A 57,671-nucleotide genomic window follows, 5' to 3' on the forward strand; every position below is an offset into this window, starting at 1 on the left:
TTTTAAAAAAGCAGCGAACTCCTTTGTCATACGAGTGCCCTGCGCTACTAAATTCCAATCTCTTTCAACCACATGTCCACTATCCTGATCCAACCACCTCCTGCGCTTAACATGTAAAAAAACACGATGTCCTCGTAAGGGAAAATCTTGAATGGTAATCTCTTTATGGAAGCCCTTAGACATTAACCGACCGAAAGAGTTCTCTTTTGGAGGGGTGTTACGCTCCTCAAAATAAAGATGCATGACTTCACCATGCTTTTCGCTTTTTATCAAATCAAAGTAATCAACCAGGAAAGAGGGCAAAACCATTTTTATAAAGTCAAGATAATTGTCCAAGGTGCTTTTTTTACAAAGATCGAACCTTTACGCCAATTTCCCCACAACTTTTGAGATTGATCCATGGTCACTGCTGTTACCGCGCTTTCAGGCCCTGTACGTGCTCTTTACTGAAACAATCCTTAAATATCGGTTTTTCTTTTCCTGAAGACAAGGGGCGTATTCCCAAAGAGGCCGATCGGTGAGAGTTTTGGTCTCTATTACTATTAGGCTGTCCGAATAATTTTTGCCAGGAGATACATCGGAAATTAAAAATCAAAGCCCTGTAATAAAGAACAAAATGCGGAATGTCATAATTTTATATTTTTATATGACCCTGACGCATCAGTAAAACAAAAAGATGAACCATCGATTGTGCTTTGAATTCCTTTTTTAGTTTTTTAATTTCCTTTTCTATCGTACTCAGGCTATTAGGAGTGATCTCTCTCATCTTTAAGTAATCGGATATTTCCTGTTGATTATAGCCGTCTGCCATTTTTTTGATTACAATCTTTTGTACCCTGTTCATTTTTAAAATAGTTTAGATTAATGACTCCTTCATACGTCATGTCAAACAAACGGATGAATGCGTTAATTGTTGTATATGTTGGTTATTTAGGTTCTGCGAAAAATATTTAAAAATCACGATGTACGGAAATTAATAACTCCAAAAAACTCATTTTATGATTTTAAACCGCAAAAGTTTATTCGCAACGTGGTATTTGGCCCCTTTTGACGTACCTGTTTTCTTATTTATAATGATTTTTTTTGTAGTTCATACTATCATAAGGATGCTCTGGCACTAAAAATATTTTGTATTACGGATTTTCGTATGTGATATAGCACTAAAATCCGTATTTTTATTTGTATCTTTTTTCTTTCGTTAAATAAAAATACTGATTTATCGCCTGATATTATTCCTGTAAATGATGAAAACAATACGTGTCCATGCCAATTCGCCCTTAAAATTATTTGTAAAGATCAGCTCGGAGGCTGTAGTCGGGTCTTATGTAAGCCTGGATGATCAGGTTGTAAAGAGAAGCGGGTTATATGATTTTAATGTAGACCTGGGAAACAGTAATGATATAGCGGGAAGTCAACTCTCCGGGGCTTCAAACTTTTTCGTCGCTCTCGGGGATGCCGATGCTATCCGAAAACAGACCAAGGTCTTGTATGTGTTGAAGTGGGCGGAAGCAGAGGAAGAGTTCGGAGGGGATGTTGTTAAGATCAATGACAGCATCTTCATGGCTTATTTTGTTGTAAAACTGATCAACATCTAAACGATGAGATATGTATTTCTGATATTCGCTTGTCTTGCGGTTTTGTGGTGCTTCGGACAGGAAGCAAATACTATAGACCTGAGTGAGTTTCAATTGGAGAATAATACTTCTCCGGCATTCGTGCTTATAGGAGAAGCTCCCAGTGAAATTTATGTCCCTGAAAACCTGAAAGCACTGACCATTCATGCACTCAGTAATCTGGGTGGGAGCCTTTCCGTTGAGGTGAGCCCGTATTATTTTATCAATACAAAAAGTGAAGATCGCACATATTTCAGGTTTATTGGAGTGGAAAAAGACGGGGAACAGTATAAGCAAAAACCTTTTTCGGGACTCAATACGACGACGCTTTCGTTTGGTTATGCCAATAAAGAATTTGAAAATGTCGCCGAAGGGGAGCGGAAGACCTTTTCCATAGGGATACGGACCCGTTTATTGCGTTTTTATAATAAGGAAGAGGTTATCCGGTATTATGATGAGGTCTCTGCAATTCTTGCCGGTGTAGATTATCCTGTCGAAGTACTACTGAGGCTGCAGCAAACCGGGGACGAGGAGGAAAAGGCAGGGATGATTCGGGAGTTCTGGGATGTGGAGAAACTCAAAAAATACAGCAAGCCTGTAAAACCGGTGTTCCAGGTAGACGGAGCCTTGGGGTATGGTACGCTGTTTAAGGAGAACAGGATCGATTCGGGGACATTAAACCGCTTCGGGGCCTGGCTGACCTCAGCGTTCAGCCTTATTCTCAATAAAGGTGCTACCCGTAGTACTACGAACAATTATTTTAATGTGCTTGTCATCGCACGATACGTAGAAGACGGTTATACATTGGCAGCGGACAAGCTGTATTACCGGGATATCGGGGGGAAAGTGGCATTGGAGTTCGGAAACTTTTCTTTCGGATACGAGTACATCAAAAGAAATGGTACGGTGAGCAGCGAAAGATCCGTAGGAAACATAAGTTATGCCATCAATAAAGACATTACGCTTACCGGGGGGTTCGGAAAAGACTTTGCCGGAACGGATAATCTCTTTACGGTTTTCGGGATCAACTGGGGGATCAATATGGGTAAAAGTACCTTCTAAGGCATAGCTATATCCTTTTACGGCACCTTTTGAAAAAAGAAAAAATCTTATCGGTAACAGCGATATCCCGCTAAAGTTCACAGATAAGCCGGAGGAAAGAGCTGAAACCTTCTCCGGGATGTGTTATGGGAAATCCGGCAACATAGCCAATAGCCATTGAAGAAGATAGCCGGACTTTTACCTGTGGACGAAGGGTGGTAAAGACTTTTCCGGCATTAACTTCCTGGTTTATTTCTATTCCCGCAAAGTGTCCTTTGCCCATAGTGTAATGGAAAGAGGTATTGATCTGCCATAGGGTAACGGTATGCTCCTTAAAAACAGTGCGGATCACCGGTCCGGTATACCACAGGGAGTGGATGTGACGACCCCACCTTTTCGCCGCGATGAAAAACGGGTTATAGGCCGTTCCCGCTATAAGGTTTTCTTTGCCGTATTTTCGGAAGTCCGTCAGTTCGAGAATTTGGGCATATCCCAGAGCAAGGGTAGCACGGTGCTTTTCGGATACCCAGAAAGAATACTGGGAGGAAAACCGGAGGGCTTCCAGTTTGTTTCCCGGAACTTCAGAGGCGTTACCCCGGTTTCGGAAAAAAGAAAAATCGGCCTCTATTTCGAGTCCCAACCGGTGTACGGGGGCGAATTCATATTCGACAAGGAAAGCTTCGGTATAATAATTACTGTTACGGCGATAGTCTGCTCCTATGTTGATTTCTTTTTCTCCTTTCCGGGCACCGAGGTCGCGTACCAGATCGAGATAAAGCGGTTCTGCGTGAGACACTTTTGCAGGCAGTTCACGGACTTTTTCAACGTCCTGGCTGTGGATTTTCGCAGCGGTACATAGTAGTGCTGTCAGGTATAGTAGCACTCTTCCGGAATGTAATGGTCTGATCTTTTTCATACCGCAAATCAATAACCCGAAATAGGAACGATTTGGGAATGATCGCTATCGTATTATTTATTTTCCCGAAATACTGCTGATGCATTGAAATTTCAGTCATTGATATGATTCTCATTTTCGACAAATTATCAAAGCTCCCCTCTTCATCCCGATGGTCCCGATGTGTATCGGGATCGGGAGAAGAAGGGTGTCCCGCAAAGCGGGACGGGGAGTCTGACCTGGCCCAAGCGCCGGGATTATCCCTAAACTTTTATATTTCCCGTTGACCTGGGCTTTCTAACCCTCCGATTCCGATCAAAGACCGAAATCACCTCCCTTTATCATCCCGACTATCGGGAGGGAGGAGCTAACAAGCCTTAACCAAGATCAAATGTAAAAATGAAACGCTATGTGTAATTTGTTGATAAATATTGATTTACATTTTGAATTTAAAAATTAGCGCATCACTAGTATTCCCGAAACAATATTCCGGCAAATGCCCGGGAAGCCTTGTGTACCTGTACGGACCAGTCTTCTGCAGCTGCGCCGTCCGCACCGTCCGAAATGTATTTAAGGCATAGAAAAGGTATGTTTTCTTTCATGGCTATCATAGCCAGGGCGTAGGCTTCCATATCAACAACGTTATAGGCGTCGGTCTGGTGTTGTATCTCAAAACTGTCTCCGGTACCACAGGTTCCTTCCTGCAGGCCACCAAATTTTATACCGTGCTCAAGCAGCGGAGGTATTCCCGAAAGCGGAGTTTCGTATAAGGAAAAACCAAGGGGGCGGACATCCATATCCCGCTGTATAAACGTGTTGCAGCATATGACTTCCCCTCTCGGAAATGCATTGCTTCCAGCAGACCCCAGGTTGATGATAAGTTTGGGTTTTTGTCGCTGAATGGCCTTGGTCAGTTCAAAAGCGGCATTTACTTTACCGATACCTGTGATAAGTTTGTTGGTATGATCAAAAGCCGTACCGGCTTCCGATTCGAGGGCAAAAACAAATAAGGTCTCTTCCGTAGTGTACCCCTGTATGTCTTTTATTCGTGTCATCGGTTTTCCTGTTGTGCGGATATCAGGCACAAATTTAACAGAAATCAATCAAATCCGGTTGGTATGATGTAGAAAGCAACCCCGGAATAACCCAAAATAAAAGCGGGGTTTCCTAAAGTCCGGAAGCCCCGCCAGGTTTATATAAAACAATTATGGCCTATTGTAGCGATAACTTATTGATACGCATCTCGTACTCCTCAATAGCATCGCGTACCATGTCTACATTGTCCGAAGCCCTTTGGTGAGCATCTTCCATAACTTTTTCGAGTTTCGGGTCAGGTGCCTCGAATAAGTCCGTAATCACGTGGTTTATCTTATCAATACTGCTTTCCTGGGTATTTTTAATGTCTTCCAGTTTGGAAAGAATCTTACGCATACCCTCTAATTTATTGGCATCACTCATAATATGATATTTTTATGTAATTAAAATACTACTTTTTTTGCATTTTTCCAAATACAGGGGGGACGGGCGGCGCTGTCAACAGCAAAACATCACTCCCGCTACGGTTTTAAATTCCAAAAAAAACGGGCGAATAAAATACGGTTTTCCGCTTTTTGCCGTTAGATGTAATCCAGGGGCAGTATACTGATTTCAGCAAACAGAGAGGCCTGCTAATTCCGGAAGTATATGAAGCTAAAAATTATACTGACTTTTTGCGGTATCGTACTTATGGTGTTTTTGGGATTATTTTATTTCTCGTTGCGCAACAATACACAGGATATCAGTGGAAAGGAACCCTATCGCTTTGCGTTGCACAAGACGCTGCTAACGAAGCGAAAGGTAATCCTGGCCAGGAATCTTTCCGGACTTCACACCCCCAGAGAATATTTGCTGACGGAAGATCGCCGCCTTTCCGAGGGTATCCGGGAAATAGAAGTGGTCCCTCCGGGTACCGAAATGATTTTTGACAGGGCGGTGATGCATACCAATAAGACCAACGGACTGAGCCGTAGCCTGCTCATAGGAAGAGTATGGGTGAGATCTCTTGATAAGGAAGTGGTATTCGAATACGAGTGGGGTACATTATCCCGAACGTGCACGGAGCCCCCATGTGACCGCTAGGTTTTCCCTGCCGGGATCTGGCAGGATGAACCCGAAGCCGGAGAATACTTTGTGAAATGAAGTAATAGGCATCTTAGGAACGAGGCTATGGAAATAGTGCCTGGTTGTGTCAGATTTTTAGTAATTTGACCCCCGATAAAGAAACGGTCCTGTAATTTTTTTACCACATGGCATGGTGTGTGCTGCAAACCGGCATTCGGATCGTATAGTATACCGTGTCCGGAACAAGCGGCGGAAGTACGCAGGGAAGAGCCCTGCCGGAATCCGCAGAAAGAATTTATACTGTTTCTATAACCCTCTTAACCCGTAAAGCATGAAAGTATTTATCTCACGTCGTATCCCGGAAGATGTAGTCCGGCTCCTTCAGCAGGAGAATATGGAAATAGCATATAACAATTCCGATCGTAAATTGTCGCGAGAAGAACTGGTAGAAGCATGTCTTGAAGCCGACCTTCTCTTTAACGTGGGAAGTGCGGACCTGAATGCTTCTTTTATGGAATCCTGCAAACACCTGAAAGGTATAGCGCTGACCAGTGTAGGATATGATCATGCCGATCTCCATGCGGCGACCCGGTATGGTATCCCGGTATCCAATACGCCTGACGTATTGAGTAAAACTACGGCCGACACGGCGTTTCTCCTGATGCTCGCCACGTCGCGCAAGGCTTTTTACTGGTCCCGGCAGATAGAGCGGGGAGCATGGAAGGACAACGGTTTTTTGTATGAATTGGGCATCGAACTCAACAGGAAAACCCTTGGCGTGTTCGGTCTGGGCAGGATAGGGCTGGAGCTGGCCAAAATGGCGAAAGCGGCCTATGGGATGACTGTCATTTACCATAACAGAAGCCGGAATGCCGAAGCAGAGGAACTTCTGGATGCCAGGTATGTGAGTTTTGATGAACTTCTGGAAGAAAGTGATGTACTTTCCGTACATACCAACCTGACCCCGGAAACACAATATCGTTTTGATGCCGAATGTTTCCGGAAAATGAAAAAAAATGCGATATTCATCAATACATCCAGGGGAAAGGTTCATCATGAAAAAGACCTTATCCGTGCATTACAGGAAGGACAACTATGGGGTGCCGGACTGGATGTGACCGACCCGGAACCTATGCTTCCGGAAAATCCCTTACTACAAATGCCGAATGTATGCGTATTGCCCCATATAGGGTCTGCTACCTTGGAAACCAGGACAGCTATGGCTACCATGGCAGCCAAAAATCTCATTGCCGTGTACCACGGCGGAAAAATGCCACAGGTCGTCAATAAAAACGTTTATGAAAAGTAGCAGATATCTCAGATTATATGCTGTTGCCATAGCTTCTTAATTTTATTTTAATGGTATTCTAATCTCTTTTTTCTTCAAAAATCCCATCTTTACCCGATTAATTTTTTGGGAACGTAGAGAAGTCTTAAGTAATTCATAATTAACAAAGTATTGCCTTTGTTTTTATGAAAGAAATCGACTACATTCACCGGTTTTTAGAGAAATTGTGCAGGGTATGCCCCGATGTGTAATTTCCCGGATACGTTTATGCTTTTCAAAAATAATTGTTAAACTTTCACAGGTTGATAGTCTTACTGTTATTTTTGCCGGCATTTTGATCAGATACAGGATGTTATGGAAAAAATATTAGAAAATATCCGGTTGCGAATAAATGATAAGTTGTATCTTAAAGATCCGGAAACATCAAAATTGGGTAAAAAAATTCTCGGACACGGTATTCTTTTGATCGATGAGATCGGTTTCGAATCTTTCACTTTCAAGAAACTGGGGGAGCGTATAGGGTCTAACGAAAGTTCGGTTTACAGGTACTTCGAAAGTAAACATAAGTTACTGCTCTATCTTTCTTCCTGGTATTGGTCATGGGTAGAATATCGTATGGTACTTGCGACACTTAATGTAGAGGATCCTTTGAAACGTTTACACATAGGTATAAAAGAAATAACTGCGGAGATAACGGATGATGACAAAACCGCATTCATCAGGGAATCGGTATTGAACAGGATCGTTGTTTCCGAATTTACCAAGACATTCCTCACCAAGGAAGTGGATGCCGAAAACAGGCAGGGTTTTTTCCTGGTTTATAAAAGTGTGGTTAACAGGCTGGCCAACCTGATAGAAGATGTAAATCCGGATTATCCGTATATAAAAAGTCTGGCTTCTTCGGTTGTCGAGGGTGCTTTGCACCAGCACTACCTGAAAGATCATTTTACGACGATTACTGATTTTTGCGGTAAAGACAACGATGTTACCGCATTTTACATACAGAACATTAATAAAATATTGCTATGACACCAATGCAACGGTTTCGCAATTTGTTGCGTATAGATAAAAAAGATATTTACCAGATTATCCTGTATTCCATACTGGCCGGGATTATCAGTTTGTCGCTCCCGCTCGGAATACAGTCTATCGTGAATTTTCTCCAGGCCGGTAAAGTGAGTACCTCCTGGGTTGTACTGGTGATTATCGTAGTGGCCGGGGTAGCGATGGTGGGTATTTTCAGGATCATGCAGTACCGGATCACGGAAAACCTTCAGCAGAAGATCTTTGTACGGTCTTCTTTTGAGTTTGCCTATCGTTTTCCGAAGATCAGGTTCAGTAATCTTTATCCGTATTCCCCTCCCGAGCTTGCAAACCGTTTTTTCGATACGCTAACCGTACAGAAAGGGTTCTCCAAGCTGCTGCTGGATATTTCGGGAGCAGCATTGCAGATTCTTTTCGGAATTGTGTTACTGTCCCTGTATCATACTTTTTTCATATTCTTCGGAATTTTCCTGGTCGTTTTGCTCTACCTGATCTTCCGGATCAATTTTTATCCCGGCCTCTCTACCAGTCTGGAAGAATCGAACTACAAGTACAAGGTAGCGCACTGGCTTCAGGAAATAGCAAGGAATCATCTCAGTTTTAAGAACAATAAGCTTTTCGACTTTGCCCTGCACAAGAACGACAGGCTGGTAAACAGCTATCTCGATCAGCGGGAAAATCACTTCGGAATCCTCCGGAGACAGTTTATACAGCTTACGGGCTTTAAGGTGATTATTACTGCGGGACTGCTTATTATAGGGGGAATGCTGGTGCTTAATCAGCAGATGAATATCGGGCAGTTTGTGGCTGCAGAAATTATTATACTTACCATCATTACGGCGGTGGAAAAGTTGTTTTCCGGAATCGAACTGTTCTATGATGTACTTACCTCACTGGAAAAAATAGGTAAGGTGGTGGATATGGACCTAGAATCGAATCCGGGAGCAGAGCACAATAATTATATGCTCGATCCGGATGCCATGTGTATTGAAACAGAGAAACTGTCTTATAAATTTCCGAATGCAGAGAATTTCACCCTGAAAGAAGTTACCCTGAAAATCGATCAGGGAGACCGCATTCTTATCGACGGTGCCAACGGGGCGGGGAAAACCACGCTCATCCGTCTGCTGAGCAGGGTTATCGAACCGACCAGCGGAACTATTTTTATCAACAATACCAATTACAGCAAGTACGCTATAGATGATTACCGGTCGAATATCGGGACCATCACCATTAATGACAATGTTTTCGAAGGGACGATTATGGAAAATATTACCTGTAAAAACCCGGGTATATCCCTGCAGGAAGTTCAGCAAGTCATAGCCAATTTGCAGCTGACGGATTATATAAGGTCATTGCCCGACGGGTTGGATACTGTATTACACTCGGAAGGAAAACAACTGAGTTCTTCGATTATTCAGAAGATATTGCTCGCCAGGTGTATCATATCCGATCCTAAGATACTCTTCCTGGAAGAACCTCTGGAAAAGGTCGATGATTCTTCCGCACGCGAAATTATCGACTACCTGACAGCCGGTGATAAGACCTGGACCTTGGTGATTATTTCCAAAAATGAATACTGGAAAGAAAAGTGTAATAAGAAATTCTTCCTCAGTGAAGGAAAATTAAAAGGATAAGGAGATGTTGAATATTTCAGAGAACCGTATCGACAAGTTTGTGGATATGTCCAAATATAACTCTACGAAGATCTTTGCGGACAATAAGCACTACATGATCATCAGGAAAGTGGTTTGGGCAGTGGCCATCGTCATTCTACTGGTCTTGTTCCTGCCATGGACACAGAATATCAAGGGATCGGGATTTGTTACGACACTTCGTCCGGAACAGCGTCCGCAGACCGTCCATGCCGTCATTGGCGGAAGGATCGAAAAATGGTATGTACAGGAAGGTGAGTATGTAAATAAAGGAGATACCATTATGTTTATTTCCGAAACCAAAGACTCTTATTTCGATCCTAATCTCATTGCCAATACCGAAGACCAGGTAAAGGCCAAAGAAGGGGCTGTGGTGTCCTATACGGAGAAGGTCAATGCACTGACCATTCAGATCAAAGCTATCGAAAGGGAACAGGTTTTAAAGCTCAGGCAGGCCGAAAACAAATTAAAACAGAGTCGGTTAACAGTGAAAAGTGACAGTATCGACCTCCAGGCCATAAAAACGCAGCTCGGTATTGCCGAGACACAGTATAACCGGGCCTTTAGTCTGAACGAAGAAGGGTTGAAACCCATGACTTACGTAGAAGAGAAAAAAGTGAAATTGCAGGAAATGCAAGCCAAGATCATCACCCAGGAAAACAAATACCTGGCCAGCCAGAATGAAGTGATCAATGCCGAAATGGAACTGACGCGACTTAATGCCTCTTATGCGGAAAAACTGGCCAAGGCACAAAGTGATATGCAGACAGCGATGAGTACGCGCTTTGATACGGAATCGCAGGTGAGTAAACTCCGGTCGCAATACGCAAGCTATGTGATCCGTAATGGCATGTATTATATTACAGCCCCTCAGAATGGTTATGTAAACCGTGCCTTGCAATCGGGTATAGGAGAAACCATCAAGGAAGGAACGGCTATCGTAAGCATTATGCCGGCGAGTTTCGATATTGCCGTGGAGACCTATATAGAACCCCTGGATTACCCGTTGGTGCACAAAGGGGGGAAGGTACGTATCTGGTTTGACGGCTGGCCTACCATAGTGTTTAGCGGCTGGCCCGGCGTTTCTTACGGAACCTTCGGAGGTGTAATTGTTGCGAAAGAGAACTTTATCAGTACGAACGGTAAATACCGGGTACTCATAGCACCGGACCCCGAAGAGAAAAACTGGCCCGAACAACTCAGTGTGGGGGCGGGATCGCAAACCCTGGCCCTGCTCGATGACGTGCCGATCTGGTTTGAGATATGGAGGACGCTCAACGGTTTCCCCCCGAATTTCTATACCACACCCGGATCGGAAGGCAGTACTAACGAAAAAAAGAAATAAGAGCGTATGCATATACCCAGAGTGAAAAGAGCACTACCGGTCCTGTTTATGTTTTTTACCGTTATTGTTTTTTCAGGTACTACCGGAGCACAGGAGCTTTCCGATGAATTTACATACGAGGAGTTCCTCGCACATGTCAAAAAATATCATCCCATCGTAAGACAGGCCAATCTGGTACTCTCCGAATCGCAGGCCAAACTCCTCAAGGCCAGGGGGGCGTTCGACCCGAAACTGGAGGCCGATTTTTCCAAAAAGAACTACGATGATAAAACCTATTACTCCCTTTTCAACGGCAGTTTTAAAATACCCACCTGGTACGGTATAGAGATCAAGGCAGCCTTTGATAAAAACGAAGGAGTGTATATGAACCCGGAAAACTATGTGCCGCAGGACGGATTGACTTCATTCGGGATTACGGTTCCGGTGGGGCAGGGACTGTGGATTAACGATCGTATGGCCGAACTGCGAAAGGGGAAGTTCTATGTGGAACTGAGCAATTACGAGCGTACCCTGGCTACGGTAGAGGCTATTGCGGAAGCCTCGGAAGCTTATATGAACTGGAAGAAAGATTACGAAAAGGTCCTTCTCTATGAAGATTTCTACCAGAATGCCGTAGAACGCCAGGAATGGATCGTTAAATCCATCGTACTGGGCGAATTACCCCCCATAGACAGTGTGGAGTCCGGGATTGTTCTGAAGACCCGCAAGCTGGAATGGGAGCAGGCCCTTCTGAAACTGACTAAGAGCAGGCTTACACTCTCCAACTACCTGTGGACCGAAGACAATATCCCCCTGGAACTGTCCGAAGACATGGTTCCGGAAGAAGACCTCGAAAACCGTATCCTCGATGTGTTGGCCATAGATCCGCTCGCCGGGGAAACAGATCTTGAAAATCACCCCAAGATCAATGCGTTGTACACGAAGCTCAACATCCTGGAAGTAGACCGTAAATTAAAGGCCAACAGTATGCTTCCCAAACTTAGCCTGAGCTATAACTATATTTCCGAGCCTTCTTATATCGATGGGTTTCGTATGGAAGACTACAAAATAGGTGCCACCTTCTCCTTCCCGATTTTTCTGAGGAAGGAAAGAGCGGAAGTAAAACTGGCCGACATCAAACTCCGGAGCTCCGAACTGGGACTACAGTTCGAAAAAGAAGCGCTCAGGAACAAGATCAGGGCGCAATACAACGAACTGAATTCTTACCAGAGACAAATTGTTATCAATGAAGATCTCGTCGGCGACTACCGTCAAATGCTGGAAGGAGAAGTGAAGCTTTTTGAAATGGGGGAGAGTTCCATATTCTTCATTAATACCAGAGAAAATAACCTGGTAAAGGCCAGAGTGTCCGATATCGACCTGAAGAACACTTATTTTCTCGTAGCGATTGGCCTGTATAAGATCCTGGCTATGCCTGAAGAAGAATTTTTAAGCCAGCCTTAATTTTGTAAATTTATTTTTTACAGATGATTATGCATAGTGTTTTCTACTTATAGTTTAAGTGTTGATTCCCGCCGGACGGAGCAGGTGCCTCTTTGTAAAACAGTTTTTTTGCAGCTCCTGAGGCCCTATTCGGAGCTTTGACCGGGTATAGAACGCACGCCTGATAAATGACTTTGCCCTTTTACATCTTCCCGGGCTGTAAAACTTACTTTATTCGGATCCGGAAGTCCTTAAAACACTTCATTCTCTGGCTTTATTGGTTCGAGAATATAAAAACAGGGTCTCTTTTGTCAGAAATCAAAAGGGAATGTGTATTTGAAAATAACTTGTACTTATAGTTTATATACTATGTATTAATTTATTGAATAGTATGGAGTTTGTTGTTTTTTAAAATATGTATTCTCAATATGAGATTATGGGCTTTAGTCCATTTTGCAGGTGATCTTAAAGACTTATACACTTAGGCGGGGGTACCAATGGCCACAGGGAATTGCTTGTAAGTTGGTGTGGTTATATTCGGCGAAAAACAGGACAAGAAAAAGAAGGCTCTTTTTTTGGGATATCTATGCAAAGCTTCGTAATTTAGAGGTGGAAGTATCGGGAATTATTTGCCAGCCGTTTTCTCTTTTCCCGAAAAAGAACACTTCCGATAAAACACCACAACAGATATTTTGATGATTTTTTGTGTTCGGAAACGAGTCTTGGCACGGAATAATATGTTTTAATCTTGTTTATTATGATTACAAGACGGGATTTTATAACCGGTACAACCCTGGCTTCGGCCGCATTGGCTACGACCCATTGGTCGGCTGCATGGGCAGGCGAAAAAGCTACCCGGGAAACATCTGAAAAAACCAATACTATGAGATACGAATTTCCTTCCAAATTCGGGTTGGGCGGTGTAGCCGCCGGAAATGGCTTTAACGAAAACACGAACGAACAGATCACGGCAACCATGGGTGCTGCCTGGGATAATGGGGTACGCTATTTCGATACCTCCCCCTGGTATGGGCTGGGGTTGAGTGAGCGGAGAATGGGACATTTTCTCTTCGAAAAAAAACGCGAAGACTATATCCTTTCTACTAAGGTAGGACGCATCCTGGAGCCGGATGCGGGATTTACGCCCAATCCCGATCTGCTTTGGAAGGGAAAACTGAACTTTAAGCACCGTTATGATTATTCGGCTTCTGGAGTACGCAGGTCGGTAGAAGAAAGCTTACAGCGTATGGGAGTGTCTGCCATAGACATTGTTTTTGTACACGATCTGTCGCCGGATAACGGAGACCTGGGTGATCACTGGACAGAACAATTTGAAATAGCACGTAAGGGGGCTTTTCCGGAGCTCAGCCGCATGCGTGAGGAAGGAATGATCAAAGCCTGGGGGATGGGAGTGAATACGCCACAGCCGATAATGAAATGCCTCGAAGCAGCAGACCCTGATGTAATGCTCGTCGCCATACAATATTCGCTGATGACCCATAAAAATGCCCTGGAAGAAGTTTTTCCGGCTATGGAGAGAAGGAAGGTTTCCGCTGTTATAGGAGGGCCGCTCCATGCAGGTTTTCTCGCTAACAGGGACCGATATAATTACGGTGGAGAGATGCCGGCAGACCTGGTAACCAGACGTGATAAAATGAATACCATCATAAAAAAATACGATACGGACCTGCGCACGGTAGCCTTACAGTTTTGCGCGGCACACCCGGTAGTCGGTTCCGTCATTCCCGGTGCGAGTACGGCAGAACAGGCTGCGGCCAATGTAAAGTCATTTGCAGAAAAAGTTCCGTCCGATCTCTGGGCAGAACTCAAAGAAGCCCGCCTGATCGATGCCGGTGTTCCGGTCTGACCACACCCGACAAAAAGAACGATAATGATGAAAAAAACAGGTATTTCTCTGATTATGGCCGCCATTTTCACACAAGTTTCCGCCCAGGAAAAGTTTCACAGTGACGCCCTGGAGACCGTGGCAACCTTTGGCAAAAGTATGGCCATAGGTCTCACTGTGACTTCCGATAACCGGATCTTCGTCGCTTTCCCTGATTACAACGGTGACGGCAAATACACCTTAACAGAACAGAAAGACGGTAAGGTCATCGCTTATCCGGATAAAAAATGGAATACGCGATCGGGAGGAAAAGATCATTTTTTGCGGGTACAGGACCTCTATGCCGATGCAGAAGATAACCTCTGGGTACTGGATTCCAAACCGGCTTCCCAAGGTTCCGTTTTCGGTGATAAAACTGAAGATACCGAGGGACACTTTAAGCTGGTAAAGATTAATACGGGGAAGGATCGTGTAGAAAGGGTCTATGCTTTCGAAGATCTCGATAAAAGTATTTCCGGACTGAACGATGTGAGGGTCGATATCCAAAAGAACATGGCCTATCTTTCCGACCCCGGGCAGGCCGCCATCGTCGTACTCGATCTGAATACCGGAAAAACGAGAAGTGTACTCCGGAAAACGGCGTTTACTACTGCCGATGCTATTGTTTTGAATTACCGGGGCAGGGAAATGAGAGATTCCGGTGGCAGGCCTTTTTCTTCTCATGTCAACGGAATAGCGTTAACCAAAGACTTCCGGTATTTTTATTTTAAACCCATAAACAAGAAGAACCTGTACCGGATAGAAACCCGCTATCTTGCCGATCCGGAACTTCCGGATACCGAATTGCGGCGTAACGTGGAAGATATGGGGGCGGTTGGAATAACTCACGGACTGGTGGCAGATAGCCGTGGAAATATTTTTCTCACCACATCAGAGTCCTATAGCATTACTTACCGGAGTCCTGATGGAAAGCTACATACTCTGGTTCGTGATTCACGTTTACTCTGGCCGGACTCCCTCGGGACAGGTACGGATGAGTACCTGTACTTTACCTGTGCCCAGTTGCAGCGCCTTCCGCAATGGAACGAAGGAGAAGACAGGACCGAATACCCTTATGCGATGTACCGGGTAAAGTTACCCTGAAAACAGCAGGGTTTAACCGGACAGAGTTTCTTAAATTTGTGTCAGAAATAAAGCTAAAGAAAATGATATGGAATTAGGTATCGGCATGTTTGGCGACCTGACGTATTACGGGGAAAAAGAACAGTTTCAGGCACCCGGTGAACGGCTAAAAGAAATGATAGAGCAGGTAAAACTGGCGGATGAACTCGGACTGGATTGTTTTGTGCTGGGAGAACATCACCGCCCGGATTATGCCGTTTCGTCGACAGAAGTTGTCTTGGCAGCCCTGGCACCGGTAACCCGTCACATTAAACTCGGTAGCGGTGTCACGGTGTTGAGTTCGGCAGACCCGGTAAAAGTGTACCAGGATTATGCGACCTTAGACCTTTTATCCGGTGCAAGGGCCGAGATCGTTGCCGGTCGTGGTAGTTTTATCGAATCTTTTCCGCTTTTCGGATACGACCTGAAGGATTACAACGAACTGTTTACGGAAAAACTCGAATTATTATTACAATTGAACAAAGAAGAAGTTGTTACCTGGGAGGGCAGATTCAGGGCACCGATACACAAGCAGACCATATATCCCCGGCCGGAACGTAAACTTCCTGTCTGGGTGGCCGCCGGAGGTACCCCGGAATCGGTTTTCCGGGCGGCAAAGCTGGGACTTCCCGTTATTTTTGCGATCATCGGAGGTATGCCGGAGCAGTTTCGTCCGTTGGTGGATTTTTACAGGGAGCAATATCTGGAACACGGGCATGACGAAAAAGACATGCAGGTAGCCATTCATTCGCATAGCTTTGTAAGTGAATCTTCGGAAGCCCTCATAGAAAACTATTTTCCCTGCTATGCCGCACAAATGGACAGGATAGGAAAATCCCGGGGCTGGTCGCCTTATACCAAAATGCAGTTTCGTGGTGGAATGGGGCCCAAAGGAGCATTGTTTATGGGAGAACCTGTAGAGGTGACGGATAAAATACTGCAGGCCATCGAAATGTTCGGGCTCACCCGCTTTGTAGCACATCTCGATGTAGGCGGTCCGGAACATAAAGACCTTATGAAAACCATAGAGTTATACGGAACAAAAGTAGTACCCGAGGTCCGCAAGGCACTGAAGGTTTAACAATGTATATCGGGGAGACAACCCCGGATATAAAAAAATGTGTACTAAAAAATAATCCCATTATGGAAACAGTAAAAGCTTATGGAGCATCCTCTGCCACTTCAGACCTGGAAATGATGCATATAGACCGGAGAGATCTTACCGGAAACGATGTACAGATCGATATCCTGTATTGCGGCGTTTGTCACAGCGATATTCATACGGCAAGAAGCGAATGGGGGCCTGCAAGCTACCCTGTAGTTCCCGGACATGAAATTGTCGGTAAAGTTATAGCCACAGGCCCGGGGGTAACCGCATTTAAAGAAGGTGACCTGGTAGGGGTGGGGTGTATGGTCGACTCCTGCCGCGAATGCAGCGCGTGCCGGGAAGGACTGGAGCAGTATTGCGAAAATGGTGCGGTGATGACTTACGGAGGTAAGGATAAACACCTCGGAGGACATACATTCGGAGGGTATTCACAGAACATTGTCGTGGATGAAGCCTTTGTGGTGCGTGTCCCGGAAAATCTCGATATCGCCAGGGTAGCCCCACTGCTGTGTGCGGGTATAACCACATGGTCCCCGTTACGGCACTGGAATGTAAAAAAAGGCGATAAAGTAGGAGTAATAGGCCTGGGCGGACTCGGACATATGGGCATAAAACTGGCTCATGCCCTTGGAGCTTATGTTGTGATGATTACCCGTTCTATGGACAAAGCCGAAGATGCCAAAGCCCTCGGAGCCGATGAGGTTCTGTTGTCTACCGACGAAAAAGCCATGCAGAAACATGCGAATTCTTTCGATTTCCTGATGAATACCATTCCCGTAGGGCACGATCTCAACCCCTATATTTCTTTGATGAAGAGAGATACGACCATGGCTATCGTGGGTGCTATAGAGCCTTTGAAGAGTGTGCACGGAGGTATGCTCGTGTCGAAGCGTAAAAATATTGCGGGGTCCATGATAGGAGGAATTGAGGAAACCCAGGAAATGCTCGATTTTTGCGGCGAACACAACATACTTCCCGACGTGGAGATGATCGATATACAAAATATCAATGAAGCCTGGGAGCGGGTAGTCAGGGCGGATGTCAAATATCGCTTTGTTATTGATATGAAATCGTTACAATAAGAATACCCCCTCATTGCTATAAATTTTGAAATGAGGGGGGCTTTTTCAGGTTATGCTTTGATTTCTGCCAATTTTTCCAGTACCCTGGCTACGGCTTCCGCACCCGGATCGGGGATTCCTTTCAGCGATTTTTCGGACAGGTAAGAAGAACGTCCGAAATCCGTATCCACGATTTCACGGGTTTTGTCGGCACCTTCTCTTGCTTTTTGTGCAGCGCGTTCAAGACTTCCGTTTTCCGATAATACATTAAAGGCCGGTTGCAACGCATCGATCATGGTTCGCTGCCCTTCTTCGGCACCTCCCAGAGCCTTCATGCGTTGTAAACCACGGAGAAGCGCTTTTCCGGGATGTAGTTCTTCCCGGTATGCATTTCCTGCACCGGTAAACATAATGGAGAGGAGTACGCCGCTCGATCCGCCGGTCTCACGGGCCAGTATTCGCCCCAGGGAAGTAAACAATGCTTCGGTATCCGCAAGAGGCAGACGGTCTTCCAGTTCCAGGATTTTCCGTGCCCCCGTCGCAAAAGTAGATCCGGCATCACCGTCTCCCACTTTTTCATCCAGCGCGTTCAGTTCCTTTTCCGAAGCGATGAGTTCTTCGGCAATAACACGGATTATCCTGGCGTTTTTTTCGTCTGTCGATGCCGTAAAAGGAATGATATCCGGGAGCTCGGGCCCCGGTATCGAAGTGATTTCCCCGAATTCTTCCATACACCACGATGCAGGCGATGCCTTGTGGAGTAAAGCCTCCGTAATGTCGTTATCAAGTTCGAGCAGTGAGAGTGAAAATCCGTTCATGTTTAACGAAGTCATCAGCGGAGCAGGCCCTACGATATATTTTACCTGCCGGGCCAATGCGGATCGTCGGAAAGCATAACGCAGTACATTCATCTCTACCGGGGTAACACTTCCGAGATTGTTCAGTAGTAGTGCGTATTTCTTTTTGTTATCGGGAAGATACATGGTCAGCCGGTCCACGGCTTTTTTCATAAGGGCATCGGCTTTGTCCATTGATATGGTTTCCACGCCCGGTTCGCCGTGGATACCAAGTCCGAGTTCAGCTTCGGAAGGCTTTAATCTCGATGCTTCCGGGGCCCGGAATTTCTGTCCTTCTTCCAGGGACAGTCCTATGGAATATGTTTGCCCGGCTACTTTCCGTGCCATGGCAGCAACCTTTTCCAGTGATGCTCCCGAGGCTGCAAGAGCCCCCGCGGTTTTATGCACAAAGAGTGTTCCGGCAAGTCCGCGTCGTTGGACATCTTTTCCCAGCGCTATATCGTCTCCTACGATCACTGTTTCTACTTTATATCCCATAGCCCGGGCCTGTTCGGCTGCCAGCCCGAAATTCAGGCGGTCCCCGGTATAATTTTTTATGATGAGTACACAACCGTTGTCCCCGGTAGTGGCCAGAATAGCCGAGAGAACAGCTTCCACCGAAGGAGAAGCGAAGATTTCCCCGCATACGGCGGCCGTAAGCATACCCTGTCCTACAAAACCCGCATGCGCAGGTTCGTGACCGGAGCCTCCTCCCGAAATGACCGATACCTGGGACTTGTCCGTTTTGGTGCGAAGTACCACTTTGATTTCAGGAAAGGTATCCAGCCGGGTGAGTTCGGGATTGGTAAGGAGCCCCTCGATCCCTTCGTTGACCACATGGTGGGGATCATTGATGAAAAATTTCATAAATGTGCAGTTTTACCTTAAAGATAAGAAAAAGCCGCGAGAAGCGATGCCGGTTTGTTACCACCGATGGTATTCTTCATACGGAATAACCTCCGGTTTTCCGATCTGGAAATCAGGCAACATAAAGTCGTCATTGCTGATCGAGTTAGTTTTGATAACGTTGAATCCCTGCCCCGGTATGGACGGATAATAGGCCAGGGAAAACCTGAAGTTGTTGAACACCAGGTAGTCGTTATTGATAAGTAAACCGATCCCTACCTTGGAATATACGGAACTGCTGAAAATCGAATGGTTTTCGTCGCCGACAAATCCTATGCTGGTATTAAAGAACGGGTTGAGACGGAATCCTGCAACATTCCAGGGCGAATAGGCCTGGAGCTGATAGGTAAAGGTGAATTTTCCGGTACCGAAGAGCGTTTCGCTGTCAAAACCGGAAATTCCGTTTTCTTCGTTAATATTCACCCGGTCCGATATAATCCCCATCCGCCTGTCGCCGATAACGAGTATCGGCTGGGCAAAATGTCTGATATACCAGCTCCCCAGGGCCTTTATATTACTGAAGTACAGCCCGTCCAGGCGGAAAGCGCTCTGAAGCCTTCTGTTCCGATAATAAAAAGAACCTATTTCGGCATTAATATTAAAATATCCCCATTTGTAATAATTCCCGAAAGCATATTTTCCCCCGAGATAAACCTGATTTTCCCGGTTTTTATTCCGCATACCGAAGGTCATGCTGTATGTCCGGCCGATCGGAACATCTTCTACAATGTCGTAGTTGAAAAGAAATTTGTCCTGCACAAACTTTCGGGAAGAGATCCCTATACTGGCCAGTATGAGCTGTTCGTCGGAAAAGAAACCGACGGAGTCGTAGGCCATTGACGGAACTTCCTTGTAATTGCGATTGAGGTACCGGAGTGCCGTGACCAGGCTTGTGGTACGCTCTTCTTCGGTATTTCCCTTTAAGATCCGGAACGCATAGCCGCCCCATACATCCTGGGCTACGGATTTCATATTCTGCATGGCATAAACTCCGGTAGCATCGGGCAGGGAATCGCGGAGCAGGTTTTCTTCGACATATATTCCTCCGGCCCAGCGGGTGTAAGGTGAGAAGAAATTCCGGTTGAGTCCGAAACTTTTCCGGGTATTTTTCCCCCTCCAGATTTCATAATTCAACTGGCCCTGGACATAGGTGTTCATAATATTCGGTACAGTGTACCGACCGAGATATGAGGTTTCCCCGGTGTTGAGTTTTTTCTCGAATTCGTTCCGGAATTCGTGTCCCAGACCAAAAAAATTGCGTTCTGTCAATTCAAAAGAAGTCCGGGAGGAAGAAGCAGATCCGCTCGGGGCCAGACTCCAGGCATCCAGTACCCGGATCTGTATATCTACGGAGTCCGGACTGTTGGGAATATCCACGGGGACAATGATAACCCGTCTTACGAAGCGTTGTCTCCGTATCAAACGTTCGGACTCTTCGATGATAAGGGAATCGAGTTGTTCGTTTTTCTTAAATAACAACAAGTTGCGTATGGTTATCTCTTTGGTTTTGAGGTGGATGCTGTTTCCTGCACGTTCAATCCACTTTTCCGGTACATGAGTGGTGTCGGCGATGGAATATCCGAAAGGATCGAGAGTGGTAATATCGATATTCCTGATGGTTTTCCCGGTTTTCCCCATATAGGTTACACGCATTTCCGGCGCATCCCCGAGAATTTTTTCCCGGTCTCTGGATTTTTTCTTCTGGTTTACAGGACGAAATATCAGGCGGTGCAGAAAACCGGTGAATTTTCTTTTCCTGGAATAATCTTCGATATTCTGGTAGAGCTGTTTTCCTTTTTTTTCCGTAGAATCCTGCTGCTTTTCCACAGGAGACACCTGTGCGGTCAATGGCATGGTCATCGCGAGAAAAACGAATAACAGTACAGCATTTATAATCTTCCCCCTCATGCCACGAAAGTTTTTCGCCCGAAAGGTAATAATTAAAAAAATAATGGCGTACTGTTTTATGAGTCCGGTTTGGATATGGCCCTAAAAAAGAGAACAAGAGGCCTGTAGGGCCTCTTGTGGCTGTGGTAGCGAAGCGCCTGGAAAGAAATTAAATACCTTTGAATGCAAAAGGCCGGGCTACGGCAAAGCTCGCGGATGTTTCTCCGCTGTATGTTTTGAAATTGTCGAGACGAAGTACCCGGGTGGGGTTTCCTTTCGAAAAGTCGAATTTTTTAAGGTCTACCCAGAAAGTGTCCGGGGTCAGTACGGTCTCGAAATAATACACCTTATGCTTCTGGTCGGCTACGGAGCGCCATCGCGTACTGGATATATTGGGTTCCTGTTCTGAAGAAATACCAAAGGGTACCGAACAATTTCTTATGACACTGAATACACTGGCTACGGCGACACGGGTATTGTCGGTTTTCGGAATAGCATCGATGTAGTAGGAAGCCCTGACAAACCTGTCGGCAGCCCTGTTTGTTCCGGGAAGCATGGTAGTACCGGGGATCTGTTTCCAGTAACCGTCGATGGAAAGTTGCTGCTCAAAAACAGGTGAATTGGTCATAACGGTGTACGAAGGGTCGTGGTGAATAACCAGTTTGCCTGCGATATATTCGAAGATAGCGTTATCTCCTCCGGCATCGGAAAGGGAGAGGTGGAGTGTTGTAAATTTTTTGCTCCCGGGAATATAGTCGGAAACAATAACAAATTCTTCCCTGGCGAGTGCTTCCACAGCCTCGTTGACCGTAGCAAAATTGTCCAGTACGTACTGTGCCCAGGCGGATATGGTAAGTCCTTTCTGACCGCTTTTGGGATCAAAATCCGGGTATTCCGATTCCACCAGCCAGAGTAAGTTGGCCACCAGTCCCTTTTCATTCATACCATCTACGGTAGCCATATCCCACGCGCTTGTGATCACGCTTCCGTATTTCGAGGTCCACCCGATAGAAGCAGGGCCGACTTCGCCCTGTCGTTCCATTCCCCTGGGAAACATCCAGAGATTGGCATCGATCTCATCTCTCCAATCCATCGATCTTGCTGTAATCACCGTATTGTCGGAGCCCTTGTAGACGACACGTGTACAAGCGCTGAGGTGTTGATAATAACTGAAAGACAGCATCAGTAGAATACATAGGAAGATGATCCGTTTCGCTTTCATGAGAAATGTTTTTTAGCAATAGTTAAATTAAAGTCCGTAGCCGATGATCTATAGCTCAGCAATCTTTTTCAGATCCCGGAGACAAGATAAAGATAGCCAAAACAATGGTGGGGGGCATAGCACAGCTTTGATATTACCCTCACTAAAATACACATTTTAAAACGATTTGTACCTCGGATATTCCAAAAAGAAAAAAGTATTGCTTCACCGCTTTCGTGTTTCGGTAGGTGTCCTTCAGATGAAAGGACATAAAAAAAGGCTTTGACATCAGGGCGAAAGCGGCTGCTTTGTGAAGAGATTAGTACAGGAGGCGTCTGACCATTAAAGCTTCAAAACAATGGTTCTCCAGGGCAGTTCGGAGCAAGAGAAGAATACCTGTAAAGGATTACCGGGCTTCCGAGTGAGCCCGGTAACAAAACGATCAAAGGTTTTCCCTGATAAGTCTTTCCAGTTCATGGGCGGGAAATACTCCCGATTGCCGCCATCGGATCTGTCCGTTTTTAAAAATAATCAGCGTAGGCACACTACGCACCTGGTATGTTGCAGCTACCTGCGGATTTTTGTCGATATCGATCTTGATAATAGTTGCCGTGTCTCCTATGCGATCCTTAAGCTCCTTAAGTGCAGGGGCCTGCATTTTACACGGGCCGCACCACTCGGCAAAAAAATCGACTAGTACCGGCTTGTCCTGGTTTATGATCTCATTAAACTTCATAATATTCAAAATATATTCGTACTACTTAAAGTTACTGAATTTTTCATGCTTTTTTAGCATGGGTACAAAGTTCTGCAAATTCATGAAATTTTACAGTGACTTCGGTTACATGAAAAACTCCTGTCTTTAAATCTTTCGTTATAATCGAGGAAAAACTTACATTTTAAAACATAAAAGGAGCGTCTAACAATAACTTTAAAGTTTTTTAATGTTCCTGCAAACACCGGAAGATATAAACGGGCATACATTTGAAATTGAATTTTAAATGTCGTGGTGTATGTCTTTACTGTCAGGTTTTAAAAAAGGAGATAAGAAGGCATTAGAACATATCTACCTGAGGTATTATAAAAGGGTATATCTTCTAAGCTTACACTTTACCGGAAGTCCTCCGGAAGCAGAGGATCTGGTTCATGACATTTTTCTACGGTTGTACAGGGGCAGGGATAAACTCTCGGACGAAGTGCCCCTGGAAGCACAGCTGGTAAGGATCGCCAAATTCCATATTCTGGACACGCTGAAGAAGAAAAAAAACATATATGTTACCGGTTTTGTATCCGAACTTCAGACCTTTTCCGATGATGAAGATTCGGAAAACGGGATAATATACCGTAAAAAACTGCTCAGAGCCATGGAAGCACTACCTGCCAAATGTAAAGAGATCTTTACCCTTTATAGATTGGAAGGGCTCACCAGGGGAGAAATTGCCGCGTATAAGAATATTTCGGTAAAAACTGTGGAGAACCAGATATCCAAGGCGATCAGGATTATCAGAAAAGAGGTGGAATCCATGTAAAACCAATATTTTTTGAGGTTAAAGAAACCGTTAAGAAAAGGTAAATCGGTAGGGGAAAGGGCTTTAGAAATCGAATATCAAGTGTATTCATTTTTAAAATATGAAAGAAAAAACGACACCCTCCGGTAACTATGAGGAAAGCGAATTTCACCGACAGGCCGAATGGGTCTGGCAATCGTCCGGAAATACGGAACCGGAGGATGAAATACTCCGGGACAGGATATGGACACGTATACGAAAATCAATCCGGAAAGAACGATATGCTTTTTACCGTTTAGCAGCTGCAGCAGTACTTGTTGTACTTATTTCCGTTGGTCTTGGATGGTATTTGATGCCCGGTTCGGAGGAAATACGCATCGCCAATGAAAATAATACCCCCAGACATATAACCCTTGAAGACGGCTCGAAAGTGATACTGAACCGTCATTCGTCCCTGACTTATCACACCTCCCGAAAAAGAAAGGTAAGACTTAGCGGGGAGGCCTTTTTTGATATTTCAAGGGACACCCTTCATCCTTTTGAAATAGAAACGGAGGTTCTTCGGGTGACGGTTCTCGGAACCCGGTTTAATGTCTATTCTTATCACGAAAACCCGGATAGCAGGGTGTCCCTGTATTCGGGTAAGGTATCGGTAGGAGTGAAGAACGGTCCCGAAGAAAAGATATACCCGGGAGAAGAGTACCAGTATAACTTTGAAAATAACCAGGGTGTTGTCAGGAAGTTCCGCCGGGAAAATGCGGTTTCCTGGACCTCTTCTCTCATCCGGTGCAATGATACTCCTTTGGAGGACCTCTTCATAAAAATAGAAAACTATTACGGAATAACATTAGTTTACGATCCGGAGGAAGTGAAAACCTGTCATATTACAGGGACCTTCAAAATGGAGGATGACATTTCCGGGTTTTTCAGGATCATAGGCTTTTCGCACAATATACATATAGAGAAAATAACAACAGGTAAATACCGGGTCATATCCGATTCCTGTAAATAAAAAAAGAGGAAAATCCGGCCCGATTTCCCTCTTCGGAAATTTATTAACAAGTAATAAATAAAAAACCAAACATAGCAAATCTTATGAGAAATTTCAAGTAAAGAAGTATGAAAAACGATGATCGTAAACCAGGTCATCCTGACCATCATGTGTAACTACCGCTTACGGCCCTTGCGATAGTTGCTTTAAAACCAAAAATAACAAGTAATACAATGAAATTGAAACAATTTTTCTGCATGAAAATATGTTGTATCCTCATATTTTCCACCCCTCTTTTTGCTGTTAACAGCCATCTTACGGATACGTTGTACGGAACCCGGAAACTGGGTGTTATTCTCGAAGTGATAAAAGCGAATTACCGGGACATTAACTTTGTTTACGATCCGGAAAAATTCCGGGATGTCACCGTAACCGGCTTTCGGTTTGAAAAAGACCTGAATGTACGCCAGAACCTCGATAACCTGGAGGAGGTTGCCCCTGTATCTTACCTGATAGAAGGCTCTACGATAGCATTGCGACGAATACATACCGTGTCCGAAGATTTTCAGCAGGGCCTGATAAAGGGAAAAGTACTCGATGAAAACGATGTTCCGGTTTTCGGTGCCAGTGTATTCATACCGGGTACGGACAAGGGGTCTGTGACCGATATAGACGGTAATTATGAGCTTCATACGGATGTTTTTCCCGTAGAGATACAGGTATCTTACCTGGGATACAAAATTCAAAAAATCCGGGTATCCGAAGACCGGGAAAATATGGTTATCCGACTGGAGCCTGCTTTCGAGAGCCTTAATGAAGTAGTGGTAACCGGTCAGGGAGCCGATGTGCGTAAAAAAAGGTTGTCTACCAGGGTAACCACGATCAATGCGGAAGAACTGGAGAAAATTCCTTCGCAGCGAATAGATCAGCAATTGTCGGCGAAGTTGCCTAATGCCCAGATCAATCTTACGGGAGGGCAGGCAGGAGCCACTTCGATTATCCGTGCAAGAGGAGTCAACTCTGCGTTTGTAAATTCAACACCCATAATTTACCTCGATGGGGTGCGGCTGGACAATCTCAATACCCGTTCCGCTTTGGGCGGAAGTTCACAAGGATCTTCCATGAGTGCTCTAGCTGATATTCCTATGGATAATATAGAAAAAATCGAGTATATAAACGGAGGGGCAGCCACAACACTATACGGTTCTGACGCGGCCAACGGGGTGATACAGATATTTACTAAAAAAGGAGGACGGCCCGGTACGAACCTTACTCTGCAAGCCGAATCGGGGTTTGAAACGCCAACTACGGATTTTCTGTATTTCAACCGGACTAAAGACCTGTTGTTTCGTACGGGAGCCTATCAGAAATACAGGTTGAATGTCAACGGAGAAAGCGAAAGCGGGTTCGGATATAACTTTTCCGGAAGTTTTTTAAACAGTTCAGGAGTCCAGATACACGATCAGAATGAGAACCAGAAGGCAGATTTCAGTACCGGTTTTCGTGCCAGACTTGCGGATAACATAGATTATGAGAGTTCGTTTATTTATGTGTATAACAGGTATAAAAGAAACCGTAACGGTAACCAGGGAGGTTATACGGGGCTTTGGTTTGCCGAAGACGGAGCATCTTCCATTACGGGGCCGGGCTTTAATAACAGGCTCGATGAACTCTCCGGAGAGGAGTTTGCCGCGATAAGAGAATTCGTGGATAATGCCGAAAAACTCCAGGACAATCACATCGTGGTAAACCGTTTTACTACGTCGCAGATATTTAAATACCGTCCCGTAGATAATCTGCTGTTAAAGTTTACCGGGGGGATCGATTTCCGGATGCAGGATCAAAATACCGTGCAGACCAATGCCTATCTTTCGGCAACCCGGGGACAGGAGATCACAGACCAGGGCAGTATACAAAATGTACAGCGCAATTATCTCGGGGTTACCCTGGAACTTACCGCCCAGCATACCTATGAAATCGGCGACTTTTCTCTGATATCTACTGTCGGGGGGCAGTTTTTCCGGACCAGAGACAGGCAGATACTCTACAGCGGAAGTAATATCCGGGATGGCGCACAGACGATAAGTGACGCTGCTATAAAGGACAGTGATGAATATTTGAATGAAGTTTTGAATTACGGGGTCTACCTGCAGGAAAACATAGGATATGCAGATAAACTGTTTCTGGATCTGGGGATCCGGGGAGACCGTAACCCGGCTTTCGGGGACAATATAGGCACGCAATTCTATCCGAAGGCAGGACTTTCTTATATGATATCCTCTGAGCCCTGGTTTAAACCGGGGGTGTTGAATTCCCTGCGATTCAGAACCAGTTATGGTATTGCCGGAAACCTGCCTCCTGCGTATGCTAATGAAAAAACAATTTCTTTTGATGGTTTTAAGGGAGCGCAGGCCGCCTTTTTCGGGCAGCCCGGAAACGATAATCTGAAACCCGAAAAAACCACTACAATAGAAGCGGGTATCGATATTGGCTTCTGGAATAACCGTATCAATGTGTCTGCCGGTTATTACCGGGCACTGACCAGGGATGCCCTGTTCTACGTTCCGCCTGCTCCTTCCGGAGGATACAGGGTAAGCCAGTTGTACAACATCGGCGAGATCGAGAATTATGGTCTGGAAATCAGTACTGTCATAGTACCGGTACAGACCCAAGACATAACGCTGAGCATTAATGCCTCCCTGAATACGCTTCATAACGAAGTTGTAGACGCAGGAGGGGCTCCGGCATTCAATATCAACGGATTTAGTTCGAGAACCTTGCAGACCGTAGTACAGGAAGGGTATCCCGTTGGGTTTATCCGTGGTAATTACGGTGTTTTTGACGATAACGGTGTCCTGGAACAAACAACGCCACAATCGTATCTCGGATCTACCATACCTGAAGTTTTTGGTAACCTGGGACTCAATTTTTCATATAAAAACCTCAGCCTGTTCAGTAATGCCTCCTACCAGACCGGAGCTTATGCCGCAAACTGGGATGCTCAGTTCCGTTATTATTACGGCGCCTCCGAACAGTTTGTCCCTGAAGGAGAAATAGAAGTCAACGGAAGGAGGAATTGGTTGAATATCACCAATCGTTTTGTAGAAAAGACAGACTTTCTGAAAATACGCACTATCGGAATGAGCTATTACCTTACTCCGCGTGAAAAAGCATTCTACAAGTCGCTGACTTTCGGAATTACAGCGCTTAATCCCTTGAACTTTGCGTCTTCGACATTTGATCCCGAAGCTACGATCAGCGGGGCTGCCCAGGGACAGGGCGGGGCAAGTACGGGAGGAATTTCGTATGCCACGTATTCCGCACCAAGACAATTTCTGGCATCTGTAAAAATTAATTTTTAATAAAGCACCATGAGAAAGAAAAGTATATACTTAGTATTTATTATCATTTGTGCATTCTCCTGTGTGGAGAATCCTAATGTGACGGAAGATGTATACCTGGAAAACCCTCATTCGGTAAGCAGCTGGGTAGTAGGACTGAAACGTCAGCTTGCCGTGACTACGAATACCGTGAATGTGAATGTAGCTATCACTTCCGATAATTACTTCAATAATTACTCACAATACAGCAAAGTATTTGATATCCCCCAGATCGATTATTTCGATGTGGATGTCAATAGTCTTCAGGCCGATGTTCAGGCGTTGCGTGAAATGGCGGTATACGGCCTGGATAAGGTGATTACCGCAGATGCTTCGGCAACGGCAGAAGATGAGGCTTTTATGCATTTTTGCCTCGGGTATGCCAATATTCTCGGCGGAGAGTTGTTTACGGGCCTGCCCGAAGCCAATCTGGGAAAAATGCTGACGTCCGGAGAGATCCTTACCCTGGCGGTGGGCAACCTGGATGCTGCCATAAGCCTGGAGACCGACCCGAAAAACATACAGGTTTATCACCTGCTCAAAGCGCGGGCATACCGCAGTCTTGGAGATGTGACCCATGCCGTACGCGAAGCAGAGATATCGCTGTCGGACCCATCGTTACTTTATCAGATCGAATTTGACGGACAAAACGGAGTGCGTAATGAAATGCAGAATGCCGTTTTTGATGCCCTTCCCAACCGTCTGGCTCCGTTACCCCGGCTGGATTTTCTCGATCCGAAATATTATGCGGTCGGACCTCCGACAACAGATCAGAAACCCGTAGCTCTGGCTAAAGCAGAAGAGGCATATCTCATACTGGCCGAGGCATATTTGTCCGAACAAAACACGGGTAAAGCCAGGGAGGTATTGCAAAAACTGCTCATACTTGTGGGGGAACGCCCTGTAGTCCGGGTAGATGATAGCGGTGAAACGAGAAATGGCGGGAACCGTACCGATTATCCGCTTACGGCAGTGCCTGTTCGTTTTGACAGTACAGGCCCTTTCAGGGAGGGACTTATCCTGGACCGGCAGGCCGGGAATATAGCAGTACATACGGTTTCCGGTACCAGTGTTACCCTTTCGGATATAGCACATGCCGGTGGAGTAGATGAGCTGTTATATCAGGTATACCTGCTTCGGCAGGAAATATTCATAGGAGAGGGGAGAAGGCTTACCGACCTGGGTATCAAATATCCCGTATCACAGACAGAGCAGGACAATAATCCTAATGTTCCCGATGCATATATTATAGCCCAGCTTCCCGCCTTTATTCCGGGAAACGGAGGAATGGATAATTTCAGTACGGAACCTGACGGCAGTATTGCCATAGAAACAGATATGAACAGGATAATCGTACAAAACAAAACAGCATCGGAAGTAGTACCGTTCTTTTAACATACAGATCATGAAATATTATATTTTTACTATCGTTTACGTATTGTTCTTTAGTTTCACCGCGCTTAAAGCACAGGAAGTAGAACACGTTATCTTGATAAGTGTGGACGGGTTTCGTCCTGAGTTTTATAAGGAAGAGGGCTGGCCTGCTGCCCATATGAAAATATTAGCCGAGAAAGGAGTGTATGCCGATGAAGTCCGTACGATTTTCCCTTCGGTAACCTATCCGTCACATACCACATTGTCTACGGGAGTTTTTCCGGCAGATCACGGGATTTTTTACAATACGGAAGTCATGGACAACGGTAAACCCGGGAAATGGTTTTATGATTTCAGCCAGGTGAAAGCCAGGACACTGTGGCAGGCCGCTAAAGAAAAAGGATGGTCGACAGCTTCGGTTTCGTGGCCTGTTACGGTAAACAATCCCTATATCGATTACAATATTCCGGAAATATGGTCTTTTGAAAACCCTGCAGACCGCAGGGGAGCTACGGCAGAATATGCTACTCCGGAAGGGCTGTTTGAAGAGGTCGTGTCTGAAGCTACCGGAAAACTCGACCGGGACGAATATAATTTGTCTTCGCTGCGCATGGACGGGAATCTCGGAAGGATCGCTGCTTACCTCGTAGAAAAGTATAGGCCCAATCTCCTGACTGTACATCTTCCCAATACCGATGGCGCTCAACATAAAAGCGGGAGAGAAGGAGAAGAAGTAAAAAGGGCGGTTGCAGGTGCGGACCATGCCATAGGAGAGATATACGACGCGGTGAAACGTGCAGGTATCCTGGACAAAACGGCAATTATCATTACAGGCGATCACGGATTCGTAACCACGCATACCTCGATCTCACCAAACCTCTGGCTCAAACAAAACGGTCTGTACGACAAAGCTTTTTTCTTTTCTACAGGTGGTTCTGCTTTTTTACACCTCAGAGATAAAGGAGATAAAAATACCGTAACCAGGGTTAAGGATATGCTCCTCGGGTTACCGATGAGTCAGCGAAGCATGTTTCGTGTGATAACCGGGGAAATGCTGACAAAGATGGAAACGGTTCCCGGTGTCTCATTGGCCATATCAGCCAATGATGGTTTTTGTTTCGACAATGAATCGGAAGGTTCGCTACTCCGGGAAAAGACAGGCGGAAAACATGGTTACTATCCCGATTTTCATAATATATATACCGGTTTTATAGGGTTCGGAGCAGGTTTTTCAAGTCAAAAAAGGATCACTTATATGCAAATGGAGGATATCCCTGCGATGATAGCGTTTTTATTGAAAATGGAGTTGCCGGATGCTAAAGGGGTCGTCTATCCCGGAATTATGAAAAACGACAAAAAATAACCCATCATCTCGTAGTACTGATTTCTTTTTACAATGGTCTTGAGCGGAGCCGGGGACGATATAGTTTCCGGCTTTGTTTTATGGCGCCGTACGCTTCGGGGATCATGTGGGTTTTCCGTTTTAATCCTCCGGTACAATTTTTATACTGACCTTTTCCGCAGTATGGAAATCTTTACCTTCAAATAATATCCAGTCGGCTTTGATGTGTAGCCCGGCTGTTTTGTCCTTGAGTTTTACAAACATCCGGTCCAGGTATATTTTCCGGTTTTTTACGGTGGTATAGACCTTTGGCTTTCCATGACGGTCCAGGGTCAGGTAAAACTCAAGTTTCTTGGAAGCTGCGAGATGCAGGGCAAAAAAATCGGGACTTACATAATCCGTTACCATACCATACGCCATTTTTCGCTGTGCGATATTCAGGGGTTTTTTAACGCCGCCTTCGGTATAGACGATCCGATAGGCATCTACGGGATCTTCGCGGTCTATAGACCTGCCTTTCATCCGGGCATCATATACGTAGGTGTTGTGATTATTACTATGCTGTATATAAAACAGGCGTGTGGGAGTTTTTTCCGGTATGGGATAATCGTCCTGTAAAGGAATATCCCTGCTAAGGGGCCGGTAAACAATAGTATAGCGGTCCGGGTGAGATTGCCCGAAGTCGTTATCGGGTTGATACTGCGCACTCACATGGAGGGAACAACAACAGAGTACCAGCCAGATATGCGGATGTATGTTTGCCGTGATCATAATTTTGTTCTTGATTCCGAAGATATATTTTTTTGTTCTTTTGAAGGGTAGAACCTGTATGAAATTTATAAAAAGATCCGAAAAACGAGTCGTAAAAAGGTTCTGTCCGGTAAACAGAGACTTTGGAAAAACAACCGGATAATGCAGAGAAGAAGAATAAAAAAACAGGCCCCGGAAAGTGTATCCTCCGGGGCCTGCTTTATCTGTATGGTTTTTACGCCGGTTAGTATGCTGTTGAGGGATCAGAGTTTCAATTCCGGCCATCCTTCTCTGTAATCGAGTTTCACATATTGGTTGGCAGGTTCGAAATTGGTTACTCTTCTGTTTTTACCATCCCATTGCAGGGTAATGCCTCTTCCCGGGTATTTTATTTTCCCTTCCACTTCTTCCCTGTAGTTAAAGCTTCGGATGGCCAGGTTACCCATAAGGATACTCTGAGTGAGCGGAACGGCATAACCTACGAAAGGCGAATCTACTTCCTGTTGCCCGTGACCGGCGATACAGGCATCGATCCATTGTTTGTAGTGGCCGTTGGCCTGTCCCGGGATACGCTTGTATTTTTGCGGAACATTAATGCCTTCGTTACGGCTTGTAGGCAATAAGCGGGCATCGTCTCCGTAAACCCCACACATCATTTTTCCTTTGGTCCCTTCGAAAATAACCCCGTTACCGAGGTCGTTGCGTCCTCCCATGATTTCATTGGGGCCCAGTTCTTCGGGGCGTTCGGGCTGAATACCTCCGTCCATCCAGTTCAGTTTGATCTCTTCACCTTTTTTTCCTTCGTATTTGAAGTGAACGGAAGAAGAGAGCGGTGCGCTGTCCGGGAAATAACCTGCCTTGAAGTTGTCTACATAAGGCGTACTTACGCTACAGTTTACTTCGGTTGGAAATCCGAGATCGAGGACTTTGAATACCGGGCCGACGATATGACATGCCATGTCTCCGAGTGCACCGGTACCGTAATCCCACCAGCCACGCCAGTTGAACGGTACAACCATATCCTGGTAATCACGGTAAGGAGCGGTTCCCAACCACAGGTCCCAGTCCAGTCCTGCCGGAACCGGAGGATTTCCTTCGGGCCATTTAATACCCTGAGGCCATACCGGTCTGTTTGTCCAGCAATTTACCGTATGTACTTCCCCGATGAGTCCGGCTTCGTACCATTCTTTCATGGTGCGGATACCATCGTTAGAAGATCCCTGATCTCCCATCTGGGTAACTACTTTGTATTTTTTTGCAGCTTCTCCCATCATGTAAGCCTCATGAATGTCGTGGGTAAGCGGCTTCTGGACGTACACGTGTTTTCCCATTTTCATAGCGTGGAAAGCTATGATAGCGTGTGTATGATCCGGAGTTCCTACCGAAACGGCATCAAAGTGTTTACTTTCCTTATCATAAAGCTCTCTCCAGTCCTTATAATATTTGGCTTTCGGAAACAGCTCCCTGTTTTGTTTGGCCTGGCGATCATCCACATCACAGAGAAATGCTATTTCTGCATTTCCTGCTTCGGCAAACTTGCGGATATCATCCCCGCCTTTACCCCCGGCACCGACACCGGCAATAAGTAATTTGTCACTCGGAGCAACAAAGCCCGGGCCTCCCAGTACATGCCGGGGAACGATGTAGAACCCGGCAGCGGCGACAGAAGCACTTTTTATAAAATTTCTCCTGGAATTTGAAGGGTTGGATTGGCCTTTGCCATTCTTTTCTTCCATAATAAAAACAGTTTTTGTTATTTGGGTTAAAACTTTATTTGCTGATCATAATGTGAGTCTGCCTGGCCGGATATGTAAACCCGGTTGTCGGCAATATACTGCGGGCTTTCCCCGAAGCCCAAATGTCATTGGTGTCTCTTCATTAACCCCCGGCCTTCCTCTGATCCGTCTGTTTATTCTGTATACGGAGGCCTGGCAGGGACATCTCTTTAAAACCTGTAATCAATGTTGCGGTATTTCCTCAACATGGTCCGGTACGATGAGAATACGTATTTAAATTCCGGCTTAAATTACAAATAGTTTTAAATTTATCACTGTTTTTTATAAAATTTAATATTTTGAAATACCGTAATTTTTCAAATTAATGTTGTGGAGCACAATCCGAAAAATTTGGTGAGAGAATATACGGAATTGCATGTTTCCGATCGTGTCAGGATATGTGCAAATCGTCTCGTTTTTCCGGGGAAATATCAATTTGAATCGTTTCAGGGAAAATATGATATGCAGTGGGGAGATACCATAAGCCTCCTCCCTGTATTTTAGGCATGTCATAAAAATCGTGGAAAAGGAGGTATTACCGGGACTGTTCGGGGAGATCTTCACACATTTATCAATATGAATTATTTAACTCTAAAACCTTTTTTATCATGCAAAACAAAAGAAGTATGCGCTACATACTATTTTTGGTCCTGTGTTTAGCGGGACACTTGTCTTATGCCCAATGGAAGCCTGCCGGAAACAAGATCAAAACCAAATGGGCGGAAAGCATCGACCCCGATCGCGTCCTCCATGAATATCCACGTCCTATTATGAAACGCGATAGCTGGAAAAACCTAAATGGTCTCTGGGATTACAGCATTACTTCCCGCGAAAGTGGTAAACCCGAAGGGAGCCAGGGAAAAATACTGGTTCCTTTTGCTGTAGAATCCAGTCTTTCCGGAGTGATGAAAGAAGTCGGCCCGGAGCAGGTTCTTTGGTATCACCGTACTTTCAGTGTTCCGGCGGAATGGAAGGGAAAACGTGTTAAGCTTCATTTTGGTGCCGTAGACTGGCAGGCGGATATCTGGCTTAACGACATTAAAATAACTTCCCATACCGGTGGATTCGAACCTTTTTCTGTAGATATTACCCCGTTTCTCAGTGAGTCAGGCGATCAGAAACTGACAGTGCGGGTCTGGGACCCGTCGGATCAGGGAAACCAGCCGCGCGGAAAACAGGTGAAGAAACCCGAAGGTATCTGGTATACACCGGTTACCGGGATCTGGCAGACCGTCTGGCTCGAACCCGTATCGGAAAAACACGTGAATAACCTGAGAATAGTACCGGATATCGACAGAAATACCGTGAAGTTTACGGCTGATGTGGCAGGAGCCGAGTACGGTGATATTATAGAAGTCACTGTTTTTGACGGACAGAAAGAAGTAACCACCGTAAAGGCAGTTGCCGATGCCGGGTTTGAAATAACTCTCGATCAGCCTAAATTATGGTCGCCGGAATCCCCCTTTCTTTACAGAACGACAATAAAACTTCTCGATCAGGGAAAGGAGGTTGCCGATAGTTTCAAAAGCTATTTTGCCATGCGGAAGATCGCTGTGAAAAGGGATGAGAACGGCGTGGTAAGAATGCAGCTGAACAATAAGAATTATTTTCACTTTGGTCCCCTCGATCAGGGATGGTGGCCTGACGGATTGTACACAGCTCCATCGGACGAAGCGTTGAAGTACGATATTGTGAAGACCAAGGAAATGGGATACAACATGATCCGTAAGCATGTCAAAGTAGAACCTGCACGATGGTACACCCATTGCGATGAGATCGGGATGCTGGTCTGGCAGGATATGCCCAATGGCGATATACAGAAAGAATGGCAGATGCGCACGTATTTCGAAGGAAATGAGTATCGCCGTTCGGCGAGCTCCGAAGCCATTTACCGCAAAGAGTGGAAGGGGATCATGGATTACCTCTATTCCTACCCGAGCATAGTGGTATGGGTGCCTTTTAATGAAGCCTGGGGACAATTCAAAACCGAAGAGATCACCGAATGGACCAAGGAATACGATCCGAGTCGCCTGGTGAATTCCGCCAGTGGAGGAAATCACTTCCGTACCGGTGATATTCTCGATCTGCATAGCTATCCGCAACCCGATCTCTTCCTGTACGATGCCAACAGGGTAACCGTGCTGGGCGAATACGGCGGTATAGGACTGCCTATGAAAGGTCATTTATGGAAACCCGACAACAACTGGGGATACGTACAATTTAAAAACAGTAAGGAAGTTACGGACGAATATGTGAAATTCGCGGAAAAACTGAAAAAACTCGTGCCCTCCGGGTTCTCAGGAGCTGTATATACCCAGACGACCGATGTCGAAGGAGAGGTAAACGGATTGATGACCTATGACCGAAAGGAAGATAAGGTAGATGTAAAACGGGTGCGCCAGATCAACCAGGAAGTCATCAACAGCCTGTAAATAGATCTGCAATATTACGGCCGGAAATGTTTCACCGGTAATAAAGTGGAAAAGAATGGGAAAATCCCTTTCTTTTCCGCTTTTTTTATGGATGATTAAAAGTGTCTCCCTAAACCTGAAAATTCATATAATGTCTATTTCCTAATATTTGAATGTAATATTTAAGGATAATTCAAAAAAAATATTTCTTAGTTCTTGTATTATTAAAAATAATGTGTACATTTGGTCAACCAAATTGGTCAACCAGATTGGTTGACCACATTACTTAGTCGAATATGCTGGATTTAAAAAGAGAGAATTTAACAGACACGCAGGAAGCGTTTATGACCGATGAGGAGCTTATTATCAACAAGGTAAAAGACCTGATCACTTCGCGGCAGCTCGAACCGGGAGACCGGTTACCTTCGGAGCGTAAGCTGTCGGAAAAATTTAACGTTAGCCGCAGCCAGGTACGGTCGGCCATACAGAAGCTGGAGTTTTACGGTTTGCTGAAAACATTACCGAAAAGTGGTACCGTAGTTTCCAACCTCGGGGTCACGGCGCTGAACGGGATGATGCGCGATATACTGAAATTGCAGCGACCCGATTTTAAATCGCTGGTAGAAACGCGGATCATGCTTGAAAAAAATGCGGTCTGGCTGGCAGCGCAACGCAGGAGCGACGAAGATCTCCGGCACATGGAGGAAGCTTTGAAAGCTTTTGAGAACAAGTTGCTCACCGGGGAGAGTGCCGTAGAAGAAGATATGATGTTCCACCTGAAACTGGTGGAAGCCAGTAATAACAGTGTGATGCACTCCTTGGTGCTCATTATTGTTCCGGAGATTATTACCTACTTTATGAGCAATAAAATATGTAGCCATGTAGAAGCCCGGAAATTGATCAGGGAACACCAGGAGATCTTCGATGCCATACAGGCCCAGGATGCTGAAGGAGCCGAAAAAGCGATCGATCTCCATTTTGCGGACCTGAAAAATTATTGTTACAGTTAACCCCGAAAAGAACAGTGAGTATGAAGTAAAAAATAAAAAAGGATGAGCTGCCTACTCATCCTTTTTAAAAAAAACTTCTTGTGTCAGAAGAATAATAATAGTGCTGATATTAAGTACTACTACCATTTGCAAAATTAAGGAAAAGATTATTTTAACAAAATGATCTGCTTCATAATTATCTGTTTTGCAATGGAAATGTGCTTAATAGGCAGTAAGCCAGAACCATTCAAAACCAAACTAAATTATGAAAGCCAGATTTTGTATGCTCCTCTTTTTTGTGAGTATAAACTTCCTGTACGCACAGGATTCCTTTACACTTACCGGCAAAGTAATCTCTGCTACAGACGGACTCCCTGTTATTGGCGCCAATATTATTGTCGTGAATGCTTCGAGGGGAACGACCTCCGATTTCGACGGAAATTTTTCATTATCAGTTTCCGAAAAAGATGTGCTCACCATATCTTATGTGGGCTATGTCTCCGAAAATATTATCGTTACCGATCAGCGTTCGGTGACCGTCAGTCTCCGTGAAGATACCGCCCAGCTCGATGAGGTCGTGGTTATTGCCTATGGGACGCAGAAAAAGTCGAGTCTCACCGGTGCGGTAGCCAGTCTCGAAAACAAGAACCTCGACGAGCTGCCTTACAGCAGGGTCGACCAGTCGTTACAGGGAAAAATTGCGGGGGTACAGATCCAGAATGTATCATCTGAAGTAGGGACTGCTCCGCAGATCAATATTCGTGGACTGAGTTCTATAAGTGCCAATACGTCTCCGTTGATTGTCGTAGATGGTTTTCCTATTGCGGATGCCCTGGAGTTTATCAATCCCAGCACCATAAAATCCATAGAAGTACTTAAGGATGCCAGTTCTACGGCCCTTTATGGTTCCAGGGGAGCTAACGGGGTTATCCTGATCACGACGAAGAACGGGAGCCTGCAGCCACGCTATGTTTTCAAAACGTTCACCGGGTTCAAGAAGGCTTACGAACAGATCGATGTGCTGGATGCTTACCAGTACACCGATATGCTGCTTAGAGAAAGACAATTGGTGGAAGACTACAATGCTGCGCAAAACGGGACAACGCCGTCCGTACTGACACATTCCGACAGGGAAATGGCACAAAGGATTATCGCAGACCGTACCGGGGGAACCGACTGGGCTGCGGAATCCCAGCGCGGAGTAGCACATATCAAAAATTACCAGTTTGACGTTTCCGGGGGAAACAGTAACACCCGTTACTATATTTCCACGCAATGGATAGAAGATGAAGGACTGCTGAAAGATAATTTCAATAACCGGTTCAACCTGCAGGGAAGGCTGAGTACCAAACTTTCGGACGACCTGGAGATCGGAGTGAATTTCCGGCCCTCTTATTCCCGTATGAGACGGTCTACCGTACCGTTTTCCGATTTTTCGAGGGCATTGCAATGGGGCCCTGTGCGGCATAACGACTTCACCGCCGAACTTACCGGCCAGCCGCTGGGATCTTACGCACATCCGCGCCATTTCAACAATACGACCTATAACTATACAGATGAAAACGGGGAGGAACGGACGTTTACCGTACCGTCACTCTGGGGGTCCAGTAACAACAATCCGATGGCCCGTATGGAAAACGAGGAGCGGATGCAATACGATTACAGGATGGTCGCCGATGGTTTTACCAACTGGAATATTACAGACGATCTGAAATACCGGGGTTCCGTAGGATTTTATTTCCAGTACCGCGATTACGAACTGTTCCGGAAGTCTATTGCCAACAGGACAGGGCAATCTCTTGGACTCAATACGACCTATATGCGAAACAGGGTGATCACCGAACACACCTTAAATTATAAGAAGAAACTGGGTGATCATCGCCTGGATGCATTGCTGGGAACAACGTACGAATATACCGGGATAAAGCGAACAGGGATCAGCGGAACCCAGTTCCCGACCGATCTTATCGAAACCATTAATGCCGCTACGGTCATCGATGCCGATGACACCTATACCAACAAAGAAGAAATAGGGCTCGTCTCCTTTCTGGCCCGGATGAATTACGAATATAAAGGGAAGTACCTGGCATCCGTGGCGGCACGCTATGACGGCTCCTCCCTTTTTGGACCGGAAAACAAATACGGTTTTTTCCCCTCCGCTTCCGTCGGCTGGAACCTGCATAAAGAAACATTCTGGAAAGATAATGTCCGGTTTATTAACGAATTCAAGATCAGGTCCAGTTTTGGTATGACAGGAAATAACAATATCGAAAATTATGCCTTTGCCAATTTGCTCTATCCTGCCAATTATTCGTTGGGTGAAAGTGGCGGATCGGTGACTTCGGGGCTTGGCGAGACCTACCCTACATTGGGAAACCGGGCTATCAGCTGGGAACAGACCTACCAGTATGATACCGGTCTGGATATCAGTTTTTTCAAGAATAAATTGACCCTGACAGGAGATTATTATTACTCGATCACCGATAAACTTCTTTTGCAACAGAATGTGTCTTTTATCACCGGTCGTGATAATTACTGGAATAATGTGGGAAAAATTCAGAATCAGGGATTCGAACTGGCTCTGGCAGCTAACCTCGGGTCGGATAACTTTTCGTGGAACGGAAATGTCAATTTTTCTGCAAACCGCAACAAGCTTATTTCTCTTGGAGGAGAAGAGCAGTTTATCAACCAGGGCGAACGCAATGAGCAGTATATTTCCCGGGTAGGAGAAGAGGCCATACAGTTTTACGGGTACAAGATGACCGGGATATGGCAGAATGCCGAAGAACTGGCTACACTCCCGAGCTCGTCCGAAGATGCAGTAGGAGGGATCCGTGTGGCGGATATCAACGGTGATGGCGTGATCACTGCCGAAGACCGCACCACGTTGGGAAGCCCGTTCCCCGATTTTACCTGGGGTTTCAGCAATACCTTTACATTCAAGGGGTTCGATCTGTACTTTCTTCTTCAGGGATCTCACGGGGCCGAAGTGTTCTACGGGGACGGATTTTATACCGAACCCAGGTATCTGCATCGGAATTTTGTAGAAGGACGTTGGTTTAACGAGAATTTTGCGGCGACCAAACCCCGTGAAAAACTGGGAAGAGACTGGATACTTACCGATTATCTTATCCAGGATGCCTCATACATCTCCCTTCGCGAGGTTATTCTCGGATATTCCCTGCCGCAGTCGGTAGTAAATAAGATCCGGCTGGATAAGGTGAGGTTCTTTGTTTCGGGCCAGAACCTTTTATATCTCATGGCAGACGATTTCTTCGGAATTAATCCGGAGGCCATGTCTACGAGCGGGGTGTATAACTCACCCCTTATATCGGGGTATCAGCGGGGAGCTTTTCCCGTGCAAAGACAGATCACACTGGGACTGGATATTAATTTTTAAAAACGAGGGACATGAAAAGAAACAGTATTTATACCCGTATGGTCAGCCTGATCAGCCTTTCGGCAGCTTTCTGGTTTATTTCCTGCGACAAAGAACTGGACCTGAATCCGATATCCGAGATCAGTGCCGACGAATTTTATAAAGATGCCGAAGAGATCAATCTTGCTGTTGTAGGAATTTACAACGGCATGTATGACGTTCTCGATAAGGAGTGGATTGTTACCGAGCTTCGTTCGGACAATACGTATATGAGCCCCAGAAACAGTGAAACTGCCAATGTGCCCTTCCGGCAGGTCGATCGTTTTGTGCTCACCTCACAAAATATTCACGTGGAAGATTACTGGAGGGCCTGCTACCGGGTCATCTCCCTGGCTAATAATGTCATTAACCAGATCGATGTGGTAGATGACCCCGAACTTGCGGCACATTACGAGGCAGAAGCCCGTTTTTTCCGGGCACATATGTATTTCAATCTCGTACGGCTTTGGGGTGGTGTTTTTATCGTAGATCACCCGGTGTCCGGTGCCGAGGCCAAAACAATGGACAGGAGTACCCCGCAGGAAGTTTATGACTTTCTGCTGGAAGACCTGCGCTTTGCAGCCGAGAACCTGCCGGCTACTGCCACCGGTGCTGCATTGGGAAGACTCACTGCATGGGCGGCCAAAACGGAGCTTGGAAAAGCGCTGCTCACCCTCGGGGGAACGGCAAATATCAACAGTGCCATTACCGAACTGTCCGATGTGGTATATAACAGCCCGTTTTCATATCTCGATGATTATGCCCTGGTATTCGATACATCCAACGAATACAATAATGAGATCCTGTATGCCGTAAGGTACCAGACGGGAAGCGTAGGGCTGGGTGCGCCCTTTGCCAACTATTTTGCCCCGATGCAAAGCGACGATTTTGTAGTACGCGGTAACGGGGACGAACTCAATGTTCCGGCAACGAGTATGTCGGAATCCTATATGGCAGGGGATGAGCGCAAAGCAGTGTCAATGGCCGATACCTGGATAGGATATAATGGCATCGTAAACCAGAGCAAACACATCACGAAGTACAATTCGGAGTTTGCCACGGTAGATGATGCGGGCAACGACTGGCCGGTCATCCGTTTTACCGATGCGATGCTCCTGCTTGCCGAAGCCATTAACGAGATCAGCGGTCCGACGCCAGAAGCCGTGGAATTGCTCAACAAAGTTCATGAGCGTGCCGGATTGGTCGCATATGAAGACAGTGAAGTGGGAAGTTATTTCGATTTTAAACTCACTCTTGAAACAGAGCGGAAACTGGAGTTTGCTTTTGAGAATCAAAGATGGTTCGACCTGCTGCGTACCGGGAGAGCCGTGACCGTGATGAATACCCATTTCGCAACCGAAGATCAGTATAACGATCCGGACAGACCGCAGTTCAATACCAATCCTATAGAAGAATACCAGCTCCTACTGCCTATTCCGCAGTACGAAATAGACCTGAATCCTTCCATAGCCCAAAATATCGGATACTGATATGAAACATATATACCTGTGCCTTTGGTCTACACTGCTGGTTCAGTGTCTGCACGCACAACATCATATCGTAAGTACGGCTGAAGCACTGAACAAGGCCTTGAAAGAAGCCACTCCCGGAGATACGGTAGTCATGGCCGACAAAGTATGGACCGACACGGAAATCCGGTTTTATGCGGAAGGAGCCCCCGGCAAACATATCGTACTGAAAGCAGAGACTCCCGGAGGTGTAATCCTCAACGGAACATCAAGGCTTATTATGGCCGGGAAATACCTTCATACGGAGGGACTATGGTTCCGGGAAGGAAATACGGAGGGGAAGCCCGTAATTACCTTCCGGAAAAATAAAGAGGAGCCTGCTTTTTATTCCAGGGTGACCAATTGTGCCGTAACAGATTATAATCCCGACGATCGCTCCCTGCAGTATCAGTGGGTCGAACTCTGGGGACAGCACAACCGGGTGGATCACTGTACGTTTTCCGGTAAGACCAATCAGGGGCCGGTGCTCATTGTAGGACTGAAAGACAATAAGATAAATCTGGAAAATCATCATCGTATCGATAATAATCTGTTTGGTCATCGCCCGCCTCTCGGGGCTAATGGCGGAGAAACGATACGAGTCGGAACAAGCCATACCTCTCTGGAATCTTCCCGGACGGTAGTGGAAGAAAACCTGTTTGAACGTTGCAACGGGGAGGTGGAGATCATTTCCAACAAGTCCTGTGACAATATGTATCGCAATAATCTCTTTATCGAGAGTGAGGGGGGGCTGGTATTGCGACATGGCAACCGTTGCCTTGTGGAAGGGAATATCTTTCTCGGAAACCGTAAACCCCATACCGGAGGGATCCGGGTCATTAACGAAGGGCATATCGTACAGAATAACCTGCTTGCCGGGCTGACGGGAGATGGTTTCCGCTCACCGCTCGTCATTATGAACGGTGTGCCCGACGGACCGCTGAACCGATATAACCAGGTGAAGGATGTTACGATACAGCATAACACCTTTATAAACTGCGCTCCGCTGGAATTAGGTGCGGGAAGTGACGAAGAGCGCACATCGACCCCGGTAAATACGATCTTTGCCAATAACCTGTTTTATACCGAAAACAGTGAAAATATATTTCGTGTACTCGACGATATATCCGGAATATGCTTTTCCGGGAACAAAGTCCAGGGGCCTGCTGAAATATCCGTAAAAGGGGTAGACCCTGTGGAATTATCATGGAAAAACCTTGAAGTATACCCCATTCCGTTAAGCGATTCACTGTTGGTGGCAGAACCTTCTGCACGGCCTGTACGAACAGATATTACCGGAACGGTTCGCACCCGAACCCGGGCAGGAGCCGTGATCCCGGGTAACGAAAAAGTTCCTTTGGCTTTGCGGATACGTCCGGGAGTAACATGGATGCCCGAAAAAAAGCCGGATACGCCGGACGCAGAAGTTCCAGAAGCGTTAAAAGTCGTGAAGGTCGCCCCCGGACGGAATACGCTGGAAAAAGCGGTTAAAAAAGCGGGAGATCATACCGTATTGCAACTGGAAAAAGGAATTTACGAGATAGATAAGGGCATGGCGGTAACGGACAAAATCACGATCAGGGGTACAGGCAGTTCCGAAACGGTCATACGACCGGCAAAAGGAAGTACGCCCGATTATTTCTTTCGCGTAGCACACGGAAAAGCATTGACCCTAAAGGGTGTAGCACTCGATGCGGGAAAGGAAGCGCCTGTGAAATACGGGATTATCTCCCCGACAGTACCCGGATCGCTGGCCTATCGCCTGATTATTGATGACGTTTACTTTCATGGTTTTACCCAAAAAACAGGTGCCATATTCAAAGCCTATAAAGGCACGTTTGCCGATACGATACGCATTACAAACAGTCGCCTGGAAAACAGTCAACGGGGGCTCAACCTGAGTTATGAAAAAGATGATAAAGGCAAATATAACGCAGCGGTTATTGCTATAAGAAATACACTGTTCAAAAATCTCGGACAATTTGCGATCTACTATTATCGCGGAGGAAACGATGAGTCTACCGTAGGCGGACAGCTGGACATAGATCATTGTGTGTTTTACAACGTGGATAATCATGAAAAAGGCAGGATGCTGCGCACCAGGGGAATCGTCTATGTAAACCTGTCCAATTCCGTTATTGCCGGGAGTCCGGACATCAGGCATCCCGCAGTATTACAGGGACCCAAAAACAGGATGACCAACATGCTGATATACAAGTCCGGAACCGTTAAACTTACGGGGGGAGCGGTGTCGGGAACAATCCTTCACAGTGATCCCTTATGGAAAGACACCCTCAATTTCGATCCCGGAGAAGGATCCCCTCTGAAAAATGCGGGAACTGATAAAACCGATATAGGACTGCTCGGAAATAAAGATCTCAGGTAACATCATGAAAAGAACAGTCCGGAATTTATACAAAAAAGAGAAAACTAACTAAAACACCAATAGTTATGAAACTACAATCAAAGACCTTTATCAGGATGTGCTACGCATTTGCTGTCCTGATCTGTCTGGCGGCATGTGATGCCGATACGGAAGTAGACCAGACCGTGGATGAGATACTTTCTGCACAACCTGCCATAACTTCTTTCAGTCCTGCTTCCGCAGATATCCGCTCCAGGGTTATCGTTAAGGGGACATACCTGAACTTTGCAGGAAAAGCGTATATCGGCGATACCGAATGTCAGATCACCCAACGGGTAAACGGGGAAACGCTGGAGATCGAAGTAGCTCCGGAAGCAAAGACCGGGACATTGAGAATTACGACTTCGGCGGGAAAAGAAGCTATGTCCACAGAAACACTAACTGTCACCTATCCGGAACCTCAGGTACGTTCGGCATTTCCACAGGGAGGTATGGTCAATGAAAATATAGTTATCGAAGGAACCGATCTTCAGACGGTAAACCGTATTACTTTCGGCGATACGGAAGCAATCATCCAGTTCAGGGAAGCACAGGCCCTTGTCGTTTCCATACCTAATAACGAAGGTACGGGCCTGCCCGTAAACATGTATTACAATACGGCTTCCGGAGAGACTGCCTTATCACTTAGCCAAGACTTTGTCATTACCATCCCTACACCGGTTATCGACAACTGGCCGCAATTGATGAGCAGGGACAATGAAGTGTTTATAACCGGTGAAGATCTCAATCTCATTACCGGGATCAGCATAGGGGGAGAGGATGTTACGATCAATACCTCTTCTGCAACATCACTGAGTTTTAACGTTCCGGCCGGGGTGTCTACAGGATACCGGGATATTACCGTGAACTACGGTACCGACAAACAGATCGTAGAAGAAGGGATTCCGTATATCAACGGACAATACGAAAAATATATAGAGTTCGACAGCGATCCCGAAACCGTTTTTGTTATCGATCAGAGCAAAGATCCGGGGGCTGTACAGCAACTCAACGGCAATGTGGAGCAACCTCCCTTCCCGGGAACATCGTATTACAATTTACAGATGAACACCGGTACGGGAAGTACGATAGCCCGTATGAGATTACATAACGAAACAGCCAACGATACCTGGCAGCAGATCCTCGATGCCGGTAATTACGGCGATAATCCTGTACTGCACTTCTGGATGAATACCGAAGATACGTCTCCGATCCTCAAATTGTATATCGGCGGTACGTCTAACGCCAACCGCAGGGAATTGTCCGGAGATCATACCCATACAGGCGGCTCCTGGAAGCTGTTTGCCGTAAGGCTGAAAGACTTTATTCCGGGACTTACCTCGGTAGGCTCGGCCTTCGAAGTACGGTTCAATACGGGATCAGGGGCAGCAGTTTTCCCGGTAATCGTCAATATGGACTGGATTATTGTCACGGATAAGGTACTCACTGAGTTCGGGGCCGAAGATGTCACCGATCAGTTCAAACCTGCCGGATAACTCTAAAATGATTTGAAAAATACCATGATGCAATTTGTAAATTTTACAGTAGCGCTGTTCACAGCTTTTACCATGCAAGCGAGATCGGCACAACAGGAACTTCCCGTACTTATTTTGTCTGCCGATGCCGCCCGGGACATCAAAAGTGAAAAAAGTACCGATGCCCTTTTGGAATCATCATTTCAGTATTCCCGAAGAAAAGCCGATGAGGTCTTAAAGCACCCGGTAACCGTGCCGCTTCCGGAAGATGCTGGCGGGGGATACACTCATGAAAAGCACAAGAGGAATTACGCAGATATGTATCATGCAGCTTTGCTTTTTTCCATTACGGGAGATAAAGCGTATTCCGGGTTTGTCGGTGAGATGTTGCTGGCTTATGCACGCCTGTATCCGAAGTTGCCGTTACACCCCATGCGCAAGGAAAATCACCCGGCCGGAAAACTGTTCTGGCAGGGGCTCAATGAAGCCGTATGGTTGTTTTACAGCATCCAGGCTTACGATCTTGTAAAACATGAGATCAGGAGAAAAGACCGGGATCGGATAGAAAAAGAACTCTTTCGGAATATGGTCCGTTTTATCAGTGTGGATTCGTACGAAACCTTTAACAAAATTCACAATCACGGTACCTGGGCAGTAGCTGCGGTAGGGATGGCTGGCTATGTGCTGGGCGACAAGGATATGGTGGAAAGGGCTGTCAGAGGAAGTGAAAAGGACGGGAAAACAGGTTTTCTCAAGCAACTGGACGAACTTTTTTCACCGGACGGTTACTATTCGGAAGGCCCTTATTACCAGCGTTATGCGATACTCCCCTTTATGGTGTTTGCCGAGGCCATAGCACAGAACCAGCCGGAACTCGGCATATTCGAATACAGGGATAATCTCCTGCACAAAGCCGTAACAACGCTGTTACAGCTGACCAATCAGAATAATGAGTTTTATCCGATTAACGATGCCATAAAAGATAAGACCTATTTCAGTGAAGAACTCATCTTTGCAACAAACATTGCCTATGAAAGGTATAAGGATGCCGATCTTTTACCGGTGATCAGGCAGACGGGCAGGGTAAGTCTTACCAATGCAGGGCTTATCACCGCAAGAGCAGTATCCCGTACGGAGGGAGAGACCTACAACCGTATTCCGATGCTCATCAAGGACGGTTCGCGGGGTGATCAGGGCGGGGTTGCCCTGTTACGAATGCCCAATGCTTCCGGGACTCGGCTGGACGCCTTATTCAAATTTGCCTCGCAGGGTATGGGGCACGGTCATTTCGACAGGCTGGGGATACTGTTGTATGACGGTGACAACGAAGTACTTTCCGATTACGGTGCGGCACGGTTTCTCAATGTAGAAGCTAAAGACGGGGGACGTTACCTGAAAGAAAACAAGAGCTACGCCAAACAAAGTATAGCACACAATACCCTGGTTGCCGACGAAACGTCGCATTATCAGGGTAAAGTAAGCGAAGGATCCAAAAATGCCCCCGAGCTCCTCTTTTCCGATTTCCGGGAGGATATCCTGATCGTATCGGCACGGGAGAATAATGCTTATAAGGATGTGAATATGACCAGAACCGTAGCCATGATCGCTATGGAAGAAGCCCCCGACTACCCCTTCCTGCTGGATATTTTCGAGGCAGACTCCGATACTCCCCATCAGTACGATCTCAATTTTCGTTACCCCGGACAGCTGATGCAGACCAGTTTTCCCTACCAGCGGGATCAAACCCTTTCTGCGATGGGAAAAAACAACGGGTATCAGCACCTGTTTAAGATGGCTTCCGGAAAACCGGGGAAGGGGCAGGCTACCTTTACCTGGCTGGAAGGAAAAAAGTTTTATTCCATTACCACGCTTACCGATGAGGATACCGAACTGTTTTTTACTCAGACAGGAGCGCACGATCCTCATTTTAACCTGAGGACCGAGAAGAGTTATCTGATCAGGCAATCCGGTGCCAAAACACACGTTTTCGTGAGCCTTATAGAACCTCACGGAAGTTTTGACCCCCAATTGGAAACAGTACAGAATCCGGATTCTGAAGTAGAAGAGCTCAGGCTTGTTTTTGAGGATGAGGATTACCTTGTCGTGAGTTTCCGTTTCCGGAACCGTCCCGCATACCTAATGGCTTTGTGCAGAGGAGAAACCGATGAAGACGGCTTACACAAATTACAGATCGGGGAACAGACCCTGAGCTGGAAAGGCGCATACCTATTAACCCGAAAACAATAAAATCTATGAAAAACCAGAAAATTATCAGTGATGTTTTTTTTGAAACCGATCATAAAGAATGGGAACAGGCAGGAGAAGGAATATCCCGCCAGTTTGTAGGGTACGACACCCAGATTATGATGGTTAAAGTAAAATTTGAAACCGGTGCCATCGGATATGAGCATCAGCATTTTCATGCCCAGACCACGTATGTGGCTTCCGGAAAATTCCGGGTGACCATAGATGGAGAAGACAAAGTGCTGTCTGGCGGAGACGGATTTTATATCCCGCCCAATGTCATGCACGGTGCGGTGTGCCTGGAAGCCGGAGTGCTTATCGATGTTTTCAGCCCGGTACGGGAAGATTTCCTGGATATTAACTTTTTAAAGAAATAAGTTTTGAAGATCAAGGGACTGCGATGGTGGATTATAGGACTTATCGGTCTGGCCACCATCATCAATTATATAGACCGTTCGGCTTTGTCCATTATGTGGCCGGCCATGGGAAAAGAACTGGGAATGGACGATTCGGATTATGCCCTTGTCCTGAATCTCTTCATGATAGCCTATGCCGTCGGGCAATCGGTCTCGGGCAAGATGTTCGATAAGATCGGTACACGGATGGGATACGTGATCGTTATAGCTGTGTGGTCATTGTCTTCGCTCTTTCACTTTGCCGTTCGGGGGTTATATTCTCTCGGGCTGGTCAGGGTGCTGCTCGGTATCTCGGAAGCGGGGAACTGGCCCGGTGCCGTAAAGAGTAATGCCGAGTGGTTTCCGGTAAAAGAGCGGGCGGTAGCCCAGGGTATTTTCAATGCCGGGGCTTCTCTCGGGTCGGTCATAGCACCACCTCTGATTGCACTGCTATACGTCGGTTTCGGATGGAAGGTGACCTTTGTCCTGATCGGGTTAATGGGATTACTCTGGATTGTTCCGTGGCTGATAATCTATAAGAAACTTCCCGGAGCACACCCATGGATTACCGAAGAAGAACGTGCCCATATCCGTGAAGGAATCATCGAAACGCCCGGTGATGCATCGGCAAATGAAGAAGTGCTTTCTCTGAGACAGCTATTATCACACCGGGCATCCTGGAGTGTTATCGTATCCCGTTTTTTCCTGGAGCCTATATGGTGGTTGTTTGTAGGATGGATGCCTATTTACCTGCAGAATACCTACGGTTTTGACGTTAAACAGATCGGATTATTCGCATGGGTACCCTATGTGGGGGCAGCGTTGGGAAGTATAGCCGGCGGATGGTATGCCGGACGATTGATCACCCGTAAAAACTCGGTAGATATCGGCAGGAAAAGAACGATCAACATCGCCGGGATCATTATGTTTTCCGGGCTGCTGGCTACCATTTTTCTGGCAGATACCCCGGTGAAATTCGTGGGGATTGTCGCCCTGGTCCTCTTCGGATTCCAGTTCGGGATCAGTAACATCCAAACCCTGCCCAGCGACCTGTTCGGTGGAAAATCGGTCGGGACACTGGCCGGTTTCGGGGGAATGTCCGGAGTACTTTCGGTGATCATTATGAATTTTCTGATCCCCGTGATCACACGGGAATCTTACATTCCGGCCTTTATTATCATTGCCGTTTTTGTCCCGTTGGGCATCCTGGCAGTGCACGTTTTTTGTAAAAAGATAAAACCAGTAACCATACGTAAATAACTAAAAAAAACAATATGAAATTACAAGGAAAAATCGCGGTAGTCACCGGTGGAGCGAGAGACATAGGAAGAGCAGTCTCGGTAAAACTGGCTAAAGAAGGAGCAAAGGTTGTTGTTAACTATTTTGAGAACGAAGCGGATGCCGAAGCTACCGTCCGGGAGGTCGTAGAGGCCGGCGGAGAAGCCATTGCCGTTTATGGTGATATGACCAGGCAGGAAGACATCGACCGTATGGTCGGCCGTACCCGTGAGGCATTTGGCGATCGTGTGGATATCCTGGTCAATGTTGCCGGAGGTTTGTTTGCACGTAAGACCATCGAAGAAATGGACGAGGCATTTTTTGATCTTCTGATGGATGTTAACCTCAAAACGGTTTTTCTGGTCACCAAGGCCTTTAAGCCAATGATGCAGGAGGGAGCCTCGATCGTGAATTTTGCTTCCCAGGCCGCGAGGGACGGGGGTGGCCCCGGCGCGAGTATTTACGCTACGTCCAAAGGTGCGGTAATGACCTATACAAGAGCACTGGCCAAAGAATTCGGTCCGCAGGGGATCCGGGTCAATGCCCTTTGTCCGGGAATGATCGCCACAAAATTCCACGATGATTTTACCAAAGATGAGGTGCGGACCAAAGTAGCCGGGGGAACACCGCTCCGAAGAGAAGGAAGAGCTTCCGAAGTGGCAGATCTCGTTGCGTACCTGGCCTCATCCGAATCGTCATTCCTTACCGGGAATAATATAGATATTAACGGCGGACTCGCTTTCAGTTAGGGAACGTATAAAACACAATGCCCATGATAGCGGGAAGAAAACACAGGGTGGTTACCTTCGGCGAACTGTTGATGCGACTCTCGCCACCGGATTACAATTGTTTTGTACAGGCACAACAGGCCGGTATTTTCTATGGGGGCACAGAGGCCAATGTGGCCGTAGCTCTTGCCTGTATGGGGTGCGAAACCTCCCATGTTACGGCACTTCCCGATGATTTTACCGGGGACGCTGCCCGGGGACACCTCAACAGGTATGGGGTAGACACTTCGTTTGTGATCCGCAATACGGCCCCTTTGGGGATTTATTTCCTGGAGCAGGGGATTGTACACCGGCCCGGAAGAATTGTCTACAACCGTGATCATTCTGCTTTTTCCGCTATAGTTCCGGAGGTATTCGACTGGGAGCAAATCCTGGCCGGTACCTCCTGGTTTCACTGGACGGGGATTACCCCGGCCATATCTCCGGGGGCGGCCGCTGCCCTGAAGCAAGCTTTAAAAGAAGCCCGAAATCGCGGTATAACCGTGAGTACAGATCCGGTATACCGAAGCAATTTATGGAAATACGATACCGATCCGGCGGCTACCTTACGCGAAATGGTAGCCCTTTCATCGGTATTTATGGGTGGACCCGCCGAAATAAACATGATATTCGGTACATCGTTCGAAGATGAACATTTTACGGACGCTGCAAAATTCCTGATGGAGGAATGCCCGGGGATAAAAAGTGTTACGCAGAAAACCCGGAGTTCCGTAAATGCTTCATGCCATAAAATAGCTGCGAGGTGCTGGGACGGTAAAGAACTATACGTTACGGAAGCCGTAGAGATTACCCCTGTAGTGGACCGGATCGGTACTGGCGATGCCTTTGCCGCCGGTCTTATCTACGGTATGTTGCACGATAACATAAAGGGAGCCCTGGAATTTGCCAATGCCACATCGGTACTAAAACATACGGTTCCGGGGGATGCCTGCCTGCTTTCGGCCGGGGCTATCACCGCGGTTATCCGCTCCCGTTTTAGCGGAAGGATCATCAGATAAACAAAAAATATGGATAAGCACACGGCAGTAGCGCTATTGAAAAAACATCCGTTGGTACCCCTGTTTTATAACGACGACAGGGAGTGTTGCAAACTTTGGATAAAATCCTGTTACGACGGCGGAGTCAGAGTGGTGGAATTTACGAACCGCGGGGAAGATGCCCTTGATATATTCGCAGAATTACATCAATGGAGCCGGGAGACTTGCCCCGGCCTCGTATTGGGTATAGGAACCGTAAAAGACCTGGATACCGCAGCGGCTTTTAAGGCTGCCGGAGCCGGATTTATTGTGGCGCCTGTGTTGGATATCGAAGTCGGAGTTTACTGCAATGCCGAAAACCTGCTCTGGATCCCCGGATGTGCCACACTTACGGAAATGTACCATGGGTACAGGCATGGGGCGGGTGTCGTCAAAGCATTTCCCGTACATACCCTCGGAGGGCCTGATTTTATAAAGTCGGTGCTTGCTCCCTGCCCCGAACTCCGCATTATGGTCAGCGGTGGAGTAGAAGCAACGCGTGAGTCTTATGACGACTATATAAAAGCCGGGGCATTTTGCGTAGGTACAGGATCCTCCCTTTTTTCGGTTACAGGAAACAAGTCCGCTTCGCCGGAGCAGATCCGGAAAAGATGTGAGACCATCCTCTCGGATATTTCTTAACTGACTTTATGATCATGAATTTACCAATCAAACTTAATAACAGATCTATGAAAACCCAAAAAAACACCCGAAAAGCAGCATTTTGGTTACAAAACACCCTTGTACTCGCAACTTCGCTGTCGGTACTGTCCTGTTCCGGAAGTTTGCAGGATGAGGTTGCCGAAGAAGCCTTGATGACCACTGTGGAAGAATCGGCCTCGTATGCCGAAATTGATTTCAGCCACTGGAAAATCACATTGCCCGTTGACCTTAATAACGACGGAAAACCCGATGAATATCAGCCTTCATCACTCATCAATAACGGCTACCGCAGTATTCCCGAACTACAACCTTTTATGTACGATGATACTACAGATGCCGCTATCGTATTCCGTACGTATCCCGGTGGGGCGACTACAACCAACAGCAGTTATCCCAGAACGGAACTGCGCGAGCAGCAGACCCCCGGTAATAATTATGACAACTGGTCGCTGACCGAGGGCGGAACGATGAGGGGAACCTTAAAAATAGATACCATCTCTCCCGATCTCGTCAATTCCAAATACGATAATCACCGGGTAATTGTCATGCAGATACACGGTATCATTTCTCAGGCCGATATGGCTACCTACGGATTTAGCAGTAATCATGCACCGCCTTTATTGAAAATGACCTGGATAGACGGTCACCTGTTCGCCTACAAAAAGACCCTGGTGGACGAATCCACCTCCGGAATTGACTTGTATGATGACAGTAGTGCCACATGGACAGATATCAAGCATGACTTTGGCGATGTTGGGTTTGGTGCTTTTACGGTAGAAATAGAAGCTTCTTACGGAGAATTGTCGATAACTGTCGATGATGAGACTCATGTATTCGATGATATCAGTATGGAGAAATGGCCTTTCGAAAATTATTTTAAAGCCGGAAATTACCTGGTAACGACTGATACGACAGGTATATCGGAAGTTAAGTATTACGAACTTGAAGTTACACATCCCTGAAATAAAAAAATAATAAAACAAGATGAAAAAAATAATGTTTTACCTGGGGGTTATCGCCGCAATAAGCAACATGGCGGCACAGACCTATCCGCCGGTGGATTATCCTGAAGGGTATCAGGCTGAAATCGATGTGATTTACAGTGAGGTTGACGGCTGGGAAGGCCGGATGGATATCTATTATCCAAAACATATGGAAAAAGCTGTTCCCCTCGTGGTGAATATCCACGGAGGCGGTTGGAATCATGGGGTGAAGGAATCCCAGCGGGGTTACGGTTCTTTCTTTAAGAACGGTTATGCCGTAGCCAATGTAGAATATCGTCTGGTCGATGTGGCAACCGCTCCCGGGGCGGTGGAAGACGTCCGTTGTGCCCTGGTTTACCTGTTTACACATGCAGAAGCGTTGAATATAGATACCGACAAGATCGTATTGATGGGAGGTTCTGCAGGTGGTCATCTCGCTCTAATGGCGGGATTGCTCGGCAACGATAAAAAGTTCGATACGCATTGTCCCTTCGACGGATCGCTGGAAGTCGCTGCGATTATCGACAAATATGGGGTAACCGACCTCACCCCACTTTCCGAATGGAAGTCTGCACGCAATTGGCTGGGCGATGGTTTCCGGGACAACGAATTTGTAAAATCGGTTTCCCCGCTGTATTATGTCGACACCAATAGTCCGCCTGTGTTTATTGTACACGGTGACGCCGATCCTATCGTACCTTATGAGCAATCGGTTATTTTGCACCGTAAGTTACAGGAAAAAGGAGTGAAAACCAGTTTTCTTACTATCGAAGGCGGGCAGCATGGCAAATTCAACAGTGACGAAAAGAAAAAGGTCAGTAAAGCAATGTGGGATTTTCTACACAGCGTTATCTCTACGGAGTAGTATATTAAGAAGTTAACCTTCCGACTTTTTTCTATAGCCGAAAACCCGGTGTTGTTCCGTTGGGGACAGACCGGGTTTTCTTTTGGGCATACCGGTTAAGAGCAATCCGGGATGTCAGAAATCCGGAGCAGATAAAGAATTCTTAAAATGTAGTTATAAAATGGGGATTGCGCCTGAAGTCAATTATATTTGTGGTTCACCAAACTATTTTAAAATGATTCGACTCCGAAAAAGCTTGATCTTAACTATGTTTTTCCTGTCCGGGCTGGGACTCTCCGCCCAAAGCCTCAGAGTGGCCAGTTATAACCTGAGATACGATAATCCGGGAGATTCGCTGGACAACTGGAAATACAGGGAAAAAACCGTCGCTAACCTGATCAGGTTTCACGATTTTGACATCTTCGGCACTCAGGAAGGGTTACAACATCAGCTGGAACAACTCAAAGCGGACCTGCCCGGTTACGATTTTATCGGAGTGGGGAGAGATGACGGAAAAGAAGCAGGGGAGCATTCGGCTATATTCTACAATACCGAAAAATTTGTGCTGGAAGACCAGGGTGATTTCTGGCTTTCCGAAGACGCGACCAAACCCAATAAGGGATGGGATGCCGTTCTTCCGCGTATATGCTCGTGGGGAAAATTCCGGGTGAAGGAAACGGGGTTCGAATTTTTCTTCTTTAATGTACATTTCGACCATGTAGGAAAAACAGCCCGGAAGGAAAGTGCCCGGCTTATCATGGAGAAAATGAAAGCGTTTGACGATGCCGTTCCGGCCATCCTTACGGGCGACTTTAATGTCGATCAGAACAGCGATAGTTATAAAGTACTGAACGGGTCAAAAAAACTTACCGATGCTTATGAAAAAGCAGCACTGCATTACGGGGCGAAGGGAACATATAACGGTTTCAAACCCGATTCGCGTTCCGATAGCCGTATAGACCATATTTTTATAACAGACGATTTCAGGGTAGCGAAGCACGGGGTACTTACGGACTCCTATAAAACCGGAGAAAAGGAATTGGAAGCATTGGCCAATACCGGGAATTACCCGAAAGAGATATCACTTTACGCTACGCAGACCAGGCTGCCTTCCGATCACTATCCCGTTTTGGTCGTGTTGCATTATACGACAGATTAAACAGGTAATGGATGGAGATATAAGGATTTGTGGCCCGTTGATATCCGATAGGTTTTGTACCTGAAAACAGTGATTTTTAGGTCTTTTGGACAAAGCGTATTGTGTATATCAGATAAATAATGCAATTTTGCAGCCGTAAACGAATTATTAACCCTTTAAAAAACGAAGAAAATGCCAAAATTTCCAACATACTTCGCACAGCAGGCTTCCGGAAAGGATGCGTCTCTTCGTGGTTTTCATCGGAATTAGTACAACAGTATAATAACAGCTATATGAAAAACCCGAAGAGAAATCCTCGGGTTTTTTGTTAGTCAAAAGAGAGATTCGGATATCGTAATTTTCCGATTGTATTTTTTAGCCGAACATTCCCCGGGGATATTGAATGGTAACAGGAAAAGGTGATGTCTGCCTGCGTAAAGCAGCAGGATCATCCACTATGTTTAAACAATATATTATGGGAAGTAAATTATCCGGGAGAGACCTTATAAAACTGGGTTTCCCGAAAAATAATGCCGTAAATATCGCCCTCGGGCAAATTCACAGGTACAGAAAAAAAGAAAAGAAATCGACCATTCTCGAAGAGGCAAAACAGGTGCTTCTGGCCCCGGAGAAGTACAAAAATCACGGTACCTGGGGAAAACTGGCCGAAGAGCTTACAGTTCCTGTAAGGGTACAGATGCAGAAATTGTCGGGGCAGAGCGCTCCGTTCTCCGTTTTCGGAGAAGATGTTATAGACGAACGAGCCAAACAGCAGTTGTACGATGCCCTGAAGTTGCCTGTGGCCGTACAGGGAGCATTGATGCCCGATGCCCATTCCGGTTACGGTTTGCCTATCGGCGGGGTACTGGCTACGGACCATGCGGTTATCCCCTATGGCGTAGGGGTAGATATAGGGTGCAGGATGAGTATGTCTGTATTTGATATCCCCGCATCCTATATGACGGGAAAATCCGATAAACTGAAAGGGATATTACAGGATCATACCAAATTCGGAATGAAGGAAACGCATGACAAAAAGATGGACCATGAGATTTTTTCGCATCCCGGATTTTCCGATATTCCATTGGTACGTAAGTTACTGGACAAGGCCTACAGACAGTTGGGAACCTCCGGAGGGGGCAATCATTTTGTGGAATTTGGTTTTGCGACCATTACCGAAACTATTCCGGGAAGCAAACTGCCGCCGGGAGAGTATCTCGCACTGCTCTCGCACAGTGGTTCGAGGGGATTGGGTGCTGCTATTGCCAGGCATTATACTTACCTGGCCACAAAGCAATGCCCTTTGCCCGATCATGTGAAACATTTGGCCTGGCTGGATATGGATACTCATGACGGACAGGAATACTGGACGGCGATGAACCTTGCGGGTGACTATGCCAAAGCATGCCATGACAACATACATTATCGCGTGGCGTCTGCTTTGGGCAGGCGGATTTCTTTTACCGTAGGGAACCACCATAATTTTGCGTGGAAGGAAACCGTAAACGGAAAGCCCTGTATCGTACACCGCAAAGGAGCGACCCCTGCAGGCCAGGGACAGCTGGGGATCATTCCCGGATCGATGACAGCGCCGGGCTATATCGTAAAGGGACTGGGAAATCCGGAAAGTCTCCGGTCGGCTTCACACGGTGCGGGAAGAGTTTTTTCCAGGAAAGCCTGTAAAGAACGTTTTACACGGCATGACATGAAAAAAATACTCAAAACAAAAGGTGTGACCCTGATTGGCGGAAATGTAGATGAAGCTCCGATGGCTTATAAAGACATCGGAAAGGTCATGCAGTTACAGGACGAACTTGTACAGGTACTTGGCACATTTACACCGGTTATCGTGAGAATGAACAGCTGATGGAAACAGTGATACAGATTACCGCGGGCAACGAGCCCGCGGAATGTACAAAAGTTGTGGCACAGGTTTTGAAGACGTTTCTGGAAGAAGCGAGAAGCGAGGCGCTGGAAGCTACCGTAATTTATAAGGAGGATGGGGCGGAAAATGGCACTGTAGCTTCCGTATGTGTGGTACTTAAGGGAGATACGGTCAGGCAGTTTGCAGACCGGTGGATCGGAACCGTACAGTGGATAGGAAAAAGTAATTACCGGAAACATCATAAGCGAAAGAATTGGTATATTGGTATATTTGAAATCGAAAAACCCGAGGAAACCGCGATCGACGAAAAAGATATTAGCTACCAGGCCTGCAGGAGTTCCGGGGCCGGAGGACAGCATGTAAACAAAGTGAGTTCTGCGGTCCGTGCTACGCACCTTCCCACGGGGATAAGTGTACAGGCCATGGACTCCCGTTCGCAACACCGCAACAAAGAACTGGCGCGGACACGATTGCTGTCCAGGCTGGAAGAAGAAAAGCGAAAACAGTACCGGAAGCAGTACGAAGCACAGCGGTATAACAGTTTCCGCGTAGAAAGAGGATCTCCCGTAAGGGTATTTACCGGTTCCGATTTTAAAGAAAGGAGAACCGATAAAAGCTATAAAAAACAAAGACAACAATTGAAAAATAAATGGAAAAATGACATCGATTCATAAATATTTGCTCCAGGCGATGGATAATTATC

46 protein-coding genes (1 of these 46 running past the window's edge) are annotated in these 57,671 nt (G+C 46.2%); 35 read left to right on the forward strand and 11 right to left on the reverse strand.

Annotated features, from left to right (window positions below; genetic code table 11):
• The coding region (locus BT112_RS10100) for an ISAon1 family transposase N-terminal region protein (RefSeq protein WP_139276031.1) at positions 1 to 336 on the reverse strand (336 nt) is incomplete at its 3' end.
• 298 nt (positions 337 to 634) lie between these two features.
• Positions 635 to 844, reverse strand: a complete 210-nt coding sequence (locus BT112_RS10105; protein ID WP_072317260.1) for a hypothetical protein — start codon at positions 842 to 844, stop codon at positions 635 to 637.
• Between the two features lie 397 nt (positions 845 to 1,241).
• Between BT112_RS10105 and BT112_RS10110 the strand changes: the two genes are divergently transcribed.
• The gene (locus BT112_RS10110; protein ID WP_072317261.1) at positions 1,242 to 1,595 is read left to right on the forward strand and encodes a hypothetical protein; all 354 of its coding nucleotides are present in this window, start codon (positions 1,242 to 1,244) and stop codon (positions 1,593 to 1,595) included.
• Between the two features lie 3 nt (positions 1,596 to 1,598).
• Positions 1,599 to 2,675, forward strand: coding sequence for a hypothetical protein (locus tag BT112_RS10115; RefSeq protein WP_072317262.1), 1,077 nt, complete (start codon positions 1,599 to 1,601; stop codon positions 2,673 to 2,675).
• A 70-nt stretch (positions 2,676 to 2,745) separates the two neighbouring features.
• On the opposite strand, the gene BT112_RS10120 is transcribed toward BT112_RS10115, so the two are convergent.
• The 3 genes from BT112_RS10120 to BT112_RS10130 all read right to left on the reverse strand — a co-directional run bounded on the left by BT112_RS10120 (position 2,746) and on the right by BT112_RS10130 (position 5,007).
• Entirely contained in the window at positions 2,746 to 3,570 is an 825-nt protein-coding gene (locus tag BT112_RS10120; RefSeq protein WP_139276113.1) for an HAEPLYID family protein, read from the reverse strand.
• A gap of 446 nt (positions 3,571 to 4,016) precedes the next feature.
• Positions 4,017 to 4,604 (reverse strand): 5'-methylthioadenosine/S-adenosylhomocysteine nucleosidase family protein, encoded by a 588-nt coding sequence (locus BT112_RS10125; protein ID WP_072317263.1) that lies wholly within the window; start codon positions 4,602 to 4,604, stop codon positions 4,017 to 4,019.
• 157 nt (positions 4,605 to 4,761) lie between these two features.
• Positions 4,762 to 5,007, reverse strand: a complete 246-nt coding sequence (locus BT112_RS10130; protein WP_072317264.1) for a hypothetical protein — start codon at positions 5,005 to 5,007, stop codon at positions 4,762 to 4,764.
• Positions 5,008 to 5,232: 225 nt separating this feature from the next.
• Between BT112_RS10130 and BT112_RS10135 the strand changes: the two genes are divergently transcribed.
• The 10 genes from BT112_RS10135 to BT112_RS10180 all read left to right on the forward strand — a co-directional run bounded on the left by BT112_RS10135 (position 5,233) and on the right by BT112_RS10180 (position 17,600).
• A complete protein-coding gene (locus BT112_RS10135) occupies positions 5,233 to 5,667 on the forward strand; it encodes a hypothetical protein (RefSeq protein ID WP_072317265.1) in 435 nt (144 codons plus the stop codon).
• 313 nt (positions 5,668 to 5,980) lie between these two features.
• Positions 5,981 to 6,958, forward strand: a complete 978-nt coding sequence (locus BT112_RS10140; protein WP_072317266.1) for a 2-hydroxyacid dehydrogenase — start codon at positions 5,981 to 5,983, stop codon at positions 6,956 to 6,958.
• 333 nt (positions 6,959 to 7,291) lie between these two features.
• Complete coding sequence (locus BT112_RS10145) at positions 7,292 to 7,966, forward strand: TetR/AcrR family transcriptional regulator (protein WP_072317267.1); 675 nt, start codon at positions 7,292 to 7,294, stop codon at positions 7,964 to 7,966.
• Positions 7,963 to 9,618 carry a peptidase domain-containing ABC transporter gene (locus tag BT112_RS10150; protein WP_072317268.1) on the forward strand — a complete coding sequence of 552 codons (1,656 nt, stop codon included), beginning with the start codon at positions 7,963 to 7,965 and terminating at the stop codon, positions 9,616 to 9,618. Before BT112_RS10145 ends, BT112_RS10150 begins: the two co-directional genes overlap by 4 nt.
• 4 nt (positions 9,619 to 9,622) lie before the next feature.
• Complete coding sequence (locus BT112_RS10155; RefSeq protein WP_072317269.1) at positions 9,623 to 10,981, forward strand: HlyD family secretion protein; 1,359 nt, start codon at positions 9,623 to 9,625, stop codon at positions 10,979 to 10,981.
• A 6-nt stretch (positions 10,982 to 10,987) separates the two neighbouring features.
• Complete coding sequence (locus BT112_RS10160) at positions 10,988 to 12,424, forward strand: TolC family protein (RefSeq protein WP_072317270.1); 1,437 nt, start codon at positions 10,988 to 10,990, stop codon at positions 12,422 to 12,424.
• A gap of 736 nt (positions 12,425 to 13,160) precedes the next feature.
• The gene (locus BT112_RS10165; RefSeq protein WP_072317271.1) at positions 13,161 to 14,270 is read left to right on the forward strand and encodes an aldo/keto reductase; all 1,110 of its coding nucleotides are present in this window, start codon (positions 13,161 to 13,163) and stop codon (positions 14,268 to 14,270) included.
• A gap of 24 nt (positions 14,271 to 14,294) precedes the next feature.
• Complete coding sequence (locus BT112_RS10170) at positions 14,295 to 15,392, forward strand: L-dopachrome tautomerase-related protein (RefSeq protein ID WP_217652364.1); 1,098 nt, start codon at positions 14,295 to 14,297, stop codon at positions 15,390 to 15,392.
• Positions 15,393 to 15,459: 67 nt separating this feature from the next.
• Positions 15,460 to 16,491 (forward strand): LLM class flavin-dependent oxidoreductase, encoded by a 1,032-nt coding sequence (locus tag BT112_RS10175; protein ID WP_072317272.1) that lies wholly within the window; start codon positions 15,460 to 15,462, stop codon positions 16,489 to 16,491.
• Between the two features lie 62 nt (positions 16,492 to 16,553).
• Positions 16,554 to 17,600, forward strand: coding sequence for an NAD(P)-dependent alcohol dehydrogenase (locus tag BT112_RS10180; protein WP_072317375.1), 1,047 nt, complete (start codon positions 16,554 to 16,556; stop codon positions 17,598 to 17,600).
• A 50-nt stretch (positions 17,601 to 17,650) separates the two neighbouring features.
• On the opposite strand, the gene BT112_RS10185 is transcribed toward BT112_RS10180, so the two are convergent.
• From BT112_RS10185 to trxA, 4 genes are all read right to left on the reverse strand, one after another.
• Positions 17,651 to 19,282, reverse strand: coding sequence for a dihydroxyacetone kinase subunit DhaK (locus tag BT112_RS10185; protein WP_072317273.1), 1,632 nt, complete (start codon positions 19,280 to 19,282; stop codon positions 17,651 to 17,653).
• A 57-nt stretch (positions 19,283 to 19,339) separates the two neighbouring features.
• Positions 19,340 to 21,229 carry a BamA/TamA family outer membrane protein gene (locus tag BT112_RS10190; RefSeq protein ID WP_072317274.1) on the reverse strand — a complete coding sequence of 630 codons (1,890 nt, stop codon included), beginning with the start codon at positions 21,227 to 21,229 and terminating at the stop codon, positions 19,340 to 19,342.
• Between the two features lie 148 nt (positions 21,230 to 21,377).
• Positions 21,378 to 22,430, reverse strand: coding sequence for a linear amide C-N hydrolase (locus BT112_RS10195; RefSeq protein ID WP_072317275.1), 1,053 nt, complete (start codon positions 22,428 to 22,430; stop codon positions 21,378 to 21,380).
• A 421-nt stretch (positions 22,431 to 22,851) separates the two neighbouring features.
• A complete protein-coding gene (trxA, locus tag BT112_RS10200) occupies positions 22,852 to 23,145 on the reverse strand; it encodes a thioredoxin (protein WP_072317376.1) in 294 nt (97 codons plus the stop codon).
• Between the two features lie 277 nt (positions 23,146 to 23,422).
• Between trxA and BT112_RS10205 the strand changes: the two genes are divergently transcribed.
• The 5 genes from BT112_RS10205 (at position 23,423) to BT112_RS10225 (ending at position 31,025) form a co-directional block, all read left to right on the forward strand.
• Positions 23,423 to 23,938, forward strand: coding sequence for an RNA polymerase sigma factor (locus BT112_RS10205; protein WP_072317276.1), 516 nt, complete (start codon positions 23,423 to 23,425; stop codon positions 23,936 to 23,938).
• A gap of 100 nt (positions 23,939 to 24,038) precedes the next feature.
• A complete protein-coding gene (locus tag BT112_RS10210; RefSeq protein WP_072317277.1) occupies positions 24,039 to 24,929 on the forward strand; it encodes a FecR family protein in 891 nt (296 codons plus the stop codon).
• Between the two features lie 236 nt (positions 24,930 to 25,165).
• Entirely contained in the window at positions 25,166 to 28,270 is a 3,105-nt protein-coding gene (locus tag BT112_RS10215; protein WP_245777020.1) for a TonB-dependent receptor domain-containing protein, read from the forward strand.
• A gap of 9 nt (positions 28,271 to 28,279) precedes the next feature.
• A complete protein-coding gene (locus tag BT112_RS10220; RefSeq protein ID WP_072317279.1) occupies positions 28,280 to 29,683 on the forward strand; it encodes a hypothetical protein in 1,404 nt (467 codons plus the stop codon).
• Positions 29,684 to 29,693: 10 nt separating this feature from the next.
• Positions 29,694 to 31,025 (forward strand): alkaline phosphatase family protein, encoded by a 1,332-nt coding sequence (locus BT112_RS10225; RefSeq protein ID WP_072317280.1) that lies wholly within the window; start codon positions 29,694 to 29,696, stop codon positions 31,023 to 31,025.
• A 120-nt stretch (positions 31,026 to 31,145) separates the two neighbouring features.
• Here the strand turns inward: BT112_RS10225 and BT112_RS21495 are convergent, their stop codons facing one another.
• Together BT112_RS21495 and BT112_RS10235 are read right to left on the reverse strand one after the other, a co-directional pair.
• Positions 31,146 to 31,775 (reverse strand): DUF4833 domain-containing protein, encoded by a 630-nt coding sequence (locus BT112_RS21495; RefSeq protein WP_139276115.1) that lies wholly within the window; start codon positions 31,773 to 31,775, stop codon positions 31,146 to 31,148.
• 242 nt (positions 31,776 to 32,017) lie between these two features.
• On the reverse strand, positions 32,018 to 33,490 hold the full coding sequence (locus tag BT112_RS10235) for a Gfo/Idh/MocA family protein (RefSeq protein ID WP_072317281.1): 1,473 nt from the start codon (positions 33,488 to 33,490) through the stop codon (positions 32,018 to 32,020).
• A gap of 665 nt (positions 33,491 to 34,155) precedes the next feature.
• Here BT112_RS10235 and BT112_RS10240 point away from each other — a divergent pair.
• The 18 genes from BT112_RS10240 to BT112_RS10325 all read left to right on the forward strand — a co-directional run.
• Positions 34,156 to 35,961 (forward strand): glycoside hydrolase family 2 protein, encoded by a 1,806-nt coding sequence (locus BT112_RS10240; RefSeq protein ID WP_072317378.1) that lies wholly within the window; start codon positions 34,156 to 34,158, stop codon positions 35,959 to 35,961.
• A gap of 275 nt (positions 35,962 to 36,236) precedes the next feature.
• Complete coding sequence (locus tag BT112_RS10245; protein ID WP_072317282.1) at positions 36,237 to 36,950, forward strand: FadR/GntR family transcriptional regulator; 714 nt, start codon at positions 36,237 to 36,239, stop codon at positions 36,948 to 36,950.
• A 244-nt stretch (positions 36,951 to 37,194) separates the two neighbouring features.
• Positions 37,195 to 40,329: a SusC/RagA family TonB-linked outer membrane protein gene (locus tag BT112_RS10250; protein WP_072317283.1), complete on the forward strand. Its 3,135-nt coding sequence runs from the start codon at positions 37,195 to 37,197 to the stop codon at positions 40,327 to 40,329.
• Positions 40,330 to 40,340: 11 nt separating this feature from the next.
• Positions 40,341 to 41,837 (forward strand): RagB/SusD family nutrient uptake outer membrane protein, encoded by a 1,497-nt coding sequence (locus BT112_RS10255; RefSeq protein ID WP_072317284.1) that lies wholly within the window; start codon positions 40,341 to 40,343, stop codon positions 41,835 to 41,837.
• Position 41,838: 1 nt separating this feature from the next.
• A complete protein-coding gene (locus BT112_RS10260; protein WP_072317285.1) occupies positions 41,839 to 44,241 on the forward strand; it encodes a polysaccharide lyase 6 family protein in 2,403 nt (800 codons plus the stop codon).
• Between the two features lie 65 nt (positions 44,242 to 44,306).
• A complete protein-coding gene (locus BT112_RS10265) occupies positions 44,307 to 45,755 on the forward strand; it encodes an IPT/TIG domain-containing protein (RefSeq protein WP_072317286.1) in 1,449 nt (482 codons plus the stop codon).
• A 24-nt stretch (positions 45,756 to 45,779) separates the two neighbouring features.
• Entirely contained in the window at positions 45,780 to 47,981 is a 2,202-nt protein-coding gene (locus tag BT112_RS10270; RefSeq protein ID WP_072317287.1) for a heparinase II/III domain-containing protein, read from the forward strand.
• Positions 47,982 to 47,986: 5 nt separating this feature from the next.
• Complete coding sequence (locus BT112_RS10275; RefSeq protein WP_072317288.1) at positions 47,987 to 48,355, forward strand: cupin domain-containing protein; 369 nt, start codon at positions 47,987 to 47,989, stop codon at positions 48,353 to 48,355.
• A gap of 3 nt (positions 48,356 to 48,358) precedes the next feature.
• Positions 48,359 to 49,633, forward strand: a complete 1,275-nt coding sequence (locus tag BT112_RS10280; protein ID WP_072317289.1) for an MFS transporter — start codon at positions 48,359 to 48,361, stop codon at positions 49,631 to 49,633.
• A 14-nt stretch (positions 49,634 to 49,647) separates the two neighbouring features.
• Positions 49,648 to 50,400 carry an SDR family NAD(P)-dependent oxidoreductase gene (locus BT112_RS10285; protein ID WP_072317290.1) on the forward strand — a complete coding sequence of 251 codons (753 nt, stop codon included), beginning with the start codon at positions 49,648 to 49,650 and terminating at the stop codon, positions 50,398 to 50,400.
• 23 nt (positions 50,401 to 50,423) lie between these two features.
• Positions 50,424 to 51,437, forward strand: a complete 1,014-nt coding sequence (locus BT112_RS10290; RefSeq protein ID WP_072317291.1) for a sugar kinase — start codon at positions 50,424 to 50,426, stop codon at positions 51,435 to 51,437.
• Positions 51,438 to 51,446: 9 nt separating this feature from the next.
• Positions 51,447 to 52,097 carry a beta/alpha barrel domain-containing protein gene (locus tag BT112_RS10295; protein ID WP_083564867.1) on the forward strand — a complete coding sequence of 217 codons (651 nt, stop codon included), beginning with the start codon at positions 51,447 to 51,449 and terminating at the stop codon, positions 52,095 to 52,097.
• A 47-nt stretch (positions 52,098 to 52,144) separates the two neighbouring features.
• Positions 52,145 to 53,080 (forward strand): polysaccharide lyase family 7 protein, encoded by a 936-nt coding sequence (locus BT112_RS10300; RefSeq protein WP_072317292.1) that lies wholly within the window; start codon positions 52,145 to 52,147, stop codon positions 53,078 to 53,080.
• A gap of 22 nt (positions 53,081 to 53,102) precedes the next feature.
• The gene (locus tag BT112_RS10305) at positions 53,103 to 53,966 is read left to right on the forward strand and encodes an alpha/beta hydrolase (RefSeq protein WP_072317293.1); all 864 of its coding nucleotides are present in this window, start codon (positions 53,103 to 53,105) and stop codon (positions 53,964 to 53,966) included.
• A 214-nt stretch (positions 53,967 to 54,180) separates the two neighbouring features.
• On the forward strand, positions 54,181 to 55,104 hold the full coding sequence (locus BT112_RS10310) for an endonuclease/exonuclease/phosphatase family protein (RefSeq protein ID WP_072317294.1): 924 nt from the start codon (positions 54,181 to 54,183) through the stop codon (positions 55,102 to 55,104).
• 454 nt (positions 55,105 to 55,558) lie between these two features.
• A complete protein-coding gene (locus BT112_RS10315; protein WP_072317295.1) occupies positions 55,559 to 56,950 on the forward strand; it encodes an RtcB family protein in 1,392 nt (463 codons plus the stop codon).
• A complete protein-coding gene (gene prfH, locus BT112_RS10320) occupies positions 56,950 to 57,642 on the forward strand; it encodes a peptide chain release factor H (protein ID WP_072317296.1) in 693 nt (230 codons plus the stop codon). Before BT112_RS10315 ends, prfH begins: the two co-directional genes overlap by 1 nt.
• Positions 57,626 to 57,671, forward strand: the start of a protein-coding gene (locus tag BT112_RS10325) for a hypothetical protein (protein ID WP_072317297.1). The gene runs 488 nt beyond the window's last position; 46 of the gene's 534 nt are visible here — the first part of the coding sequence; it begins with the start codon at positions 57,626 to 57,628; its stop codon lies off the right edge, out of view. Before prfH ends, BT112_RS10325 begins: the two co-directional genes overlap by 17 nt.

It is taken from the genome of Sinomicrobium oceani (assembly GCF_900119185.1).
Taxonomy (GTDB): Bacteria; Bacteroidota; Bacteroidia; order Flavobacteriales; family Flavobacteriaceae; genus Sinomicrobium; species Sinomicrobium oceani.

Bases quoted from the DNA above. Each gene is read 5' to 3' on its own strand.
- BT112_RS10105 (WP_072317260.1), bottom strand. From the start codon at position 844: ATGAACAGGGTACAAAAGATTGTAATCAAAAAAATGGCAGACGGCTAT.
- BT112_RS10110 (WP_072317261.1), top strand. From the start codon at position 1,242: ATGATGAAAACAATACGTGTCCATGCCAATTCGCCCTTAAAATTATTT.
- BT112_RS10115 (WP_072317262.1), top strand. From the start codon at position 1,599: ATGAGATATGTATTTCTGATATTCGCTTGTCTTGCGGTTTTGTGGTGC.
- BT112_RS10120 (WP_139276113.1), bottom strand. From the start codon at position 3,570: ATGAAAAAGATCAGACCATTACATTCCGGAAGAGTGCTACTATACCTG.
- BT112_RS10125 (WP_072317263.1), bottom strand. From the start codon at position 4,604: ATGACACGAATAAAAGACATACAGGGGTACACTACGGAAGAGACCTTA.
- BT112_RS10130 (WP_072317264.1), bottom strand. From the start codon at position 5,007: ATGAGTGATGCCAATAAATTAGAGGGTATGCGTAAGATTCTTTCCAAA.
- BT112_RS10135 (WP_072317265.1), top strand. From the start codon at position 5,233: ATGAAGCTAAAAATTATACTGACTTTTTGCGGTATCGTACTTATGGTG.
- BT112_RS10140 (WP_072317266.1), top strand. From the start codon at position 5,981: ATGAAAGTATTTATCTCACGTCGTATCCCGGAAGATGTAGTCCGGCTC.
- BT112_RS10145 (WP_072317267.1), top strand. From the start codon at position 7,292: ATGGAAAAAATATTAGAAAATATCCGGTTGCGAATAAATGATAAGTTG.
- BT112_RS10150 (WP_072317268.1), top strand. From the start codon at position 7,963: ATGACACCAATGCAACGGTTTCGCAATTTGTTGCGTATAGATAAAAAA.
- BT112_RS10155 (WP_072317269.1), top strand. From the start codon at position 9,623: ATGTTGAATATTTCAGAGAACCGTATCGACAAGTTTGTGGATATGTCC.
- BT112_RS10160 (WP_072317270.1), top strand. From the start codon at position 10,988: ATGCATATACCCAGAGTGAAAAGAGCACTACCGGTCCTGTTTATGTTT.
- BT112_RS10165 (WP_072317271.1), top strand. From the start codon at position 13,161: ATGATTACAAGACGGGATTTTATAACCGGTACAACCCTGGCTTCGGCC.
- BT112_RS10170 (WP_217652364.1), top strand. From the start codon at position 14,295: ATGATGAAAAAAACAGGTATTTCTCTGATTATGGCCGCCATTTTCACA.
- BT112_RS10175 (WP_072317272.1), top strand. From the start codon at position 15,460: ATGGAATTAGGTATCGGCATGTTTGGCGACCTGACGTATTACGGGGAA.
- BT112_RS10180 (WP_072317375.1), top strand. From the start codon at position 16,554: ATGGAAACAGTAAAAGCTTATGGAGCATCCTCTGCCACTTCAGACCTG.
- BT112_RS10185 (WP_072317273.1), bottom strand. From the start codon at position 19,282: ATGAAATTTTTCATCAATGATCCCCACCATGTGGTCAACGAAGGGATC.
- BT112_RS10190 (WP_072317274.1), bottom strand. From the start codon at position 21,229: ATGAGGGGGAAGATTATAAATGCTGTACTGTTATTCGTTTTTCTCGCG.
- BT112_RS10195 (WP_072317275.1), bottom strand. From the start codon at position 22,430: ATGAAAGCGAAACGGATCATCTTCCTATGTATTCTACTGATGCTGTCT.
- trxA (WP_072317376.1), bottom strand. From the start codon at position 23,145: ATGAAGTTTAATGAGATCATAAACCAGGACAAGCCGGTACTAGTCGAT.
- BT112_RS10205 (WP_072317276.1), top strand. From the start codon at position 23,423: ATGTCTTTACTGTCAGGTTTTAAAAAAGGAGATAAGAAGGCATTAGAA.
- BT112_RS10210 (WP_072317277.1), top strand. From the start codon at position 24,039: ATGAAAGAAAAAACGACACCCTCCGGTAACTATGAGGAAAGCGAATTT.
- BT112_RS10215 (WP_245777020.1), top strand. From the start codon at position 25,166: ATGAAAATATGTTGTATCCTCATATTTTCCACCCCTCTTTTTGCTGTT.
- BT112_RS10220 (WP_072317279.1), top strand. From the start codon at position 28,280: ATGAGAAAGAAAAGTATATACTTAGTATTTATTATCATTTGTGCATTC.
- BT112_RS10225 (WP_072317280.1), top strand. From the start codon at position 29,694: ATGAAATATTATATTTTTACTATCGTTTACGTATTGTTCTTTAGTTTC.
- BT112_RS21495 (WP_139276115.1), bottom strand. From the start codon at position 31,775: ATGATCACGGCAAACATACATCCGCATATCTGGCTGGTACTCTGTTGT.
- BT112_RS10235 (WP_072317281.1), bottom strand. From the start codon at position 33,490: ATGGAAGAAAAGAATGGCAAAGGCCAATCCAACCCTTCAAATTCCAGG.
- BT112_RS10240 (WP_072317378.1), top strand. From the start codon at position 34,156: ATGCGCTACATACTATTTTTGGTCCTGTGTTTAGCGGGACACTTGTCT.
- BT112_RS10245 (WP_072317282.1), top strand. From the start codon at position 36,237: ATGCTGGATTTAAAAAGAGAGAATTTAACAGACACGCAGGAAGCGTTT.
- BT112_RS10250 (WP_072317283.1), top strand. From the start codon at position 37,195: ATGAAAGCCAGATTTTGTATGCTCCTCTTTTTTGTGAGTATAAACTTC.
- BT112_RS10255 (WP_072317284.1), top strand. From the start codon at position 40,341: ATGAAAAGAAACAGTATTTATACCCGTATGGTCAGCCTGATCAGCCTT.
- BT112_RS10260 (WP_072317285.1), top strand. From the start codon at position 41,839: ATGAAACATATATACCTGTGCCTTTGGTCTACACTGCTGGTTCAGTGT.
- BT112_RS10265 (WP_072317286.1), top strand. From the start codon at position 44,307: ATGAAACTACAATCAAAGACCTTTATCAGGATGTGCTACGCATTTGCT.
- BT112_RS10270 (WP_072317287.1), top strand. From the start codon at position 45,780: ATGATGCAATTTGTAAATTTTACAGTAGCGCTGTTCACAGCTTTTACC.
- BT112_RS10275 (WP_072317288.1), top strand. From the start codon at position 47,987: ATGAAAAACCAGAAAATTATCAGTGATGTTTTTTTTGAAACCGATCAT.
- BT112_RS10285 (WP_072317290.1), top strand. From the start codon at position 49,648: ATGAAATTACAAGGAAAAATCGCGGTAGTCACCGGTGGAGCGAGAGAC.
- BT112_RS10290 (WP_072317291.1), top strand. From the start codon at position 50,424: ATGATAGCGGGAAGAAAACACAGGGTGGTTACCTTCGGCGAACTGTTG.
- BT112_RS10295 (WP_083564867.1), top strand. From the start codon at position 51,447: ATGGATAAGCACACGGCAGTAGCGCTATTGAAAAAACATCCGTTGGTA.
- BT112_RS10300 (WP_072317292.1), top strand. From the start codon at position 52,145: ATGAAAACCCAAAAAAACACCCGAAAAGCAGCATTTTGGTTACAAAAC.
- BT112_RS10305 (WP_072317293.1), top strand. From the start codon at position 53,103: ATGAAAAAAATAATGTTTTACCTGGGGGTTATCGCCGCAATAAGCAAC.
- BT112_RS10310 (WP_072317294.1), top strand. From the start codon at position 54,181: ATGATTCGACTCCGAAAAAGCTTGATCTTAACTATGTTTTTCCTGTCC.
- BT112_RS10315 (WP_072317295.1), top strand. From the start codon at position 55,559: ATGGGAAGTAAATTATCCGGGAGAGACCTTATAAAACTGGGTTTCCCG.
- prfH (WP_072317296.1), top strand. From the start codon at position 56,950: ATGGAAACAGTGATACAGATTACCGCGGGCAACGAGCCCGCGGAATGT.